Source organism: Streptomyces fulvoviolaceus, assembly GCF_000718165.1.
In the GTDB taxonomy this organism is placed as follows: Bacteria; Actinomycetota; Actinomycetes; order Streptomycetales; family Streptomycetaceae; genus Streptomyces; species Streptomyces fulvoviolaceus.
In genome coordinates, this window is sequence record NZ_JOEY01000013.1 from 57672 (window position 1) to 115342 (window position 57671).

Here is a 57671-nt window from a genome sequence, read left to right on the forward strand (position 1 = left end):
GCCATACACGAGGCGGTTCGCTCCATCGAGCCCTCCTGGCGCGGCGAGTTGGAGATCACGCACGCCATCCAGTGGCTGATCGACGAGAAGCGCGACGTGCGTTCCACCACTATTTCCGGGTACTGGAAGGACACCGGCAACGTCACCGACATGCTGGAGGTCAACCGGTCGGTTCTGGAGACCGTGGAGCCGGTGAACGAGGGCACTGTGGACGAGACCAGCGAGATCATCGGCCGGGTGCGCGTCGAGGCGGGTGCCCGTGTCACCGGCAGCCGTATCGTCGGCCCCGCCATCATCGGTGCCGGCACGGTGGTCAACGACGCGTACATCGGTCCCTTCACGTCCGTCTCCGAGGACTGCCGGATCGAGGACAGCGAAATCGAGTACTCCATCGTGCTGCGCGGGTCGTCCGTGACCGGCGTGCGCCGCGTGGAGGCCTCGCTCATCGGACGTGACGTCGAGGTCACGCCCGCTCCCCGTAACCTGAAGGCCCACCGGCTCGTGCTCGGTGATCACAGCAAGGTGCAGATCTCTTCATGACAACCCCTGCAACTCGGATCCTGGTGACCGGCGGTGCCGGTTTCATCGGCTCGCACTACGTCCGTACGGTGCTCGGCCCCGAGGGCCCCGGTGATGTGTCGATCACCGTCCTCGACAAGCTGACCTACGCGGGCAACCCGGCCAACCTCGACGAGGTGCGCGAGCACCCCGGGTTCGCCTTCGTGCAGGGCGACATCTGCGACCCCGAGCTGGTCGGCAAGCTGATGGCCGAACACGACCAGGTCGTCCACTTCGCCGCCGAGTCCCACGTCGACCGATCCATCGACGGCGGCGCGGAGTTCGTCCGTACGAACGTGGTCGGCACGCACACCCTCATCGACGCGGCGCACCGGGCCGGCATCAGGACCTTCGTGCACATCTCCACCGACGAGGTCTACGGCTCGATCGACGAGGGCTCCTGGCCGGAGACCCACCCGCTGGAGCCCAACTCGCCCTACTCCTCGGCGAAGGCGTCCAGCGACCTGATCGCGCTGTCGTACCACCGCACCCACGGCCTGGACGTCCGCGTCACCCGCTGCTCCAACAACTACGGGCACCACCACTTCCCCGAGAAGGTCATCCCGCTCTTCGTGACCAACCTCCTCGACGGCAAGAAGGTCCCGCTGTACGGCGACGGCGGCAACGTCCGCGACTGGCTGCACATCGACGACCACGTCCAGGGCATCGAACTGGTCCGCACCAAGGGCCGCGCGGGCGAGGTCTACAACATCGGCGGCGGCACCGAGCTCTCCAACAAGGAGCTCACCGGACTGCTGCTCGCGGCGTGCGGCGCCGACTGGGAGACCAGCGTCGAGTACGTCGAGGACCGCAAGGGCCACGACCGCCGCTACTCCGTCGACTGCACGAAGATCCGCGAGGAACTCGGCTACGAACCCCGCAAGAGCTTCGAGCAGGGCCTGGCCGAGACGGTCCGGTGGTACCGCGACAACCGGGCCTGGTGGGAGCCGCTGAAGGAGCGGGCGGCGCTGTGACCGACGACCGGAACTGGCTGGTCACCGGCGCGGGCGGGATGCTCGCGCAGGACGTCCTGGCGCGGCTCGCCGCCGCGGGGATCCCGGCGGTCGCCGCCACCCGCGCCGAACTCGACATCACCGATCCGGAGTCGGTGGGGGCGGCGCTGGCCGCACACCTTCCGGCCGTGGTCGTCAACTGCGCAGCCTGGACGGCCGTGGACGACGCCGAGTCCCGCGAGGACGAGGCGCTGCGCATCAACGGCGACGGCCCGCGCAACCTCGCCGAGGCGTGCGCGGAGAGCGGCGCCGTACTCCTCCAGGTCTCCACGGACTACGTGTTCGCCGGGGACGCCGAGAAGCCGTACCCCGAGGACGCCCCCACCGGGCCGCGCAGCGCGTACGGGCGGACCAAGCTGGCGGGCGAGCGGGCGGTCCTCACCGTGCTCCCGGAGACCGGCTACGTGGTGCGCACGGCCTGGCTGTACGGCGCGGGCGGCGGCAACTTCGTCCGTACGATGATCAAGCTGGAGGGCGTCAAGGACACCCTCGACGTGGTCGACGACCAGCGCGGCCAGCCCACCTGGACCGGCGACCTCGCCGACCGGCTGGTCCGCCTGGGCCAGGGCGCCCTCGCGGGCACCGCGCCCGCCGGTGTCTACCACGGCACCAGCGGCGGCGAGACGACCTGGTACGGCTTCACACGGGCCATCTTCGAGCAGCTGGGCGCCGACCCGGAGCGGGTCCGCCCCACCACCAGCGCGGCCTTCGTACGGCCGGCGCCCCGGCCCGCGTACAGCGTGCTGGGCCACGAGCGGTGGGCGGCGGCGGGCATCGAGCCGATCCGGGACTGGCGCGCGGCGCTCACCGAGGCATTCCCGGAGATCCACCGGGTCCAGACGAAGGAGAACCCGGCGTGACAGTCAAGGTCAGCGTCGTCATAGCGGTCTACAACCCGGGCAAGTACGTCGAGGACTGCGTCTCGGGCCTGCTGCGGCAGAGCCTCACCCCCGACGAGTTCGAGGTCTTCTTCGTCGACGACGGCTCCACCGACGAGACCCCGGCCCGGCTGGACCAACTGGCCGCCGAGCACCCTCACTTCCACGTGATCCACCAGGAGTCCTCCGGCTGGTCCGGACGCCCCCGCAACACCGGCATCGACGCCGCCCAGGGCGAGTACGTCATGTTCCACGACCACGACGACTGGCTCGGCGACGAGGCCCTGGAGCGGATGTACGCGTACGGCAGGGCGAACGACGCCGACGTCGTCATCGGCAAGATGGCGGGCATCGGCCGCTCCGTCCCGCGGGGGCTGTTCCGGATCAACCGGCCGCGCGTCACAGTGGAGAGCGCGCCGCTGATGGACAGCCTCACCCCGCACAAGATGTTCCGCCGGGAGTTCCTCACCGAGCACAACATGCGCTTCAAGGAGGGCCGCCGCCGGCTGGAGGACCACGTCTTCGTCGTCGAGGCGTACCTGCGGGCGAAGAGCATCGCCGTCCTCAGCGACTACGTGTGCTACTACCACATCGCCCGGGACGACGGCGCCAACGCCGGCTTCCAGCGCTTCGACCCGGTCGGCTACTTCAACAACCTCCGCGAGGCCCTCGACGTGGTCGAGGAGCTCACCGAGCCGGGCCCGCGGCGCGACCAGATCCTCGGCCGCTGGCTGCGCGCCGAGATGGTCGAGCGGCTGCGCGGCAAGCGCTTCCTCAAGAACCCCGAGGACCACGCCGAGAAGCTCTACCGCGAGATCCGCGGCCTGCTCACCGAACGCTTCGGACCGGGCGTCCTCACCCATCTCGCCCCCACTCAGCAGGTGGTGGCCGGACTGATCATCGCCGATCTCTACGAGGACATCCGCGCCCTGGCCGCCTGGGAGGTCAGGATCAAGCCCACCGGCACCCTGGACTCCCTGGAGTGGGAGAACGGCCGTCTGAACATCGGCTTCAGCGCCGAGTACGAGGTCGACGGCGTCCCGTTGACCTTCGGCCGGGACGGCGAGCGCGACCTGCTGGAGCTGCCGCTCTCCGACGAGGCCCGTGAGGCCCTGGCCAAGCAGGGCATCACCCTGGACGCCCCGGTCGACGACAGCGACGTGGACCTGGTGATCCGGCACCGCGAGAACGCCGCGCAGTACTACCTGCCGGTCGACTCCGCACCGCACCGCCTGGACACGGCGGACGGCTCCTTCCGCCAGCGGATCACCGCACGTGCCGTGCTCGACCCGGAGACCGCGGCCGCGGGCGTGCCCCTGACCAAGGGCATCTGGGACCTGCACCTGCGTATCAAGTCCTGCGGCTGGAGCAAGGAGGCCCGGATCGGCGCGGTGCACGGCGAGGACGTGGAGGCCGGACGGCTGGCCGCGCTCACCGGTGAGCCGCGGCGGCTGGTCCTGCCGTACTGGACCGACGGGCCGGGCAACCTCTCCCTCGACGTCGACCAGCACACCGGCAAGCTGGAGCGCGACGCCGTGATGCTGGTGGACCCGGCCGCGGCCGTGGTCGACGGCGGCACCGTCCGGCTCCCCCTGCCGCTGCATGTCGCGGCGGACGCGGGAGACCCCGTACAGCTGCGCTTCGAGCGCAAGAACGCGGGTGCGTTCTCCGCCGACGCCGTGGTGGACGGCCGTACCGTAAGCGCCCCGCTGCCGCTGGAGAAGCTCACCGGGATGCGCTGGGCGGTCCGGATCGGTGTGCCGTCCGCCGCCCGCGGCGAGGCAAAATGGACCCGGCTTCCGGTCGACGTGGTCGTGGACGCCGACGGCAAGGGCCGGGTGATCGACCGGCACACCCCGCCGGCGTCGAAGCGTGCGCCGAAGCCTGCCCCGAAGAAGCAGTCTGCACCGCCGCGTCCGCTGTGGCGCCGGGCCGCGGGGCGTCTCAAGCGTGCCCTGACGGACCAGCAGAAGAAGAGCTGAGGACCTGTGATGCGACCTCTTTCCATCGACGGTGCCTGGGTGCACGAGCCGAAGATCTTCCCCGACGGCCGGGGCAGCTTCCACGAGTGGTTCAAGGCCCCCCTCTTCACCGAGGCGGCCGGCCACCCGCTCTCCCTGGCCCAGGCCAACATGTCGGTCTCCAGCCGGGGCACCCTGCGCGGCATCCACTTCGCGGACGTGCCGCCCAGCCAGGCCAAGTACGTCAAGTGTGTGCGCGGCGCGGTCCTCGACGTGATCGTGGACATCCGGGTGGGCTCGCCCACCTTCGGCCAGTGGGAGATCGTCCGCCTGGACGACCAGGACCACCACGCCGTCTACCTCTCCGAGGGCCTTGGCCACGGCTTCATGGCGCTCACCGACGACGCCACGGTGATCTACCTGTGCTCCGAGGGTTACGCCCCCGAGCGCGAGCACGGCATCCACCCGCTCGACCCGGCCATCGGCATCGAGTGGCCGACCGACCTCGCCCCGCTGCTCTCCGCCAAGGACGAGCAGGCGCCCACCCTGGCCGAGGCCCGGGAGCAGGGCCTGCTGCCCTCCTACGAGGAGTGTGTGGCCTACCGGGCGAGCCTCGGGCGCTGAGGCCCAGTTTGACCGGGCCCTGAGGAGGCCCGTAACCTGGACCGTCGGCGTGTCCATAGACGCGCCACATCCCCGTAAACCTCTTCCTCCCGGGCTTTCTGGCCGGGAGAGGCTGCTCGCTCTGCCGGGCGGCTGGACTGCGGGGGTACCGTCCCGAGCGAGAGAGTGAGATCCGCGTGTACGCCATCGTGCGCAGCGGTGGTCGCCAGCACAAGGTTGCTGTCGGCGACATCGTTGAGGTTGACAAGATTTCCACTGCCAAGGTTGGCGACACGGTCGAGCTCTCGACCCTGCTCGTTGTCGACGGCGAGGCTGTCACCAGCGACCCGTGGGTGCTGGCCGGCATCAAGGTCCAGGCCGAGGTCGTGGACCACCACAAGGGCGTCAAGATCGACATCCTTCGCTACAAGAACAAGACCGGCTACCGCCGTCGTCAGGGCCACCGCCAGCAGTACACGGCGATCAAGGTCACTGAGATCCCCGCGGCTGCGAAGTAAGGGACTGAGGAGAGATGGCACACAAGAAGGGCGCATCGTCCACCCGTAACGGTCGTGACTCCAACGCTCAGCGCCTCGGCGTGAAGCGCTTCGGTGGTCAGGTCGTCAACGCGGGCGAGATCCTGGTCCGCCAGCGCGGCACCCACTTCCACCCGGGTGCGGGCGTCGGCCGTGGCGGCGACGACACTCTGTTCGCGCTGAACGCCGGTGCGGTGGAGTTCGGTACCCACCGTGGCCGCAAGGTCGTGAACATCGTTCCGGTCGCCTGATCGGAAGCTTTCGCGAGGCGGACCTCACTTCCCTCCCGGGAAGCGGGTCCGCCTTTCGCGTGTTGACCTAGAGACATTCCTGTACGTAACTGGAGGCACAACCCATGACCACCTTCGTGGACCGCGTCGAACTGCATGTCGCCGCGGGTAACGGAGGTCACGGCTGTGCCTCCGTCCACCGGGAGAAGTTCAAGCCGCTCGGCGGTCCCGACGGCGGTAACGGCGGGCGGGGCGGCGACGTCATCCTGACCGTCGACCAGTCGGTGACCACGCTGCTCGACTACCACCACTCCCCGCACCGCAAGGCCACCAACGGCAAGCCCGGTGAGGGTGGCAACCGCTCCGGCAAGGACGGGCAGGACCTCGTCCTCCCCGTGCCGGACGGCACCGTCGTCCTCGACGGGGCGGGCAACGTCCTGGCCGACCTCGTCGGCCAGGGCACCACGTACATCGCCGCCCAGGGCGGCCGCGGCGGCCTCGGCAACGCGGCCCTTTCCTCCGCCCGGCGCAAGGCTCCCGGCTTCGCGCTGCTCGGTGTGCCCGGGGATCTGCAGGACATCGTCCTGGAGCTGAAGACGGTCGCCGACGTGGCGCTGGTCGGCTACCCGAGCGCGGGCAAGTCCTCGCTGATCTCGGTGCTCAGCGCCGCCAAGCCGAAGATCGCGGACTACCCCTTCACGACCCTGGTCCCGAACCTGGGCGTGGTGACGGCCGGCGAGACGGTCTACACGATCGCCGACGTGCCGGGACTGATCCCGGGCGCCAGCCAGGGCAAGGGCCTCGGCCTGGAGTTCCTGCGGCACGTGGAGCGCTGCAGTGTCCTCGTGCACATCCTGGACACGGCCACGTTGGAGTCCGACCGGGACCCGTTGTCCGACCTGGACATCATCGAGGCCGAGCTGCGGGAGTACGGCGGCCTCGACAACCGTCCGCGCATGGTCGTCCTGAACAAGATCGACGTACCGGACGGCAAGGACCTCGCCGAGATGGTGCGGCCGGATCTGGAGGCCCGGGGCTACCAGGTCTTCGCGGTGTCCGCCGTCGCGCACATCGGGCTGAAGGAGCTGTCGTTCGCGCTGGCCGACGTGGTCGCGAAGTCGCGGGCCGCGAAGCCGAAGGAGGAGGCGACCCGGATCGTCATCCGGCCCAAGGCCGTCGACGACGCGGGCTTCACCGTCACGCGCGAGGAGGACGGGCTGTTCCGGGTGCGTGGCGAGAAGCCGGAGCGCTGGGTGCGGCAGACCGACTTCAGCAACGACGAGGCCGTCGGCTACCTCGCGGACCGGCTCAACCGGCTCGGTGTCGAGGAGAAGCTGATGAAGACGGGCGCCCGGTCGGGTGACGGCGTCGCCATCGGCCCCGAGGACAACGCCGTCGTCTTCGACTGGGAGCCGACCGTGATGGCCGGGGCCGAGATGCTCGGCCGGCGCGGCGAGGACCACCGGCTCGAGGAGCCGCGGCCCGCCACGCAGCGCCGCCGGGACCGGCAGGCCGAACGGGACGAGGCGACGCAGGAGTTCGACGACTTCGAGCCGTTCTAGACAGCACAGGGTTTTCTGGCGGCGGGTGTGCCTCGGGGCGCACCCGCCGCTTCGTGTTGACCGGCCCGCGTTGACTCCGGTTGACCGGCCCGCGTTAACTCCGGGCAAAATTCCGGCACATAGCTGGGCAACCAACCGTCGTTCCGGCGAGTCGTACTGGGCAACCCGAGGGGGGATCTTGATCCTCTCTCGGCCCAACTGCCCTTGAGATTCCCGGAGTTGATGTGTCCGAGTCCGTCTCGCACAGAACGCGGCGCACCTTCACGGTCGCCCTCGCCCTGCTGGCCACCGTCTGCGCGTCGGCGGTGTCCTTGGCCGGGCCCGCGCAGGCCACGACGAGTGTGCGGCAGGACTTCAACGGGGACGGGTACGAGGACCTGGCCGTGGGCTCCTCCTCCGCGAAGGTGAACGGCAAGTCCGGTGCCGGCTATGTCGCCGTGCTGTTCGGCTCGGCGAGCGGGCTGAAGACCTCGACGAAGAAGGTCTACACGCAGGCGTCCTCCGGCATCCCCGGCACCGTAGAGGCGAACGACCACTTCGGTTTCCGGCTGGCCGCGGCCGACCTTGACGAGGACGGGTACACCGACCTGGTCGTCGACGTCGACAACGAGCAGTGGAAGCAGAACGGCATCGCCCGGGACGGCAGCAGGACCGTGCTCTGGGGCAGCCGCGGCGGCCTCACGTCGGGGACGGTACTGCCCGCCCTGAGCAGCAGTCCGTACCGGGGCGGCCTGAACACCCTCCTCACCGGTGACTTCGACGGCGACGGCCACCAGGACCTGGCCGCCACCGACTTCGTGCGCTTCGGCCCCTTCGAGAGGACCGGCGCCGCCGCCTCCGTCCAGAAGGGGGTCGACTTCCTCGAAGGCAGCCGCATGGTGACGGCCGTGGCGGCCGGTGACACGGACGGCGACGGCATCACCGACCTCGTCGCGCTGACCCGCCCCTATGACCGGGACGAGGACCACAACTACACCTATTCCCTGTTCCACCTGCGGGGCAGCCGCAGCGGCCTGCAGCCGTCGACCGCCCTGGACGGCGGGGAGTTCAGCAGCGACGAGCCCTGGGAGAGGGGCCTGGCGGTCGGCGACCTCGACGGCGACCACCGCGCGGAGACCGTCGCGGGCGGAGGCAACGCACTGGAGATCATCCCGGGCACGGCGGACGGCCCGGACGCCACCGCACGCCGGGTCGTCGACCAGGACACCCTCGGGGTGCCGGGCGCGGACGAGACGGGCGACGGCTTCGGCGACGCGATCGCGGTCGGGGACGTGGACGGGGACGGATACGGCGACATCCTGGCCGGCAACCCGACCGAGGACCTCGCAGGGCCGGCCGACGCGGGCACCTTCGCGGTCGTCCCCGGTGGTCCGGACGGGCCGACCGGCGCCGGCACCGTGGTCCTCAGCCAGAACAGCGCCTCTGTGTCCGGTACCGCCGAGGCACGCGACCTGTTCGGCTACGGCGTCCACCTGGTCGACGGCAACGGCGACGGCCGGGTCGAGCCGGTCGTGGGCGCGGTCGGAGAGAACGCCTACGAGGGCGCCGTCTGGGTGTTCCGCTCCACCTCCGCCGGGGTCACCGCCAAGGGTTCGTTCCTGATCGGCGCCGGGACGCTCGGGACGGTCGCTTCCTCCGCCCGCCTCGGCGCCGTGTTCCCCCGCTGAACCCCAACTCCCAACTCCCTGGAGTACGTGATGAACAAGCACCGCAAGGCGTGGGGAGCCGGCCTCGCCGCCGCCATGACGGTCACCGGGGCCGTGGTCCTCCCGGCCGCCTACGCCGAGCCCGCGGAAGCCACCGCGCCGGCCGCGCGGCAGGACTTCAACGGGGACGGCTACGAGGACCTGGCCGTCTCCGCGTCCCTCGGGACCGTGAACGGGAAGACCAGGGCCGGATACGTCGCCGTGCTGTACGGCTCGGCGACCGGCCTGAAGACCTCGACCAGGCAGGTGTTCACGCAGAACAGCGCGGGCATCCCGGGCAGTGCCGAGACCGGTGACCAGTTCGGCAGCGCGCTCACTACGGCGGACCTGGACAAGGACGGGTTCGCGGACCTGATCGTCGGCGTCGGCGGCGAGGACACGGCTGACGGGGGCACCAACTCCGGTCTGGTCGAGGTCATTTGGGGCAGCGCGAAGGGACTGTCGGGCGGCGCCTCCATCGGGCCCGGCGGCGAGGGCGACCAACTCGGCGCACAGGGGCACCTCGCGGTCGCCGATGTGGACGGCGACGGCGCGACCGACGTCCTGACCGTCGAGAACCAGCACGACCTCGCCGTCACCCGCGGCCCCTTCGCCCGGGACGGCTCCGTCTTCAACCAGGGACAGGTCGTCGTCGACAAGTACGACAGCCGCGTCCTGGACCTGGCCGTCGGCGACCTCAACGGCGACGGCATCACCGACGTGGCCGCCACCGAGAACGACGGCGACGAGTTCGACTCCCGCCGGGTCGTCTACTGGTACGGCACCTCCCAGGGGCTCACGCCGTACACGCTGGTCTACGACGTCGACGGCGCCGGACTGCAGGGCGGCGAGAGCCTCGACATCGGCGACGTGAACAAGGACGGCTACGACGACATCGTCGTGGGCCGCGCCGTCGACGGGTACGACAGCGACCTCGACACCTACCTCGCCAAGGGCGGCCGTATCGCCTGGATCCCCGGCACCAAGGACGGGCCCGACGGGGTCGCCGCGACGTTCTTCAACCAGGACCGCGAGGGCGTGCCGGGAACCGCCGAGAAGTGGGACGGTTTCGGGACCGACGTCCAGGTGGCCGACGTGGACGGCGACGGTTACGAGGACGTCGTCACGGGTGTGCCCGGCGAGGATCTCGGCTCACGGGCCGACGCGGGCGCGATCGTGACCCTGCGCGGCACCGCCAAGGGGCTGAGCGGCACAGGGTCCCGGACGGTCACCCAGAACAGCGCCGAGGTGCCGGGGACCGCCGAGAAGGGCGACACCTTCGGCCGCGCCCTGCACCTCGGTGACACCAACGGCGACGGACTCGCCGACCTCGCCGTCGGCTCGCCCGGGGAGAACGCGGGCGCCGGACTCGTGACGTTCTTCCTCTCCGGCGTGAGCGGGGTGAACACGCCGGGCAAGGCGGTCGCCGTCGGCAACTCTCTGCTCGGCACGGTCGCGACGGGCGCGCGGCTCGGCTCCGGGTTCGCCCGCTGAACAACGTTCCACAGACGGTCAACTGACGGCCCGTTGCGGCAGATCCACGTTCGTCTTGTTATACGTGTGTCGCAACGGGTCCCCTGTTGTCAGCCTACTTGTCATGCACGGGAAGGCTCACGTTCAGCGGGCGGACGGTCCCGGAGCGTGAGCTTCCCATGTCCAAGAGGCCAGCGAGGCAGGGGAGTTCGTCCGATGACCGGAAAAGCGTCACCCGACCGACGCCGATTTCTGACCGCCGGTGCCGCCGTGCTCGGCGCCGCGGCCTCCGCCCAGCTGTGGCTGCCGAATACCGCCCGAGCAGCCGAAATCCCGCTGCCCGACGGCGTGTTCAGCCTCGGTGTGGCGTCCGGCGACCCCTTGCAGGACGGCATCGTGCTGTGGACGCGGCTCGCCCCCGACCCGCTGAACGGCGGCGGCATGCCCGACAGTGTGGTCCCGGTGGAGTGGGAGGTCGCCGAGGACGAACGGTTCAGAAAGGTCGTCCGCAAGGGCACCGCCCAGGCCCGGCCCGAGTACGGACACAGCGTTCACGTCGATGTACGGGGTCTGCGTCCGGGACGTCAGTACTGGTACCGCTTCCGCGCCGACGGCCAGCTCTCGCCCACCGGCCGCACCCGCACCGCCCCCGCCTGGCACAGCATCCGCGGCAACCTGCGCGTCGCGCTCGCCTCCTGCCAGAACTGGCAGCACGGCTACTTCACGCCGTACGCCGACATGCTGTCCCAGGACCCCGACGTCGTGCTGTTCGTCGGCGACTACATCTACGAGTCGACGCCGTCCTCGGCGGGCCCCCGCCGGCACGAGGGCACCGGTGAGCCGTACACCCTCACCCAGTACCGCAACCGGTACGCCCAGTACCGCACCGACCCGGACCTCGCCGCGATGCACGCCAACGCGCCCTTCGTGGTCACCTTCGACGACCACGAGATCGACAACGACTTCGCCGGCGAGATCCCGCAGGACCCCGCCAACCAGTCGCACGACGCCTTCGTCGCCCGGCTCACCGCGGGCTACCAGGCCTACTACGAGCACATGCCGGTGCGCGCCGCCGCCGTACCGACCGGCCCGCACATCCAGATGTACCGCCGCCTGAACTTCGGCCGGCTGGCCCGGCTGAACGTGCTGGACACCCGGCAGTTCCGCAGCGACCAGGTCACCAGCCAGGCGGCCGCCCAGGACCCCTCGCTCACCATGCTCGGCGCCGAGCAGAAGGAGTGGCTGCTCGACGGGCTGAAGGACTCCCCGGCCCGCTGGAACCTCATCGCCTCGCAGATCATGATGGCCGAGACCGACATCCTGCTCGGCGAGGGCAAGCAGTGGTTCTACGACGCCTGGGACGGCTACCAGGTCGAGCGCAACGCCCTCCTGGACGACTTCAGGAGCGTGCGCAACCCGGTCGTGCTCAGCGGCGACCGCCACCTCACGATGATCAGCGACCTCAAGGTGGACTACGCCGACCCGGCCTCCACGGTCGTCGGCGCCGAGTTCGTCGGCACCTCCATCTCCAGCAACGGCGACCAGGACCAGGCGGCCTTCCACGCCCAGTGGGACCCGCTGAGGGCCGACAACCCGCACTGGAAGGTGATCGACGCCCACCGCGGCTACCACCTCCTCGACATCAGCCGCGAGGGCATCGACGCGCAGGTGAGGGTCGTCGACACGGTGGTGACGCCGCAGGCCACGCCCAGCACGCTGGCCCGGCTGCGGGTGGACGCGGGTAAGCCCGGAGTCCGGGTCGTGTGACCTCGACGTATGAATCCTGTGTGACCGGAGCCTGGGACTCATCTGTGTCCCAGGCCTCTCTCAGTCGAGTCTCAGGAATCTCTCTTACGTTCTTCTAACTATGGAGACGGACTGTACGAGACACGACACTCCGGTGAACGGCGTGATCACCCCGCTGCCCACCGGCACCCGCCTGCTGCACATCGGCCCCCACAAGACCGGCACGACCTCGATCCAGGGCGCGCTGTTCGAGGCCAAGGACACGATGGCCAAGCACGGCGTCGACTTCCCCGGCACCAGCAGACACCCGATGTCGGCGGCCCTGGCCGTCTGCTCGCGCCCCGGGATGATGGGCAACACCAAGCCCACCGAGCGGCACTGGGAGACCCTGCTGGAGCAGGTGCATGCCACCGGTAAACGCACCTCGGTGATCAGCAGCGAGTTCTTCGCCGACGCCCCGGACGACGAGACCATCGCCCGTGTGGTCGAGGACCTCGGCGGTGAGCGGGTGCACGTCCTGATCACCCTGCGCCCGCTGGCCAGGATCATGCCCTCGCAGTGGCAGCAGTACGTGCAGAACGGTCTGCGCATGGGCTACGAGAACTGGCTCACGCACATGCTCAAGAAGGCTCCGTACGAGCAGCCCAACCCCAGCTTCTGGCGCCGCCACCGGCACGACCGGCTCGTGGAGCGCTGGGTCCGGGTGGTCGGTGCCGAGCGGATCACCGTCGTCGTGGTGGACGACAGCGACCGGGGCGGTCTGATGCGTACTTTCGAGCAGCTTCTCGGACTGCCCGCCGATCTCCTGCAGCCGGTCCCGGACGCCGCGAATCGCTCACTGACCCTCGCCGAGACCGAAATGCTGCGGAATCTTAATAAGGAATTCCGTAGTAATGAACTCCCGGAGGAGCTTTATTCGCAGCTCGTCCGGTACGGCGCCATCATGCATATGAAGAACACGTGCGCTCCCGGTCCGGACGACGTGAAGATCAGTACTCCGCAATGGGCCGTCGAGGCCGCCGCCGAGATCGGCGCCGAGATGGCCGACCGGATCGCCGGAATGGGTGTGCGCGTCCTCGGTGACCCCGCGCTCCTGTCCGCCGTACCGAAGCCCGCCGGACAGTCGCGCGGCAAGCCGGTGATCGCGCCCGAGGTCGCCGCCCAGGCCCTGTACGGCGCGCTGGCCGCGGCCGCCGAGGCGCCGGTCCAGCACACCACCCCGGCCAAGGCGCGCACCGTTCACCAGACGTCTTCGAAGGAACTCGTGCGGGTACTCGGCCATCGCTGCCTGAAGCGGCTGCGACGGCGCTGAGCCGACTGCCGCCCGGTGGAGTTACGCTGAGCAATGGCTTACTCCCTGTGGAGTTACTCACAGCAATTCCACCGGCGTTCGACGGAAGGTCTCGCCAATCACCAGGAGTGCAAGGTGAATGACAGGTTGCGCGCACATATGCGGTGGACGGCGCTCACCTTGCACTGCGGTAACCCCAAGTGGGACCATTTCCAAGTTCCCTGTCGCCCCGAGGTAGGTCATCTGTGTCCCAGCACATCGCCAAGCCCCGTACCACCGCAGTGATCCTGGCCGGCGGTACCGGTCAGCGCGTGGGTCTTTCGATCCCCAAGCAGCTGCTGAAGATCGCCGGCAAGGCAGTCATCGAGCACACCCTGACCACCTTCGAGAACGCCGACTCGATCGACGACATCATCGTGCTGATGGCGCCGGGCTACGTGCCCGACATCGAGAAGATCGTCGCCAAGGCCGGGTTCAAGAAGGTCACCAAGATCATCGAGGGTGGCTCCACCCGGAACGAGACGACCGAGCGCGCGATCGCCGCCCTCGGCGAGGGCCTGGCCGAGGGCGAGGACCGCAACGTCCTGTTCCACGACGCCGTACGCCCCCTGCTCTCGCAGCGCGTGATCGACGACTGTGTGGTCGCCCTGGAGCGCTACCAGGCCGTCGACGTCGCCATCCCGTCCGCGGACACCATCATCGTGACGCGCACGCACGGCGAGGACGGCGAGTTCATCACCGAGATCCCGGACCGCTCCCGGCTGCGCCGCGGCCAGACCCCGCAGGCCTTCACGCTGTCCACGATCAAGCGCGCCTACGAGGTCGCGGCCGGCGACCCCAACTTCCAGGCCACGGACGACTGCTCGGTCGTGCTCAAGTACCTGCCGGACGTGCCGATCCACGTCGTCGCGGGCGACGAGTACAACATGAAGGTCACCCAGCCCGTCGACGTCTTCATCGCCGACAAGCTCTTCCAGCTCGCCTCGACCGCCGCGCCCGAGCAGGTCTCCGAGGAGGCCTACCGCGAGCTGCTGACCGGCAAGACGATCGTCGTCTTCGGCGGCTCGTACGGCATCGGCAAGGACATCGCCGAACTCGCCGAGTCCTACGGCTCCAAGGTCTACGCGCTGGGCCGCTCCACCACCGGCACCCACGTCGAGAACCCGGAGGAGGTCGACGACGCGCTGTCCAAGGCGTACGCCGAGACCGGGCGCATCGACTACGTCGTCAACACCGCGGGCGTGCTGCGCATCGGCAAGCTCGCCGAGACCGACAACGCGACCATCGAGGAAGCGCTGAAGGTCAACTACCTGGCCCCGGTGCAGATCGCCCGCTCCTCCTACAAGTACCTCGCCGAGACCAAGGGCCAGCTGCTCCTCTACACCTCCAGCAGCTACACCCGCGGCCGCGCCGAGTACAGCCTCTACTCCTCGACCAAGGCCGCCATGGTGAACCTCACCCAGGCCCTGTCCGACGAGTGGGCCGGCGACGGTATCCGGGTGAACTGCGTCAACCCGGAGCGCACCGCCACGCCGATGCGCACCAAGGCCTTCGGTCAGGAGGCCCCGGGCAGCCTGCTCTCGTCCGAGGTCGTGGCCCGCACCTCGCTCGACGTGCTGCTTTCCGAGCTGACCGGACACGTGATCGACGTCCGCCAGCTGGACCCGACCGCCTCGGCCGGCCAGGCCTCCGGCTTCGAGGCGGCACTGGCCAGTGTCCTCGACCGCCAGGACGGCGTGGCATAATCAAGAACTAATAGTGTTCTGTCATTCAGGCCTCTGTGGCTGCCCGTTCACGGCGCATTCGCAGGGGCCTGAGTCCGTAAATTTCCCGGAGCGTTCACAATCCTCTTTCCGGACTTTTTCGGTACTTACAACCGGCACCCCTCCCAGAGCAGGTTCTCAGTGATAACCACCGCTATTCGCGTCGCCCGGGTGGGCAGCGCGGCCGAGCTGGCCGCCGCGCTCCTCATGATCGCGGGCTACCCCGCTCTCATGGTGGCCGCGCTCGTCCCGAGCGTCCCCGCCTTCGCGGCCGCGACCGCCGTGACGTACCTGGCGGACCACTATCTGCACCGCAAGGGCAGCTATCTGATCAACCGCCTCAGCAAGGTGCGCGCGGGCCTGTCGATCCGCTTCCTGATCAGGCAGCTTCTGCTGATCCTGTTGCTGGCCCGGATGTCCCTCTCGGACAACCTGGTCTTCTACAGCGCGACCGCCTGCTTCATCGCGTTCTACGGCCTCCAGGCCCCGCACGGCGCGCTGGTCACCCTGATCCGCAACCGCCGCCGGATGCCGGTCGCCACCCGCAACGTCGACCTGGCCTCGCGCATCCGTATCCCGGACGCCCCGCCGCAGGGACTGCTGAACCGCTCCGCCGAGAAGATGCTCCACATCGACCTGGCGGCCGTGGTCGGGATACTCGTCTCCGCCGTGCTGGACTCGGCGCTGCCCGGCTTCATCGGCTGCGGTGTCACGCTGCTCGTCGGCGGGCTGTACGTCCTGGCGCTGATGCCGTACGTGCGCGGCGGGAAGACCCCGCCGAACGCCGAGAAGGTGCTGGCCGCGGTCGACGGCTGGCTGCACGAGTACAAGCCGGAGACGGTGCTGTACTTCTCCGGCTCCAAGGACTCCGTCTACCAGGTCAACATGTGGCTGGAGACCATGGAGCAGCTGGAGACCCGGCCGCTGATCATCCTGCGTGAGCGGGTCATACTGCAGAACCTCGCGCCCACCACGGTCCCCGTCATCTGCGTGCCCGGAGGGGTGCACCTGATGAACATGGACCTGTCCACGGTGCGCGTCGCGCTGTACGCGGCGAACGTCGGCAAGAACATCCACCTGCTGCGCGTGCCCACCATGAAGCACGTCTTCATCGGCCACGGCGACAGCGACAAGCTGGCGAGCGTCAACCCGTTCAGCAAGGTGTACGACGAGGTGTGGACCGCGGGCCGCGCGGGCCGCGACCGCTACGCCATCGCCGACGTCGGTGTCCTCGACGCCGACATCGCCGAGGTGGGCCGCCCGCAGCTGGCGCCGATCCGGACCTGGGAAGGCGTGCCGGAGGGTCGTATCCCCACCGTGTTGTACGCGCCCACCTGGGAGGGCTGGGACGGCGACCCGGGCAACACCTCGATCGTGCTCGCCGGCGAGAACATCGTGAAGAAGCTGGTGAAGGCCGACCCGCCGGTCCGCGTCCTGTACAAGCCGCACCCCTTCACCGGCACCGTCAGCGCCGAGGCCGGTGCCGCGCACCGGCGGCTCGTCGCCCTGATGGAGAAGGCCGCCGCCGAGCGCGCCACCGAAGCCCGCTTCACGGCCGACGAGGCCGTCCGGACGCAGGCCAAGGCCGAGCTCGCCCGCATCGAGGCCCGCGTCGCCGTGCTGGTCGGCAGCGGCGGCGACAAGGGCGACGAGGCCGACGCCACGCGTGACGGCGTCGTCGACGTCAAGAAGCACGAGGAGATCGCCCGGCTCCGGAACGAGTGGAACGACACCTACTGGCGTTCCTTCCCGGCCTGGGAGCACCGCGTCATCTCGGGCGCCGAGCCGCGCCTGTACGACTGCTTCAACGTCTCCGACGCGATGGTCTCCGACATCTCCAGCGTGGTCTCCGACTTCATCGCGAGCGGCAAGCCGTACGCGGTGACGGACTCCGCGGAGCTGGGCGTGGAGGAGTTCAAGCGGCAGAACACCGCGGTGCGCGCCGCCACGATCCTGTCCAACAGCGCCGCCGAGCTGGGCGAACTGCTGGAGGCCGTGCGTGACCGGGCCGCCGACCCGCTGGCCGAGGACCGCAGGGAACTCAAGCAGTACCTGCTCGGTCCGGACGAGCCGACGTCCATCGAGCAGTTCAACACCGCGGTGGCGAACCTGGCGATCAAGGCCGAGGCGCGCAACGTCGGCCAGGAGTCACGGGTGGCCCAGGTCGCCGAGGCCGAGGCGACCGCGGGCTGATTCCGGCGGCGGCTGCGGCTGCCACGAAACAGGGCCCGGATTTCTGAGGAGTGATCCTCGAAATCCGGGCCCTGTTTACGTATGTCCTGGTGTGCGTGTCCGTGTCTGTCGTCCGCCTGTCGGCCCTGTCGTTTCGCCATGTGAGCTGGGTCACGAAATGATTCTTCCAAGGCAACCGCTTCCCGTGGCCAACCGTCTATCAGCTTGCCAATAAGGCGATTCGGGGAGGATTTTCCGTGACTAGGGGGAAACGTGACCGTTACGCAGCCTGATGTGAGCGTGATCATCGGGGCGTACGAAGCGATGCCGTATCTCGTCGAGTGCCTGGCGTCCGTCGAGGCGCAGACCCTCGACCACGCGCGCATCGAGGTCATCGCGGTCGACGACGGCTCGACGGACGGCACCGGCGAGTACCTGGAGGAGTTCGCCGCCCGCACCTCCCTCACCGTCACGGTGATCCGGCAGGACAACTCCGGCGGCCCCAGCGGCCCGCGCAACGTCGGCCTCGGCAAGGCCGCCGGCCGCTACGTCTTCTTCCTCGACGCCGACGACCGGCTCGGCCCCGAGGCCCTGGAGCGGATGGTCGCCATGGCCGACCGCAACAACACGGACGTCGTGGTCGGCAAGGTCGAGGGGGTCAACCGCAAGCCGCCGCAGTCCATGTGGGGCAGCACGCTGGAGCGCACCGACGTCTTCTCCTCCAACATCAAGTTCACGCTGAGCGCGCAGAAGCTCTTCCGCCGCGCCCTGCTGGAACGTCACAGCATGCGCTTCGACGAGTCCCTGTGGACCGGCGAGGACGCGCTGTTCACGATGGAGGCCTATCTGCGGGCGGACGGCGTCTCCCTGATCGCCGACCACGTCTGCTACTACCTCGTGGGCCGCGAGGACGGCAAGCACGTGACGAAGAGCGGCAGCTGGACCCTGCGCTTCGACTCCGCGCGCGCCCTGATGACCCTGATCGCGGACATGGTCCCCGAGGGCCCGCGGCGCGACGCGCTCATGGTCCGCCCCTTCGTCGTCACGCTGCTGCCGCAGTTCGGCCCGAAGTTCCTCAAGAACAGCGAGAAGGTCCGGCAGCAGAAGCTCGACCTGGCGAAGCCGCTGATCGAGGCCTACTGGACCGACGAGGTCGCCCACCGCCTCAGGGTCCACGAGCGGTTGCGGGCGTACCTGCTGGCGGCGCAGCGGCCCGATCTCCTCCTGGACGTCCTGGAGTTCATCAAGAGCAACGAGACTCCCGAGGCCGTCGTCGAGAAGAAGGGCCGCCGCCTCTACCTCGCCTACCCCCACTTCCGCGACCCGGAGGCCGGCATCCCCGACTCCGTCTTCCTCGCCGAACCGCGCGAGGCCCGCGACTTCCCGGGCTACCGCGCGGGTTCCGTCGACATACTGCTGCGCCGCGCGGTCCGCAAGGCCCGCCGGATGCTGCCGGTGCGGGGGGCTAGCGCGGCAGCGTGAGGACGCCGGAGGTGGCCGCCGTCTCCCGTTCGGGTGCGGCCGGCGATTCCTGCCGCTGACCGGGAAGTTCCGCCGCCAGTCGGTCCGCCATCCGCGTGCGGTGCTCCCGCGCCACCGAACACAGCGCCTGCACGGCCGCGTTGAAGCGCACCTGCGAGGTCGGCTCGTCCGGCCCCAGCAGGCGTCGCTTCAACGCGGCCCGGGCGTCGGCCAGTTCGTCCCGCTCCGGGTGCCGTACGGCGTCCAGCAGCGCCGGCATCCCCGCCGCGTCCGGTGTCAGTACGGTCGCCGCACCGGCCGTCGGGAAGGCCGTACGGAACACGTCCTCGTCCAGCCCGCTGGTGTTGGCCACCGCGTAGGGCTTGCCGCTCGCCAGGAAGTCGCTGACCACGCTGGAGACGTCGCTGATCAGCAGGTCGGCCTGGTTGAAGCAGGTGTACAGCGCGGGCCGCGCGTCCGTGACGACCTGGTGCTCCGACGTAGGCAGGGAGGCCCAGTACGCCCGCTCCCAGGCCGCCGTCGCCCGGACCACCGCCTCGGCGCGGCCCGGCTCGGGCGTGGACTGCAGCAGCATCCGCTCGACCTGATCGGCGGCGGACCGGAAGGCGGTCGTGGTGAGCCGGTCCAACTCCTGTGTCCGACGCGCGAGTTCACCGTCGTTGGCGGGCCGCTCCCCGGTCCGCTCCCGGTTCGCCGCCCGGACCAGCTCCCGGATCCTGAGGTCCGCGGCGCCCGCCCGCGCGTCCACCGACCCGGTCAGCGGATGCGGCTTGTACAGCAGCCGTACGCCGGGATCTGCCAGCAGCGCGCGTACGAGGTTCTCGCCGGCCTCGATCACCGAGGTGTTGCCGGGGTTGCCGTCCCAGCCCTCCCAGGTGGGCGCGTAGAGAACCGTGGTGTACGGCCCGGTCGGCGGGCCCGCGTACGGCCGTACGGCATCCAGCTGCGGGCGGCCGATCTCCCGGACGTCCTTGTCCTCGACGCCGACCTCGGCCGTCGCGTACCGCTCGCGCGCCGCGGGACCGGCCACCCACACCTCGTCGTAGGCCTTCGCGTACGGGTTGCACGAGGACAGCTTGTCGCTCTCGCCGTGGTTGACGAAGGTGTGCTTGAGGGTGGGGATGCGCAGGACCTGGGAGGTCTTGCCGGAGTTCGAGGGGTGGATGAGGGCCTGGAGCGTGGACTGCTCCAGACGCATCAGGGTGGTGACCTTCGGCAGACAGATGATCGGGACGTCGGTCGCGGCGATCTTCTGCACCATGAACCGCTCGCGCAGCACGATCACCGGCCGGCCCCGCAGTTTCGCGAGCGGCTCCAGCCACATGTTCGCCTGGTACGCCGAGGACGCCCCGCCGGAGAAGTAGAGGCCGACGGTCGGCCGGTACTCGGCCAGCCACGCGTCGAACCAGTCCAGCACCTCCTGCTCACCGGCCGGACGGCGGCTCGGCAGCAGCAGTACCAGAAGGTCGTACAGGCCCTTCAGCGAGAGGCCGAGGGAGACGGCGATGCCGAAGGCCGCGTACCGCGGCTCGCCGGTCACCGCCGTGGCCAGCAGGCCCGCCGTCGACGGCATGCCGAAGACCAGCAGGCGCTGGCCGGGGCGGCGCAGCAGGGCGGACGGGGCCGGGGACAGGCGCAGGGCGGAGGCGTCGATGTTGCGGGTGACCACCGGCAGGGTGCGGATACGGCGGACCAGGACCGAGACCGCCTGGATCGCGCAGTGCAGCGTGTAGAAGACGAGCAGACCGGCCACGAGCGCGGCGTACGCCGTCTCCCGGTCCTGCTCGCTCAGCCGCAGCAGGCCGACGACGAGCAGCAGGTCGCGCAGCACGTGCCGGACGGTGATGTCCGCGTGCGACTTGGCGAACACGGACACCATGCCGCGCTGCCACCGGTGCAGCACGCCTTCGACGAGCAGGGAGGTGGCGGTGGCGGCGAGCAGCAGCGGTACGTGCGGACGCAGGGCGGCCACGGCCTGGGCGGCGAAGGCGGCCCCGAGCACGGCCACGACGAGCACTCTGGCCGTGGTCTGCCGACGGGGGAGCCGCAGGGTGGGCCGCAGTCGGGGGCGGCGGGGGGATCTGGATCTCGTCGCGAACCGCCGACGGGGGAGACGTGTGAGCACTGCGGTCACTCCAAGGTCGCAGCATGACGGACGCCCGGGTTAACGCCTGTCGACCTGTGGACGACACGCGCGTGTCCGGGCGCCTTGGAGTGGTTGCGGAGTGTAAAGGGCGGGTCGGCCGCTACTTGCCCGACTGCAGTGCCCGGCGGATCGGCCCACCCACCGCGCGCCGTGCGCGGCGGTAGACGGAGGCCTGGGGGCTGGGGGCGGGCACCGTCACCCCCTTGGCGTCGGCCTTGGCCTTCGCCAGGTCCTTCTTCAACTTGGCGTTGTCCTTGGACAGTTCCTCGACACGGCCGTGCAGCCAGCCGAAACGCGAGATGAGGGAAGCGGGGTCCGCGTCGTTCCAGGGGCGGATGCCGGCCGGGAAGGACAGGGACCGCATGCGCTCCTCGAATGCCTTGCCGCCGTCGCCGTGCGTGAAGGTGTTCTCCAGGCCGTTGCGGTCCAGGAAGGCCGTGAACTGCTCGAAGCGCTTCTGGTGACCGCCGCTCAGTGCGGTGAAGTCCGCCTCCGCGTACAGGTCTGCCGGGTCGAGGTCCGCGGTCACCTTGTCGATGGTGCGGTGCGGGATGTCGAAGTAACGGCACAGCTCCAGCGTCCGCGAGTCACCGCACAGCACGGTCGCGGGCGTGCCGGCCAGCAGCGCGGCTATGTTGCCGTGGATGCGCGAGCCGAAGGAGTAGTCGAAGTCCCGCAGGTCGTCGATCCAGGTGATCGGGTCGATGTAGACCCGGGCCTTGTCCTCCCGGTACATCGGGTGGTCGGGATGCGTCGGCATCGCCGTGATCCTGCCGTTCGGGTCCGACAGGTCCCGCCAGTACAGCTGCTGGGCGTCGCTGAGGTTCTGGCCGATGTAGCGCAGGTGCGGGTAGCGCGCGTGCGTGCGGCGGATGACCCGGTCCAGGCCCTGGGACTTCACCGCGTTGTGCGAGCCGTTGACGGCGATCCGGGAGCCGGCCGTCAGCTGCGCGGTCCGCTTGTGCACGGCGAGGTCCTTGCCGTACATGAACAGGGACGGGCAGCCGATGATCTCGACGTCCTTGAAGCCCATGTCCTTGAGGTACTTCTCGGTGAACTCGCCCCGCACGCCGATCGACGCGCTGCGGTCGAGCACCGCGGAGACGAACGCGCGCACCGACGGTTCCATGGGCTTGAGCCGCGCCGGGTTGTAGTCCAGCCCGGTCTGCGCACCGACCCCGACCACCACGACCGGGATCCTGAGCCTGCTGATCAGCTGGGTCAGCCGGTTCAACTGGGGCTCGAAGGACGGCCGGAACGCGTTCGCCAGCGGTACGACGAAGGCGTCGTACTCCTCGTTGATCCGGCTCGCCGCGGCCACGTTCGTCCTGATGCCGTTCGAGACGACCTCGCTGCGCGGGGTCTCGAGGATCTTGTGGGTGGCGTCGCTGAAGATCAGGTTGCCGGAGTTGGTCGCGATGACGTCCCGTTGGAGGGCTTCCTCGACGGGGACGGCTTCGTAGGGGCTCTTCCCCGACCTGAGGAGGATGCGCTTCGTAGGTGACACAAGGTTCAAAATATGTTTAGGAGGGCTTTGATTTCTAGACGGAACCAGTACAACCTTTTTGCCGTATGCGGCACGTGAGCAACCAGTTACTCGGCGCATGTCCAGGGACTGATATCGAGGCGCGGCTCCTGGTCCCCTTCGCGTAGATTGCCGGACAACCGATGTGCGAGGGAACGGAAAGCGAAGTGGCAGGGGCAAGGCAGGCCGTGAACTCGGCTCGCAGGATCGTCGTCAAGGTGGGTTCCTCGTCGCTGACCACCGCCTCGGGCGGCCTGGACGCCGACCGGGTCGACGCGCTCGTCGACGTCCTCGCCAAGAGCCGCAGCGGCGGGGAGAAGGAGATCGTCCTCGTCTCCTCCGGCGCCATCGCGGCCGGACTCGCCCCGCTCGGGCTGCGCCGCCGCCCCAAGGACCTCGCCCGCCAGCAGGCCGCCGCCAGCGTCGGCCAGGGCCTGCTCGTCGCCCGCTACACCGCCTCCTTCGCCCGCTACGGCGTCCGGGTCGGCCAGGTGCTGCTGACCAGCGACGACATGAGCCGCCGCGCCCACCACCGCAACGCCTCCCGCACCCTCGACAAGCTGCTCGCGATGGGCGCGTTCCCGATCGTCAACGAGAACGACACCGTCGCCACCGACGAGATCCGCTTCGGCGACAACGACCGGCTCGCCGCGCTGGTGGCGCATCTGGTCCACGCCGACCTGCTGGTCCTGCTGTCCGACATCGACGGCGTGTACGACGGCGACCCGAGCAGGCCGGGGACCTCGCGGATAGCGGAGGTGCGTGGGGCTCTTGATCTGGAGGGCGTCGACATCGGCAGCGTCGGCAAGGCCGGCGTCGGCACCGGCGGCATGGTCACCAAGGTCGAGGCCGCCCGGATCGCGGCCGCCGCAGGCATCCCCGTCGTGCTGACCAGTGCCGTTCACGCCGCCGACGCGCTGTCCGGCGGCGACACCGGCACCTACTTCCACCCCGCCGGCAAGCGGTCCGGCGACCGGATGCTGTGGCTGCAGCACGCGTCGACTCCGCAGGGTTCTCTTACCTTGGACGACGGTGCCGTGCAGGCGGTCGTGCAGCGCCGCAAGTCGCTGCTGCCGGCCGGGATCGCCGCCGTCGAGGGCGACTTCACCGCGGGCGACCCCGTCGAACTGCGGGACACCGAGGGGCACGCGGTGGCCCGAGGGCTCGTCAACTTCGACGCCAAGGAGATTCCCCGGCTGATCGGCCGCTCGACCCGGGAGCTGGCCCGCGAGCTGGGTCCGGCGTACGAGCGCGAGGTCGTGCACCGGGACGACCTGGTGCTGCTGCACCCCTGAGGGGCTCGGGTGACGGGCTGTGTACCCGAAAACGGGGTGAACGCCCCGACAAGAGCGTCGCCCTGAGGTGGACGTTCCGCAAAACCGCCCCACGAGCCCTTGCGGCCTGCTCAACTTTGTCCCAGGGACACATTCCGCCCGACCCCCGGGGTCGACCTGTGTGCAAAGGAGGCCGTCGTGAGACGAGTGCGCCCTGGGGCGGCGGCGTCCCGCGGTCCCTCCGCACGCGTGCCCGGCGAGGAACGCGCCCTGACGAGCGTCGCCGCCGGCGACCGGTACGAGGGCGAGGAGCCCGCGGACCTGCCGCGTCTGTGGCACGTCACCCTCAGCGTCTCCGGCGACGAGGCCCCGCTCCAGGAGGTCCGGCGCGCCCTCGAGCAGCTCGCCCACGACCACCCCTTCCTCCTGACCAGCAGATACGCGAACGACCACGCGGAGATCCGGTACTGGGAGGAGGCCCGCGACCTGCACGACGCGGCCGCCGTCGCCCTGCGCCTGTGGGGCGAGCACCGGCAGACCGCGGGGTTGCCGCCGTGGGAGATCGTCGGCCTGGAGGTCATCGACCGCCAGACCTACCACCAGCGCGTCGCCGAGGGGTACGGACCGCTGCCGGCGTCGCCTGTCGGAGTTCACCCCTTTTGATCCCGTCTCGCGCTGTGGAACGGCCCGTGTTGGGGGCCGTCCGGAGCACTACTCTTCCCGTATGACCACGCTCTCGCCGTACGACTCCATGTCCCCGGTCACGCAGGCCGCCTACCGCGCCAAGGCCGCCGCCGCCGACCTCGCCCCGCTGCCGCGGGCCGAGAAGGACGACGCGCTGCTCGCCATCGCGGACGCGCTGGAAGTCCGTACGAGCGAGATCGTCGAGGCCAACGCCAGGGACATCGCCAAGGCCCGCGAGGCCGGCACCAGCGAGGCGATCATCGACCGGCTGAAGCTGACCCCGGAGCGCGTGCGGGCCATCGCCTCCGACGTCCGGGACGTCGTCGCGCTGCCCGACCCGGTCGGCGAGGTCGTCCGCGGCTCGACCCTGCCCAACGGCATCGACCTGCGCCAGGTCCGCGTCCCGCTCGGCGTGGTCGGCATCATCTACGAGGCCCGCCCGAACGTCACCGTGGACGCCGCCGCCCTGTGCCTGAAGTCCGGCAACGCGGTACTGCTGCGCGGCTCGGCCTCGGCGTACGAGTCGAACACCGCGCTGGTACGGGTCCTCCGGGACGCCGTGGGCGGGGCCGGGCTGCCCGCCGACGCCGTGCAGCTGGTGCCCGGCGAGAGCCGCGAGAGCGTGCGCGAGCTGATGCGGGCGCGGGGGCTCGTCGACGTGCTGATTCCCCGCGGTGGCGCCTCGCTCATCCAGACCGTCGTCACCGAGTCCACCGTCCCGGTCATCGAGACCGGCGTCGGCAGCTGCCACGTCTACGTCGACGCCCAGGCCGACCTCGACATGGCGATCGACATCCTGATCAACTCCAAGGCCCACCGTGTCAGCGTCTGCAACGCCGCCGAGACGCTCCTCGTCCACCAGGACATCGCCCCCGAGTTCCTGCCCCGCGCCCTGGACGCCCTCGCGGAGGCGGGCGTGACCGTGCACGCCGACCCGCGGGTGCTGGCGTACGCGAAGGACTCCAAGGCGACCGTCGTCGAGGCCACGCTGGAGGACTGGGACACCGAGTACCTCTCCTACGACATCGCCGCGGCTGTCGTCGACTCGCTGGACAAGGCCGTCGAGCACATCCGGCTGTGGACCTCCGGGCACACCGAGGCCATCGTGACGACCTCGCAGCAGGCCGCCCGCCGCTTCACCCAGCTGGTCGACTCCACGACGGTCGCGGTCAACGCGTCCACCCGGTTCACCGACGGCGGCCAGTTCGGCTTCGGCGCGGAGATCGGCATCTCGACGCAGAAGCTGCACGCGCGGGGGCCGATGGGGCTGCCGGAGCTGACCAGCACGAAGTACATCGTCACCGGCGACGGGCACGTACGGCGCTGACGGAGCCGCCGGCGCCGAGGCGCGCGCCTGCGCATATGCGTGGGGCACGCGCTCCTGGTGCGCGCCCGTGGCTCATGAGAGGCGTCGCACAAGGTAGATGAATTTCCATACCGTCTGCCCAAATTAACCCCCCAGGTCTACTCTGGATCCGTGCCGGAGGACGTGGGGGGCACGCCGTTCCCTGACGGCTGGGAGCCCGACGACGACCATGACCGCGGGGTGTCGGACGAAGAGTTCGCCTCCGTGGTCTTCGACGAGGCCTTCGTACGGGCGGCCGTGGTGCACGAGCCGACCGCCGTCGAACGCCTCCTGGCCGCCGCGCAGGCGAGAGCGGAGGCCTCCGAGGCCGAGGCCCGCCGGGCACATGGGTTCACCCCCGACGGACCCGGCGCTTTCGGCCATGATCCCGACCTCGACGACCTGGACGACGCCGACGTCCTCGAAGGCCGCTACGGCGCCCCCGGGACGTACGGCAAACAGGTCCGCTGGCACCGCCCGGTCGCCTGGATGCTCGCCCTCGTCATAGGCATCGGCATGGTCGCGCTGGCCTTCACCGCGGTCTACCGGGGCGCTTCGTCCGGCAGCCGGGACCAGGTTCCGCCGCCCGCCTCGACCGGTCTGGAGCAAGGGGGCACGGCGACTCCCTCCGCGTCCGCCGACTACTCCCAGCCAGCCGCCTCGGCGACCCCGCGAATGCCCTGAGCGCTTGCTGTGCACTCCCTGACCGTCCTGGTGAGAACCTGTCAGAACTTGTCGTGTACCAGGGCGTTTACCTAGCCTCCCGGAGACCTACTCTGAAGATATGGGAGGGCCAGGAGACCCACCTGAGGGGACACCCGAGGGCGGCCCCGCAGGTGGAGAGGACGAGTACCGATCCGTCGTCTTCGACGAGTCGTTCGTCCGTGCTGCCCGCCTCCAGGAGTTCTCCGCCCAGGAGCGCATCGCCGACCACGCCCCCGCCGTCCGCCGCCGCCCGCCACTGCGCCGGGGCCTGTCCCGGCAGGCACTGATCCTGGTCCTGCTGATCGCCGTCGCCTTCGGTACCGCGATCTACATGGGTGTACGGCACCCCTACCAGACCCCCGCCGCCCGGACCCCCGTCGAGCCCCTGCGGATGACCGTCATCCCGCTGGCCCCACAGGGCAAGGTGCCCGGCCACACCGACCCCGAGTACCTGTACGCGCACAGCCCCGCCGCGCAGTTCCGCGTCGGCGCCGAGGGCATCCCGCTGCCCGCCTCCCGGCGTACCGCGCACTTCTCGGACAGCCAGGTCGTGGCCGCCCTGACCACCGCCAAGGACTACCTCGTCCGGTCCTCGCTCTACCCGGAGGTCATCACCGGCCGGCAGGTCCGTCCCGTGCGCGTGCTCCTCGACACGGACCAACTCGACCAGTTCGACCAGAGTTTCGACCACCCGGCCGCGGACGGGCGGCATGCGCCGACCGGATGGCTGGTTCGCTTCGACCCCGCCGACGCCGAGCTGGCCGACAGCAGGATCCGGGTGCAGGGCAGCCTGCAGGCCGCCGAGACGGACTCGTCCACGCTCGAGGTCACCGCGGACCACACCTTCGTCTACGCGCTGCGGGCGGCCGGTGCGGGGGAGGAGGCGGAGGCCTCCCTGTTCACCGTCCGGCGGGAGCTGCACTTCCGCTTCGACCGCGAGGATCTGCGGCTGCACACGGCCCAGCTCGTCGTCTCCTACGTCCAGGCCGGGCCCCTGTCCTGCGCCGAGGACTCCACGAGTCGGTTGCACCCGCTGCTGGCCGGCCAGACCGCGAAGGCGGGCGGTCCGGCCGGCACGGATCCGTATGCGACGGGTAGTGCTACGGCGCTGTGCGGGTCGCTGGCGACGAGTGCGGAGCCGAAGGTGTGACCCCAGCCGGGTGTGAACCGGGTGTGAGCCCCGCGGCGGGTCAGTCGCCGTCGCGCGGCGGCGTGTCCTTCGTCCCCGGGTCCGTGTCCGTCGGCGGCTCGTCCGGTCCCGGCGTGGAGCTCGAGAAGCCGCCGAAGCCGCGCCGTACCCGTCCGCCCAGGTCGCCCGCGCCGCCCGCGATGTCGCTGACCAGCTTCATCAGCGGGTCCTTGGAGCTCTTCACGTTGCTCGCGTAGCTCGCCGCCGACTCGCGGAACGAGTCCGAGACCGAGGTGTCCTTGTCCTCGGTGCGCCGCGGGTAGTGGCCGTCCATGATCCGCTGGTGGTCCCGGGACTCGGACCACTTCTTCAGCTCGGCCGCCCGGATGGTGGTGAAGGGGTGGGAGCGCGGCAGTACGTTCAGGATCTTCAGCACGGAGTCGCGCAGGTCGCCGCCGGCCTCGTACTCCTCGGCCTGCTTCAGGAACGAGTCCACGTTCATCTCGTGCAGGTGGTTGCCGCCGGCGAGCTTCATCAGGCCGCGCATCGAGGCCTTGAGGTCCTGGCCGACCAGGAGGCCCGCCCGGTCCGCGGACAGCTCCGACTTGCGGAACCACTCGCGCAGCGCGGTCACGATCGCCATGATCGCGAGGTTGCCCAGCGGGATCCAGGCCACCCTGAGGGCGAGGCTGGTCAGGAACAGCAGGATGGTCCGGTAGACGGAGTGGCCGGACAGCGCGTGCCCCACCTCGTGCCCGATGACCGCCCGCATCTCCTCCTCGTCGAGCAGCTCGACGAGAGCCGTGGTGACCACGATGATCGGCTCGTCCAGGCCGATGCACATCGCGTTCGGCTGCGGGTCCTGGTTCACGTACATCGGCGGGACCTTCTCCAGGTCCAGGATGTAACAGGCGTCCCGCAGCATGTCGTTGAGGTGTGAGAACTGCTGGTCCGACACCCGGACCGAGTCGGACAGGAACAGCAGCCGCAGGCTTCGCTCGGGCAGCAGACCGCTGAGCGCCTTGAAGACGGTGTCGAAGCCGCTCAGCTTGCGCAGCGCCACCAGGGCGGAGCGGTCGGCGGGGTGTTCGTACGCACGCGAGGAGATCCCCGGGAAACGCCTGCGCTGCCTGCTCGGCACGTTCTCGTGCCCGTTGTGCTCGTGGCCGTCGTCGGACATGTCTTCCCCCATGTGCGGTTGTGTGGCCCCTTTGCGGACCTTTGTGCGGCCCTTTGCGCCCCCGAAGCAGAGCCCAGCCTAGGCGGAGATAGCGTGGACGGGCAGTACAGCGAAGGAGTCCACGTCATGCAGCACCACCCCCGAGCCGCCTGGTTCACCGAGGCCGCGAGCGCCGCCGAGCAGCAGGGGGCGGGCAATCTGCTCCGGGTCGTACTGATCGTGATGGCGGTGGGCTGTGTGCTGACCGCGTGGTTCCTGCTGCGGGGGTACAAGCAGAAGGACGACTGAGGGGATGTGAAGGTTCCCCGACGGTGGAGTCGGGGTGATCGCCGTCGCGGCTCCCGCTTACGATGGGCCGACGTCTTTATTCCGCCCACACCGGATAGGTCCTGCCGAAGATGAGCTTCCACAGCACCGCTGCCCAGTTGGTCACCCTTGCCGCCGAGGGCGAGGAGCACGGCGGCAACCACGAGAGCCTCAACCCGCTGGTGACCGGCGGAGGCGCGTTCCTCATCCTGATGCTTCTGTTGTGGATCACCACCCGCTTCAACCGCGACCGCTGAGGCACCCGGTGCCCATACCGGGGCACTCCGGGCCTCCTCCGGCCGGCGCTCTCAGGCCGGGCCGGTAGGGTCTGCACGCATGGGAGAGCAGGACATGCCTACCGGCCCGGGCAACGGCCCGTCGAACCCCGGCAAGCGTCGCCTCGGCGTCATGGGCGGGACGTTCGACCCGATCCACCACGGGCACCTCGTGGCGGCCAGTGAGGTCGCCGCGCAGTTCCACCTGGACGAGGTGGTGTTCGTCCCGACCGGGCAGCCGTGGCAGAAGAGCCACCGCAAGGTCTCCCCGGCCGAGGACCGCTATCTGATGACGGTCATCGCGACCGCCGAGAACCCGCAGTTCTCGGTCAGCCGCATCGACATCGACCGCGGCGGCGCGACCTACACCGCGGACACGCTGCGCGACCTGCACGCGCTCAATCCCGACGCGGACCTCTTCTTCATCACGGGCGCCGACGCCCTCGGCCAGATCCTCACCTGGCGGGACGCGGAAGAACTGTTCTCCCTGGCGCACTTCATCGGGGTCACCCGGCCCGGCCACCCGCTGTCCGACCCCGGGCTCCCCGAGGGCGGTGTCTCGCTCGTCGAGGTCCCCGCCCTGGCCATCTCCTCCACCGACTGCCGGGCGAGGGTCGCCAAGGGCGACCCCGTCTGGTATCTGGTGCCGGACGGGGTCGTGCGCTACATCGACAAGCGCGAGCTGTACCGCGGCGAGTGAGCCGAGAGGGGCACCGGTGAACGACCGATACGACGCGGGACACGGCGGCGATCAAGGCGACCAGTACGAGGTCGTCGGCTACGACGAGTACGGCCGGCCTGTGTACCAGCAGGTCCCGCCGCAGCAGTCCCCCCAGCAGCAGTACGACCCGTACGCGCAACAGGGCTACGGATACGACCCGTACGCCACCGGCCGGCAGCAGCCGGTCCAGCAGCCGTACGACACGGGCAGCCGGCGCCCCGTCCCGCCGTACGACACCGGCAGCCGGCGCCCGGTCCCGCCGTACGGCCCCTACGGCGGCGGTGACACCGGGCAGCAGGCGCCCGTGCCGCCGCCCTACGACCCCTACGGCAACGGCGCGCAGCAGGGCGGCGGGCCCGCCGCCCACGACCCGTACGGCCGGGCCGCCGCCAGCGGTCAGCAGCCCCGCGTCGCCGAGCAGACCGCCTACATCCCGCAGCAGGCCGGCCCGGCCGAGGGGGAGTACGGCACCGCCCCCGAGCGGGAGCGCGGCGGAGCCGAACGGGACTACCACACCGAGCAGTTCGCGTTCGTGGAGGATCCGGACGCCGACTCCGAGGACGTCATCGACTGGCTGAACTTCACCGAGAACCGCACCGAGCGCCGCGAGGAGGCCAAGCGCCGGGCCCGCAGCCGCCTCGTCGCGCTCGTCGTGGTCCTGGCCCTGGTCGCGGTCGGCGGCGTCGGCTACCTCTGGCAGACCGGGAAGCTGCCCGGCCTGTCCTCGTCCGACACCAAGACCGGCACGGCGACGGCCGTGGGCGCCCAGAACCGTGACGTGATCGTCGTCCATCTGCACAACACCGCGAAGGGCGGCACCTCCACGGCGCTGCTCGTCGACAACACCACCACCAAGCAGGGCACCACCGTCCTGATCCCCAACTCCCTCACCCTGTCGGACGACGACGGCACCACGACGACCCTCGCCAAGTCCGTCGACGACGACGGCTCCGCCGGCACGGTCGACTCCCTCGACACCGTCCTCGGCACCGACATCGAGGGCACCTGGCGCCTGGACACCCCGTATCTGCAGAACCTGGTCGACCTCGTCGGCAACATCGAGGTCGACACCAACGCCGACGTGCCCGACCCGAAGGCCAAGAGGAAGGGCGAGGCGCCCTTGGTGAAGAAGGGCAAGGACCAGACCCTCAGCGGCAAGATGGCCGTCGCCTACGCCACCTACCAGGCCTCCGGCGAGGCCCAGAACGCCCAGCTGGAGCGGTTCGGCCAGGTCATGCAGGGCACGCTGCGCAAGCTGTCCTCCGACGCACAGGGCGCGACCGTGACCGTGCAGACGCTGGGGCAGATCATCGAGCCGCCGCTGACCGACAAGGACCTCGGCACCCTCCTGGCCAAGCTCGCCGACCTCGCCAAGGGCGGCGACTACAAGACCGCCCTGCTGCCCGTCCAGGGCGACGGCACGCTGAGCGCCGAGGCCAGCTCCAGCGTGGTCAAGGACGTCCTCGGCGGCACCGCGAAGAGCCCCGACAAGGACGCGGCCGTCAGCGTCTCCGTCCAGAACGCCAGCGGCACCAAGGACTACACCGAGAAGGCCCGTGTCGTCCTCCTCAACGGCGGCTTCACCTTCCTGGACGGCGGCACCGCCTCCGCGGCCCAGACCGCGTCCAAGGTCGTCTACGCCGATGCCGCCGACAAGGAGAACGCCACCGAGGTCGCCAAGACCCTGGGCCTGGCCACCAGCGCCGTGACCAAGGGCACGGTCTCCTCGAACGCGGACGTCTCCGTGGTCCTCGGCCAGGACTACAAGCCCGAGTCCTCGTCCTAGGCGAGGACCGGCCCTCCACGTGATCCACTGATCACGTGGGGGACCGTCGGCGGTCCGTGAGACCCTTGGTGTCCAGAGTCCGCCGACGGAAAGCCTTGTAGTGACCGCCACTGACCGCTCTCTCGAGCTCATCAACACCGCCGCTCAGGCGGCCGCCGACAAGCTCGCCCATGACGTCATCGCCTACGACGTCAGCGACGTCCTGTCGATCACGGACGCCTTCCTGCTCGCCTCCGCGCCCAACGACCGTCAGGTCAAGTCGATCGTCGACGAGATCGAGGAACGCCTCCAGAAGGAGCTCGGCGCCAAGCCGGTGCGCCGCGAGGGCGACCGCGAGGCCCGCTGGGTCCTGCTCGACTACGTCGACATCGTCGTCCACGTCCAGCACAGCGAGGAGCGTGTCTTCTACGCCCTGGAGCGGCTGTGGAAGGACTGTCCCGAGCTCGAACTGCCGGCCGACGCCAAGGCCACCCGGGGCAAGGCAAAGGAACATGCCGCCCTCCGGGCCGAGGAGGACGCCGCCGAGTTCGGGGAGCTGCGGTGAGTGCACCTTCGGCGGCAGCGGTGAACCGTAAGCCGGGCAGGGGCCGTCGCGTCATCCTGTGGCGGCACGGCCAGACCGCCTGGAACGTGGAGCGTCGCTTCCAGGGCACCACGGACGTGGAGCTCACCGAGACCGGCGTCGGCCAGGCCCGTCGTGCCGCCCGGCTGCTGGCCTCCCTGCAGCCCGACGCGATCGTCGCCTCCGACCTTCAGCGGGCCGCGAACACGGCCGCCGAACTGGCCGCGCTCACCGGCCTGGAGGTGACCCACGACGAGGGCCTGCGCGAGACCTACGCGGGCGTCTGGCAGGGGCTGACGCACGACGAGATCATCGCCCGGCACGGCGGGGAGTACGCCGCGTGGAAGCGCGGTGAGCCGGTCCGCCGTGGCGGCGGCGAACTGGAGGCCGAGGTCGCCGACCGCGCCGCCCCCGTCGTGCTCCGGCACGCCGAGAAGATCCCCGACGACGGCACACTCGTCGTGGTCAGTCACGGCGGCACGATCCGCACCACCATCGGACGTCTCCTCGGCCTGGACGCCCACCACTGGGAGAGCCTCGGCGGCCTCTCCAACTGCTGCTGGTCCGTCCTCGGCGAGGGCGCCCGCGGCTGGCGCCTCATGGAGCACAACGCCGGCACACTGCCGGAGCCGGTCCTCGGCGACGACGACTGAGCGGATTTCACTTTCCGGCAGGTCGCAGGCTAAAGTTCTTCTTGTTCGCCCCGCGGAGCGGGAAGAACGTGCGGGGCTATAGCTCAGTTGGTAGAGCGCCTGCATGGCATGCAGGAGGTCAGGAGTTCAATTCTCCTTAGCTCCACAGAATGAAGATCCCGTCCTGCACAGGGCGGGATCTTCTTGTGTCTGCCGCACAGCTCGGCCGGGGTGACCGACGTCGCAGTGTTCGGCACACTCTTCCTGAACCGACTTGAGTCACTCGGGGCCTTCGGGGCGTATACCTCTGCGGAGGCGCTTTTGGCGTGCACGTTCGCGCTGGCCGGGACCGCCGCGGTGGGTGCCGTGTCCGGACTGGTACTCAGGCGTCGCTGACCGTATTGGTCCGGCCGTGGCAGAATCAAACGGCCGGAAGGGGGCGCGGCCCGACGGGAGGGAGCTAGTGATGCCTGCGAGCATCCTCGTGGAGGTCGGCCACCTCCTCGAAGCGGCGTCGACACGGGACACGGTCACCCGCCTCAGCTGCCCTTCCTGTGGTTCCGTCCATGTGGCGCAAGTACTCGGCGACAACGGCGGAGTTTCCTACGTGTGCACGGCCTGCGGCCACAGCTGGAGCTGATCGATGGGTGCACACAGGCGAAAGTGCGACTGGTGCGGCAGCGGGACACCGATCGTCCGTGACATGGAACCGGTCAATCCCGACTACCAGTACTGGTGCGAGGAGTGCGCGCGGGCGCTGATCATAAAAGGCGACCCGATCGAGACGTACCGCGAACTCGAGGGCGAGCCGATCTACGGCCGGCTTCTCGAGGAACACTGCACGCTCAAGCGGTTCTACTCGTTCGTCACGGCGTGATGCCCGTCGCGAGGCGGGCATCAGGGACCGGATCCGGACAGAACGGAAACGATTTGGTGGTCCATGAGGTGGGCCGGTAATGTTGGCGTCGCCGCCAGGGAAGCCCGGCGACACCGCAAGGGGCTATAGCTCAGTTGGTAGAGCACCTGCATGGCATGCAGGGGGTCAGGAGTTCAAATCTCCTTAGCTCCACAGAAATCGAAGGCGGGCCATCCGATCGGATGGCCCGCCTTCGACGTGTCCGCGTGTCCGGCTGCTCAGCGGCCCAGCGCGCGGCGGCCGCGGCCCTGCGACAGGACCGGCAGGTTGTTGCGGGTCGTGGACTGCGAGCGGGTGTCCTCCTCGAGACGCAGGGCGAGCGCGGGGCAACGCCGTACCGCACGCAGCGCCTTCGCCTCCGCGTAGCGCGGCACCTGCGCCTGCGCCACGGTCGGGAAGCCGTCGGCACCGAGTTCGAAGACCTCGGGGAGGATGTCGGCGCACAGGCCGTGGCCCCGGCACAGCGTCCAGTCGACGTAGATCTTCTGACGGCTGGGGCCGTTCTCCTCGGACTCGCCGCCGCCCGGGATGCCCGTGGGCAGCTTGCCGCCCTCGAAGAGCGGCAGAACGCCCTCCACGCTCCGTCCGCAGCCGTTGCCGAGGACGTGTGCGGCCAGGTCGTCCGTGAACGCCTTGATGGTCGACTCCAGGAACATCGCGGAGCCGTCCGGGTGCGAGCACGCACCGCGCCGCTTCACGTTCTTGGCGACCTGTTTGAGCGCCTCCAGGGCGGCCGGTCCGCCGCCGTTGATGATGTCCTCCATGCCGCGCGCGGCGGCGGGCAGGCCGAGGTAGCAGGGACCGCACTGTCCCGCGCTCTCCTCTGCCAGCCACTGCGCCACGCGCAGTGATTCGCCCAGTGGGCAGGTCTCCTGACTGATCGGCAGGATCGCGCCGGCGCCGAGCGAACCGCCCACCGCGTCCAGGGAGTTGCGCGAGACGATCGCCTCGTTGACCGTCGCCGCGTCGATCCACTTGCCGTGGTAGCCGCCGGTCAGCACGCCCTGCGGCACCGGCGGGGCGCCGGCGAGCTGAAGGACGTAGCGCAGCGGTACGCCCGTGGGGACCTCGATCACCATGGGGCGCGCGACCGCGCCGGAGACCGTGAGCATGACGGTGCCCGGCTCGTCGTACAGGCCGGTGTTGCCGTAGCGCTCGGGGCCGATGCGGGCGGCGATCGCCAGCTGGGCGAAGGTCTCGGCGTTGGAGAGAAGTGTGGGTGCGCCCCCCACGCCGTTCTGGGAGGCGCTGACCTTGCGGCCGGGCGGGATCGCCGGGCCGCCGTCGATGGAACGGATCAGCGACGCTGCTGCTCCGGTGACCATCCGGACGGGATTGCGCTGCACGCGCGCGCGTAGAGCCGATCTACGGCCGTTGCTCAGACCGCGTTCGGCGAGCGCGGCCTCCATGGACCGCTGCGTCGACTCCCGGGTGACCCCCACCACGAGCGTGCGGGCACCCAGGGCTTCGGCGGCCAGCAGGGCGCCGTCCAGGATGAGGTGCGGGGCACGGTTGATGAGCACCGTGTCCTTGCGGCAGGCCGGCTCGTCCTCACTTCCGTTGACGACGACGACCGGCCGTACGCCGCGCTTGATGGCCGCTTCGGCGACCGAGCGCAGCTTCTTGTGGAAGGGGAAGCCCGCGCCGCCGCGGCCCTTCAGGTTGATGGCTTCGGACAGCTTCGCGAGCTGCTCGCCGCCCATGGGTTCGAGCGGCCCGTGCACCTTCAGGTGCATGGGCAGGTCGAGTCTTTCGACAAGGTCGAAGCCTGACGTGAGCTGTGGAAGACCGACCACGCGGACTTCTGGTACGTCGGGCAGGGCCTCGTTCACCTATAGCCTCCGGAAGGCATGTTCCAAGGTTCGCCCGAGCCCGGTGCGTCGAAGTCGTACGAGTCACCGGGCGTTGGTTCATTGGCGGGACCGCTGTTGTACGTGTCATTCGGGTTGTACGTGCCGTAGTAGGCGTTCGACTCACCGGTGTCGTACACGTCACTCGTGCCGTACGCGCCCGCGCCCTGACTGCCGTAGGTGGGGATGTTGTATCCGGTGTCCTGGAGCGGGTCGTAGGCCGAGCGGGGTGCCTCGCCGACCGGCGGCGGGGACGGGATCGGCCAGTTGCCCGCGGTGTTGGCGCCGGTGTCGTAACGCGGGATCGCCTCGGTGGGCTGCATGTCCATGGGCAGGTCCATGCGGGCGGTCTGGTCGGCATAGGGCTGCTGGGCGCGCGGATTGGGTGAGACGGCGCGGTAGGCCGCCGCGAAACCGTTCGCCGCGGGCTCCGGGGCCGCGGGGGCCTCGAAGCCGGGTGCCGTGCGGGGCTGGGGCTCCGGCGCCCGCCGGCCCTCGTAGCCGGGCAGTGCGGACTCCGCGGCCACCCTGGCGCGACTGGCGTCCAGCTCCTCGCGGCCGGTCTTCTCGTCGGGGCCCAGGATCGCGCCGATCCGGTCGGCGACCTTGCGCTTGACCGGGCGGGGCGCCGCGCGCAGCGCGAGGGCCGCGGTGACGCCGAGCAGGGACAGGCCGTACAGGATCACGAAGATCGGCTTGGCGGTGCGGCCCGCGTACAGGCCGTGGATCAGCGCCGCGCACCAGGCCGGGTAGGCCAGCATGTGCATGGCCCGCCAGCGGGCCGCGATCGGGGCGGGGGAGGCGAAGTGCTGCCGCAGGGCGCCGGTGATGCCCACGAAGATCATGAGCAGGCCCGCGAGGGAACCGAGTCCGATCAGGCCGGCGCTTCCGGTGACGCCGAGCGAGAAGGGAATCACCGCGGCGATCAGCTCCGTGTGATCGAGAGCGACCTTCGTGGTGATGTGCAGCAGCAGGAACGCGATCGAGGCGACCGCGGTCGTCCGGTGCACCGCCTGCCCGATGATCCGCTGGCGCGTGTTGAGGAAGATCCGGTCCTGGGCGACCAGACCCCAGATCACCGAACAGCTGAGTGAGACGAGGCACAGCACGCCGGCGCCGAAGTTCAGGAAGTCACGGACCTTGTCACCTCCGACCAGCACGAACACGGGTATGAGGAGCAGGACGACAGCCGACGCCACCCCGTAGGCCGACCGGCCCGGTTTGGGGAGCGAGCTGTTACTACGACGAGGGTTCATGGGGGCAACTCCGAGCAGTTTCGGGAAAGCGGTCCCGCTGCCGCACTCTAAGTGGCTCCATACCGATGGGTACGAGGTTTGAGTTATTGCGTTGTTATCAAACGACTATGCGGTTGTTGTGATGTCCCTTAGCGGTTGTTACGCGAAGTAACCTTTGACCTTGGTTCGGGTTCTGTCGGGTGGGGCGGGTGTATTCGGTTGTGGTCTGCGGGGGGCGGCACCCGGTGCCAAGAAGGCATACGTAAGCGCGTCGCGCCTTGCTCAACGGCTGCGGTACTCTGACGCCATGCGTGCCGTACGCCTTCTGCTTAGCGAGCCGCGCTGATCAGTCCCGACCGCCGATGAACGGCGTGGTCGGAATCGGCGCGGCGTCCCCTCCTGTGCGAGGGGATTTTTCATTTGGTGAATGTCGCAGCCCGGACGACAAGCCGCTGGCAGAGACGATCGATGGAGCCTTGAGGATCATGAGCGAGACGAACCCCGCTGCCGCCGCCGAGGTGGCCGCGCCGCACCGCTACACGGCCGCCGTCGCGGCCGACATCGAGGCACGCTGGCAGGACTTCTGGGACGTCGACGGCACCTACGCGGCGCCGAACCCGAAGGGTGACCTGGCGGGCGACCCCGAGCTGGCCGCCAAGCCCAAGAAGTTCATCATGGACATGTTCCCGTACCCCTCCGGTGCGGGCCTGCACGTCGGCCACCCCCTGGGCTACATCGCCACCGACGTCTTCGCCCGCTTCCAGCGGATGACCGGCCACAACGTCCTGCACACCCTGGGCTTCGACGCCTTCGGCCTGCCCGCCGAGCAGCACGCCGTACAGACCGGCGAGCACCCGCGGATCACCACCGAAGCGGCGATCAACAACATGAAGTCCCAGCTGCGCCGGCTGGGCCTGGGTCACGACAAGCGCCGGTCGTTCGCCACGATCGACCCGGAGTACTACAAGTGGACCCAGTGGATCTTCCTGCAGATCTTCAACTCCTGGTACGACGACGAGGCGAACAAGGCCCGCCCGATCTCCGAGCTGGTCGCCCAGTTCGAGACCGGTGAGCGTGCCGTACCGGGGGACACGCGTGCGTGGCACGAGCTGACCGCCGCCGAGCGCGCCGACGTCCTGAGCGGGTTCCGCCTGGCGTACGCCTCCGACTCGCCGGTCAACTGGTGCCCCGGCCTGGGCACCGTGCTGGCCAACGAGGAGGTCACCGCCGACGGCCGCTCCGAGCGCGGGAACTTCCCCGTCTTCAAGTCCAAGCTGCGCCAGTGGAACATGCGGATCACCGCGTATGCCGACCGGCTGATCGACGACCTGGACGCGCTGGACTGGCCCGAGGCCATCAAACTGCAGCAGCGCAACTGGATCGGCCGCTCCGAGGGCGCCCGCGTCGACTTCCCGATCGACGGCGAGCGCATCACCGTCTTCACCACGCGCCCGGACACCCTGTTCGGTGCGACCTACATGGTGCTGGCGCCCGAGCACCCGCTGGTCGAGAAGTTCACCCCGGGCACCTGGCCCGAGGGCACGCACGACGTGTGGACCGGCGGTCACGCGAGCCCGGCCGAGGCCGTCGCCGCCTACCGCGCGCAGGCCGCCTCGAAGTCCGACGTCGAGCGGCAGGCCGAGGCCAAGGACAAGACCGGCGTCTTCATCGGGGCCTACGCGACCAACCCGGTCAACGGCGAGCAGGTCCCCGTCTTCATCGCCGACTACGTCCTGATGGGCTACGGCACCGGCGCGATCATGGCCGTTCCGGCGGGCGACCAGCGCGACTTCGAGTTCGCGCGCGCCTTCGAACTGCCCATCCACTGCATCGTCGAACCGACCGACGGCCGCGGCACCGACACCTCGACGTGGGAGGACGCCTTCGCGTCCTACGACGCGAAGATCATCAACTCCACTGGTGAGGGCGTCTCCCTGGACGGCCTGGGCGTCGTCGAGGCCAAGGCGCGCATCACCGAGTGGATGGAGCGGTCCGGTGTCGGCGAGGGCACCGTCAACTTCCGCCTGCGCGACTGGCTGTTCAGCCGCCAGCGCTACTGGGGCGAGCCCTTCCCGATCGTCTACGACGAGGACGGCGTCGCCCACTCGCTGCCCGAGTCGATGCTGCCGCTGGAGCTGCCCGAGGTCGAGGACTACTCGCCGCGCACCTTCGACCCGGACGACGCGAACACGTCCCCGGAGACGCCGCTGTCGCGCAACGAGGACTGGGTCGCCGTCACCCTGGACCTGGGTGACGGGCGCGGTCCTCGCCCGTACCGCCGTGAGACCAACACCATGCCCAACTGGGCCGGTTCCTGCTGGTACGAACTGCGCTACCTGGACCCGCACAACAGCGAGAAGCTGGTCGACCCGGAGATCGAGCAGTACTGGATGGGCCCGCGCGAGGGCCAGCCGCACGGCGGCGTCGACCTGTACGTCGGCGGCGCCGAGCACGCCGTGCTGCACCTGCTGTACGCGCGCTTCTGGTCCAAGGTGCTGTTCGACCTGGGGCACGTCTCCTCGGCGGAGCCGTTCCACAAGCTGTTCAACCAGGGCATGATCCAGGCCTACGTCTACCGCGACAGCCGGGGCTTCCCGGTGCCGGCCACCGAGATCGAGGAGCGCGACGGCGCCTTCTTCTATGCGGGCGAGCCGGTCAAGCGCGAGCTGGGCAAGATGGGCAAGTCCCTGAAGAACGCGGTCACCCCGGAGGCGATCTGCGCGGAGTACGGCGCCGACACCCTGCGCCTGTACGAGATGGCGATGGGCCCGCTGGACGTCTCGCGTCCGTGGGACACCCGCGCGGTGGTCGGCCAGTACCGCCTGCTGCAGCGGCTGTGGCGCAACATCGTCGACGAGGCCACCGGTGAGGTGACCGTCGTCGACGCCGAGGCCGACGAGACGACCCTGCGCGCGCTGCACAAGGCGATCGACGGGGTGCGCCAGGACCTGGAGGGCATGCGGTTCAACACCGCCATCGCCAAGGTCACCGAGCTGAACAACCACCTGACCAAGGCGGGCGGCTCGCTGCCGCGGTCCGTCGCCGAGTCGCTGGTGCTGCTGGTCGCGCCGCTGGCCCCGCACATCGCCGAGGAGCTGTGGCGCAAGCTGGGCCACACCGACTCGGTCGTCCATCAGGACTTCCCGGTCGCCGACCCGGCGTACGTCGTGGACGAGGCCGTGACCTGCGTGGTCCAGATCAAGGGCAAGGTCAAGGCCCGCCTGGAGGTCTCGCCGGCCATCTCCGACGAGGAGCTGGAGAAGGTCGCGCTGGCCGACGAGAAGGTCGTGGCGGCGCTGGACGGCGCGGGGATCCGCAAGGTGATCGTGCGGGCGCCGAAGCTGGTGAACATCGTTCCGGCGTAAGACCCCTAAGGGTTCCGTGCGGGCAGGTTCGGGGTTCTTCTGGAACTCCGGGCCTGCCCGTTGCGTTTACCGTTGAAGAGCGGCGCGACGAGCGTCGTGCCGGGTAGGAGGAGCGTCGTGGAAGCAGTGATCGCAGTCGTGGCCCTGCTTTTGGTGCTCTTTCTGGCACTCGGCGCCTACGCCACGGTGAAGGTGGTCGGCGCCGCCAAGCGCGGAGTGGACCGCACCATCACCCAGGCCCGGCGCACGGTCGAGGACCACACCCTGCGCGCCAAGTCCTTCGCCCAGATCGGCCCGGCGGGTGAACTGGCCCAGCTGCGGCTGAAGCTGCGCACCTCGATGCGCGCCACCCAGGACGCGCTGCACGCGGGCGTGGCCGAGGACGAGTCGCTGAAGGAGTCCCTCGGTCTCTTCCGGCGACTGAGCGCGCACGGGCACGAGCTGGACGGCGAGCTCAAGCGCCTGGAGGCCGAGCCCGACCGGGCCACACTCGCCGAGCGGCTCCCCGGGCTGCGCGAACGCACCGAGCGCATCACACAGTCGGCCGACTCGCTGCGCTGGGCGGCCCGCGACCGTGCCCACCGGTTCGCCGGCGACGACCTGGACTCGCTGAGCGCGCAGATCGACGTGGAGTCCGGCGCGCTGCGGCACTGGACGACGTCGGAGCCCGCCTCCAGCACGCCGCCCCCGTGGCCCGAGGCCCCCGCCGCCGATGGTCCCGCGGCGCAGCAGACCTGGCCCGAGACGCCTGGCTCCCGCACGGCCGAGGAGCCGACGCGACCCGCCATCACCCCGTCGGGGCCGCGCCCCACGTATCCCTGGCAGAAGAAGCCCCGCCCCGAGAGCACGACTTGATCCGGACAGCGGCGCTCCGGGTGGCAGGGGCCGGGCTGCCGCCCAGGCGCTACGCCAGGTAACCTCCAGCTCATGTCCCGCCATGTCGCGATCGTCACCGATTCAACGGCCTACCTGCCGCCGCGGACGATGGAGCGCCACGGCATCACCGCCGTACCCCTGACCGTGGTCCTCGGCGACCGGGCGCTGGAAGAGGGCACCGAGATCTCGACCCGGTCGCTCGCCCAGGCGCTCCAGAAGCGGCGGTCCGTCACCACCTCGCGCCCCAGCCCTCAGCTCTTCGCGGAGACCTACCGCAGGGTCGCCGAGTCCGGCGCCACCGGGATCGTGTCCCTGCACCTGTCCGCCGAGCTCTCCGGCACCTACGACGCGGCGGTCGTGGCGGCGCGCGAGGCACCGGTGCCGGTGCGCGTGGTGGACACCGGGATGGTCGCGATGGCGCTCGGGTTCTGCGCGCTCGCCGCTGCCGAGGCGGCGGAGGCGGGCGGCACGGTGGACGAGGCCGTCACCGCGGCGGAGAAGCGGGCCGCCGGCACCTCCGCCTACTTCTACGTCGACACCCTCGACTATCTGCGCCGCGGCGGCCGGATCGGTGCCGCACAGGCCCTCCTCGGCTCCGCGCTCGCCGTGAAGCCGCTGCTGAAGCTCGACGGCGGCCGTATCGAACTCCTGGAGAAGGTGCGGACGGCCTCGAAGGCCATCGCCCGCCTGGAGGAGATCGTGGCCGACCGGGCGGGCAGTGCGCCGGTCGACATCGCGGTCCACCATCTCGCCGCACCCGACCGGGCGTCGGCCCTGGCGGAACGTCTGCGGGTGCGGGTGCCGGGGCTTGTCGACCTGCACGTGAGCGAGGTCGGTGCGGTCATCGGGGCGCACACGGGGCCCGGGTTGTTGGGGGCTGTGGTCTCGCCGCGGTGAGGCCGGCCGGTGTGTGGGGTGCGGGTCGGCTCCCTCGTGTGGGTGACGGAGTTGTCCACAACCCGGCCGTAGTCCACGGGAATTGACCAAGATCATCGCGAGAGTGCAGAGGTGCCCGATCCTCGGCGCATGGCACTTCGATCACGTTCCCGCACATCGCACGCAACCAGCGGCCCGGGTCGCGGCCCCGCATCCGACGGCCGCACCCGCCGCCCGCACACCCTCCGGAGCCGGGCCCGCCATCGACATGCCTCGGCCGACGAACTCCGCCGGCGCGCGGAGGCACTCTTCGCCCAACGCGCTGAGGAATGGCGGGAGTCGGGCAAGGGGCCGCCGGGTGAGAGCCAGCGGGCTGCGGACGGCGGACCGGGGGCCGGGGATGTGAGCGGCCGGCCGGCCGATCGAGGCCCGGAGCCGGATGCTCCGCGTGCCGGGATGGGCTTGGACTCGGGCGTCGTGCGTGGCCTGATCAGGCGTCGGGAAGCTGCGGATGCCGTGCACGGGGCCGTCGTGACCGTAGGCGTGGAGGCAGCGGACGTCACGCCTGCCGCCGGTGGGCCCGCGGCTCACGACGTCGCCGGTGTGAGGGCAGGCCCGGAGCCGACGAACCTCGGGCCGCTCGTCACGGACGTTCCCTCGGAGGCGGCCTGGCGGGAGCGGACCGGGCTTGCTCTGCGGGAGCGGATGCCGGTGTGGCTGCAGGCGCGGTGCGGGCTGGAGCGACGGAACGTCCTCGCGCTCACCGTGCTGCTCGTCGTGGCCGCGGTCTTCGCCGTACAGCACTTCTGGACCGGCCGGACCCAGTCCGTCCAGGCGCCGGAAGTGGTGCGCGCGGCGGCTCCGTACGGGGCGGGGGAGCAGCGCGGGGAGGCCGGGCCGGCCGCCTCGGGCGGTGCCCCGAACGCCGCGGGTACGACCGGGACCGAGATCGTCGTGGACGTCGGCGGCAAGGTCCGCGAGCCCGGCATCCATCGTCTTCCGGCCGGTTCGCGCGTCGCCGACGCGTTGCGCGCGGCCGGCGGCGTGCGTCCCGGCACGAACACCGACGCGCTCAACCGCGCCCGGTTCCTCGTGGACGGAGAACAGGTGATCGTCGGTGGCCCCGCCGCACCGGCCCCCGTCTCGGGTGGCACGGTCGGCGGCGGCCCGGCGGGCGCGGCACCGGCGGCCCCCGTCACCCTCAACACGGCCACCGTGGACCAGCTCGACACCCTGCCGGGCGTCGGCCCCGTGCTGGCGCAGCACATCGTCGACTACCGCACCCAGCACGGCGGCTTCCGCTCGGTGGACGAACTGCGTGAGGTCAACGGCATCGGCGACCGCCGCTTCGCCGACCTGCGGAATCTCGTGCGGCCATGAGGTACGTCCCCGACGTGCCGTCCGAGCACGAGAACGACCGGCATCCGGCTCCCGAAGGCCGCCCTGCCGTGCACGCCGCCTCCGGGAAACGGCTCGGAGACGCGCACCCCCGGCAGGAAGGACCGACGGACCTACGGCTCGTACCGCCCGCGCTGGCGGCCTGGGCGACGGCCGCCCTGACACTGGACGCCCCGCCGGAGTGGGTCACCGGCCTCGTGGCCGTATGCCTCGCCGCGGCCGGAGTGCTGCTGTCGGTGCGGCGACCGTCGGTACGGCGGCGCGGCGCAGGTGCCGTCTGGCCGCGTGCCTCCGTTGCCGCCGTGCTGCTCTGTGTCGGGGCGGCCGCCGCGTCCGCCGGGCTGCACGGTGCCGATCTGCGGCGCGGACCCGTGCCCGCCCTGGCCCGCCAGTACGCCACCGTGACCGCCGAGATCGAGGTCACCTCCGACCCCCGGCTCACCCGGCCCCGGATCAAGGGTGATCACGTGGTTCCGACCACCGTGCTGATCGGCGCCGAGGTCCGACGTGTCGAGGCGGCGGACGGGACGGAGGTGGCGACCCGCGCGCCGGTACTGGTGATCGTCGATGTGGGCGCGGGGGCCGGCCATCCCATCGAAGGGAAGGCGACGGTCGGCACGCGGTCCGGTGCCGAAGGGACCGGGCGGTCGCCCTGGCTCGGGCTGTTGCCGTCCACACGGCTGCGTGTCGCCGGGCGGCTGGTGCCGGCGGCGATGGGCGGGGACCGGGTCGCGGGCGTGCTGCGGGTACGGGACCGGGTGACACCCGAGGTCGTGGGGCAGCCGACGGGGCCGCAGCGGCTCGCGGGGCGGTTGCGCGCCGGGCTGCGAGAGGCCACGGACGGACTCCCGGCGGATGCCCGGGCGTTGCTGCCCGGGCTGGTCGTCGGGGACACCTCGCGGATCACTCCCGAGCTGGACGAGGCCTTCAAGGAGACCGACCTCGCGCACACGCTCGCCGTGTCCGGAAGCAACCTCACGATCCTGCTCGCCCTGCTCATCGGACCGCCCGGCCTGGCCCAACTCGTCGAGCGCCGAGGCCTCGCGCCCCGCCTCGGCATGTCCCTGCGGACCACCGCGCTGCTCGGCGGGGGACTCACGATCGGGTTCGTCGTGGTGTGCAGACCGGACCCGAGTGTGCTGCGGGCCGCGGCCTGCGGAGCCGTCGCCCTGCTCGCCCTCGCGACCGGACGCCGCAGGTCACTGATCCCGGCGCTGGCGACCGCCGTACTGCTGCTGGTGCTCTACGACCCGTGGCTGGCCCGCAGTTACGGCTTCCTGCTCTCGGTCCTGGCCACCGGCGCCCTGCTCACGCTCGCGCCGCGCTGGAGCATCGCCCTGCGAGGGCGCCGGGTGCCACCGCGGCTCGCCGAGGCACTGGCCGCCGCGGCGGCCGCACAGGCCCTGTGCGCGCCGGTCGTCGCCGTGCTGTCGGCGCGGGTCAGCCTGGTGGCGGTGCCGTGCAACCTGCTCGCCGAGGTCGCGGTCGCACCGGCCACGGTGCTGGGCTTCGCGGCGCTGGCGACGGCACCCGTGGTGATGCCGGTCGCCAAGGTGCTGGCCTGGTGCGCGAGTTGGCCCGCCGGGTGGATCGCCGACGTCGCCCGGACCGGGGCCGCGTTGCCCGGCGGGGGAGTGGACTGGCCGGGCAGCTGGACCGGAGCGGCACTGCTCGCCCTCGTGACGGTGCTCGTGCTGCTTGTCGGCCGGCGGCTGGTGAGACATCCCTGGTGGTGTGCCGCCTGTGCGGCGCTGTTCGTGCTCGCGGTGGTGCAGCCGCCGCCGCTGACCAGGGTGATCACGGGCTGGCCGCCACCGGGCTGGAAGTTCGTGATGTGCGACGTGGGGCAGGGCGACGCGATGGTGCTGGCGGCCGGCGAGGGCACGGGCGTGGTCGTGGACGCCGGACCCGACCCGACGCTCGTCGACCACTGCCTGCGCACGCTGGGCGTCACCAGGGTCCCGTTGGTCGTCCTGACGCACTTCCACGCCGACCATGTGGCAGGCCTGCCGGGAGTGCTGCGGGGGCGTTCCGTGGGGGCGATCGAGACGACGGGCTTCGAAGAGCCCGCGGACCAGGTCGAGTTCGTACGCAGGGAAGCGGCGGCCCGGCACATTCCGGTGACGCGCGCCCTTGCCGGAGAGCAGCGGAGGACCGGGGCGCTGTCCTGGGAGGTGCTGTGGCCACCCCCGGCCTCGTCCAGCCCGTCCAGCCCGGTACTGGTAGCTGAGCCGGAGGGTCCGAACGACGCCAGTGTCGCGCTGCTCGTCCGGTCTGCCGGGCTGCGGTTCCTGCTCCTCGGGGACCTCGAACCCCCGGCCCAGCAAGGGCTGTTGAGGTCGCCGGCGGGCGCGCTGCTGGGCGGCGTGGATGTGCTCAAGGTCGCCCACCACGGCTCGGCCTACCAGGATCCGGACCTCATACGCCGGGTGGCACCGCGGCTCGCGCTCATCTCCGTGGGTGCCGGCAACTCGTACGGACATCCCGCTCCCAGCACGGTCGCGGCGCTGCGTGCCGGGGGTGCGGCGGTGCTGCGGACGGACCGGGACGGGGCGCTGGCGGTCGCCGGTACGGGCGGCGGGGAGCTGCGGGTGGCGCGAGACTGAGGTCATGAATTCCGCACAGGTTGACACCTATCTCCACCGCCTGGGAGTCGAGCACCCGGCGTGGCCCACCGTGGACGTCCTGCGCGAGCTGCATCTGCGCCATCTGCAGACCGTGCCCTTCGAGAATCTCTCGGTCCACCTCGGAGAGGAGATCGTGCTGGAGGAGAAGCGGCTGCTGGACAAGGTGGTGGGCGCGCGGCGGGGAGGGTTCTGCTACGAACTGAACGGATTGTTCGGGGCGTTGCTCGGTGCGCTGGGCTTCGACGTCACGTTGCTCGCGGCGCGGGTGTACGGGGACGAGGGACGGCTCGGGATTCCGTACGACCATCTCGCGCTGCGGGTGCGGACGGTGGACGGGGGCGAGTGGCTGGCCGATGTGGGTTTCGGGGCGCACAGCCACTACCCGCTGGCGTTCGGGGCGCGGGGTGAGCAGGAGGACCCGGGCGGCACGTTCCGGATCCTCGAGGCGGGGCCCGACGCGGCGGGGGTGCGGGGCGGGCACGGCGGGTCGGAGGAGGCGGACCTGGACGTCGTCGTGAACGGCAGGTCGCAGTACCGCCTGGAGGCACGGCCCCGGGTGCTTGGTGACTTCGCGGCCGGGGCCTGGTGGCACAGCACCTCGCCGGGCTCGCACTTCACACAGTCGCTGGTCTGCTCCCGGGTGACGGAGGACGGGGGGAGGATCACGCTCAGCGGTCGCACGGTCAAGGTGACGGCCGCCGACGGGACACGGGACGAGGAGGAACTGACCACGGACGAGGAGGTGCTGGGGGTCTACCGGGAGCGGTTCGGTATCGAGCTGGACGGTGTGCCGACGGTGCGCAATCCCCGGGGGAGCGGCCGGTGACGTCAGTGCTCGCGGGGTGACCTGGCGTCCCGCACCTCGTGGGGTGTCGGAAAATGGTTCCGTGAGCGATGTGAGACATGTGCTGGTGCTGCCCGACCGTGATGCCGCGGAAGAGGTGGTGGTGGCGCTCGGGGAGCGGTTCGGGGTCGACGAGGAGCCTCGGCTGGTGCGGGATGCGCTGGCCGGGGAGGACGACGCCGAGGACGCGCAGTGGCTGGTCGTCCTGCGGGACGAGAAGGGGCGACTGGATCCCCGGGACCTGGACGAGTTCGTGGGGGAGTGGGACGGGTGGCGGGAGGAACCGTAGCGCTCGGCTGGGTCAGCCGGAGAGCTGCGGTGGTTCGCGCGGGTGCGGGCCGCCTGTGGCTGGTCGCGCCCACGCGGCGGAGCCGTGCACCGATACAGCCCCGCGCCCCTTTCCGGGCGCGGTTGTCACCGAGCCGCCCCGTTGTCAGTGGCCCGTGCGATGCTTTACGCGATGGCCAGGAAGACTGCGAATGACGACCCTCTCGCCCCGGTGACGCTTGCCGTGGGCCAGGAGGACCTCCTGCTCGACCGTGCCGTGCAGGAGGTGGTGGCTGCCGCCAGGGCCGCCGACGCCGACACGGACGTACGAGATCTGACTTCCGATCAGCTGCAGCCCGGCACGCTCGCCGAGTTGACCAGCCCGTCGCTGTTCGCCGAGCGCAAGGTCGTCGTCGTACGCAATGCGCAGGACCTGTCGGCCGACACGGTCAAGGACGTGAAGGCGTATCTCGGGGCGCCCGCCGAGGAGATCACGCTGGTGCTGCTGCACGCCGGTGGGGTCAAGGGCAAGGCGCTGCTGGATGCCGCGCGCAAGGCGGGGGCGCGGGAGGTGGCCTGCCCGAAGATGACCAAGCCGGCGGACCGGCTGGGCTTCGTCCGGCAGGAGTTCCGGGCGACCGGGCGGTCCGCCACACCCGAGGCCTGCCAGGCCCTCGTGGACTCCATCGGCAGCGACCTGCGGGAGCTGGCGTCCGCCGTGTCCCAGCTGGTCGCCGATGTCGAGGGGACCATCGACGAGGCCGTCGTCGGGCGGTACTACACCGGGCGGGCCGAGGCATCGAGCTTCACCGTCGCCGACCGGGCGGTGGAGGGGCGGGCCGCCGAGGCGCTGGAGGCGCTGCGGTGGTCGCTGGCCACCGGGGTGGCCCCGGTGATGATCACGAGCGCGCTGGCGCAGGGCGTCCGGGCGATCGGAAAGCTGTCCTCGGCGCGTGGCGGGCGGCCTGCCGATCTCGCCCGTGAGCTCGGTATGCCGCCGTGGAAGATCGACCGGGTGCGGCAGCAGATGCGGGGGTGGACGCCGGACGGTGTCTCCGTCGCGCTGCGGGCGGTGGCCGAGGCGGACGCGGGCGTCAAGGGCGGCGGGGACGACCCCGAGTACGCCCTGGAGAAGGCGGTCGTCGCGATCGCGCGGGCGGCACGCTCCGGGGGGCGCGGGTAGGACACGGTCCGGTGGCCCCCGCCCGTGCCCCGGGCGCCGATACGGAGGAGAATCGGGCGTACAGCCGAAAATCGCCTAGCAAGGAAAGGTGGCGGTTGTCATGGCTGAACACCCGCACGCAGCGCTCGTCCGCAAGGGATACGAGGCCTTCACCCGAGGGGACATGGACACTCTGCGTGGGCTGATGACGGCGGACTGTACGCACCATGTGCCCGGCAGTCACCCGCTCTCGGGTGACTTCAAGGGCCAGGACGCGGTCATCGACATGTACGGCCGGCTCTTCGAGGAGACCGGTGGGACGATGCAGGTCGACATGCGCAGCCTCCTGGTGGACGGCCGGGGGCACGTGGTCGCGGTGCACCGCTTCAAGGCCGACCGCAAGGGAAGGCACATCGACGAGAACGGATGCATCATCTTCCGGGTCGTTGGGGAGAAGATCAGCGATCTCGACGAATGCGTCGAGGACATCGACAAGGGCAACGAGTTCTGGGCGTAGGTCTGCGGGAGCGTGCCGAAGCCCCGGCTCCCGCCCTGGGGAAGGGCGGGGTGCCGGGGCCTTCGGTTGAAGATGGTGAGCCCGTACCCGCGTGGCGAACGCAGGCCGCGTACAGGCTCGGGGGCCGGACGGGAGCGGATGAGAGGGCCCGCTCGATTCCCTCCGGCGATCAAATCAAGTGTCAGCCCTTGAGGGTGGTGACCTTCGAAGCAAGCGCCGACTTCTTGTTGGCGGCCTGGTTCTTGTGGATGACGCCCTTGGAGACGGCCTTGTCGAGCTGACGCGCAGCCGCGCGCTGGTACTCGGTGGCCTTCTCGACGTCACCCGCGGCAGCAGCCTCACGGGCCTTGCGGATCGCGGTCTTCAGGGAGGACTTGACGGCCTTGTTGCGCAGCCGAGCCTTCTCGTTGGTCTTGATCCGCTTGATCTGGGACTTGATGTTCGCCACGAATGAGCCTCTACAGGTTCAGGCACGGGGCCGCTCGGGTCCCGTACCGATGATTTTCCAGAAGATGTGCCTCGTGCTGAGAGGGCAGGAGACACAGCCACCCAGACTACCAGCGGGCCTCCAGGTGGCCCAAACCGGTCGCAGGTCCCCGCCCGTGGGACCATGGAGGCTACGTATAGATCCGACCCGAGACCGCAGACACTGCGGACGCCTCAAGAATCAGGACCCTGCGTGCCCGCGATCCCTAGCCATGTGCCCGAGCCGAGCCGTACCGACCCGGCTCAGATCCGCAATTTCTGCATCATCGCGCACATCGACCACGGCAAGTCCACGCTCGCCGACCGGATGCTCCAGCTGACCGGCGTCGTCGACCAGCGGCAGATGCGTGCTCAGTACCTCGACCGGATGGACATCGAGCGCGAGCGCGGCATCACGATCAAGTCACAGGCGGTGCGTCTGCCGTGGGCTCCCACCCACGACAAGAACGACACGCACATCCTCAACATGATCGACACCCCGGGGCACGTCGACTTCACCTACGAGGTCTCGCGGTCGCTCGCGGCCTGCGAGGGCACCGTCCTCCTCGTCGACGCCGCCCAGGGCATCGAGGCCCAGACTCTCGCCAACCTCTACCTGGCGATGGAGAACGACCTCAAGATCATCCCCGTACTGAACAAGATCGACCTGCCGGCCGCCCAGCCGGAGAAGTTCTCCGAGGAGCTCGCCAACCTCATCGGCTGCCAGCCCGAGGACGTGCTCAAGGTCTCGGCGAAGACCGGTATCGGCGTGGACGCGCTCCTGGACCGGGTCGTCCGCGACGTCCCGGCCCCGGTCGGCGTCAAGGACGCCCCGGCCCGCGCGATGATCTTCGACTCGGTCTACGACTCCTACCGGGGCGTGGTCACCTACGTCCGAGTCATCGACGGTCAGCTCAACAAGCGTGAGCGCATCAAGATGATGTCGACCGGCGCCACCCACGAGCTCCTCGAGATCGGCGTCTCGTCCCCCGAGATGACGCCGGCCGACGGCATCGGCGTCGGCGAGGTGGGCTACATCATCACCGGCGTGAAGGACGTCCGTCAGTCCAAGGTCGGTGACACCATCACCAGCAAGGACAAGGGCGCCACCGAGGCCCTCGGCGGGTACAAGGACCCCAAGCCGATGGTGTTCTCCGGTCTCTATCCGCTCGACGGCTCCGACTACCCCGAGCTGCGCGACGCCCTCGACAAGCTCCAGCTCAACGACGCCGCGCTGGTCTACGAGCCGGAGACCTCCGCGGCGCTGGGCTTCGGTTTCCGTGTCGGTTTCCTGGGGTTGCTGCACCTCGACGTCATCCGTGAGCGCCTGGAGCGCGAGTTCAACCTCGAACTCATCGCCACCGCGCCCAACGTGGTCTACCGCGTGATCATGGAGGACGGGAAGGAGCACACGGTCACCAACCCGAGCGAGTTCCCCGAGGGCAAGATCGACAAGGTCTTCGAGCCGGTCGTCCGGGCCACGATCCTCGCTCCCAGCGAGTTCATCGGCTCGATCATGGAGCTCTGCCAGACTCGTCGCGGCACCCTCCTCGGCATGGACTACCTCTCCGAGGACCGGGTCGAGATCCGCTACACGCTCCCCCTCGCCGAGATCGTCTTCGACTTCTTCGACAACCTGAAGTCCAAGACCCGCGGCTACGCCTCCCTGGACTACGAGCCCACCGGCGAGCAGGACGCCCAGCTGGTGAAGGTCGACATCCTGCTCCACGGCGACCGGGTCGACGCCTTCTCCGCCGTCACCCACCGGGACGCCGCCTACGCGTACGGCGTACGGCTCGTCGCCAAGCTGCGCGAACTGATCCCGCGCCAGGCCTTCGAGATCCCCATCCAGGCCGCCATCGGCTCCCGGGTCATCGCCCGCGAGACCATCCGCGCCATCCGCAAGGACGTCCTCGCCAAGTGCTACGGCGGTGACATCTCCCGTAAGCGGAAGCTGCTGGAGAAGCAGAAGGAAGGCAAGAAGCGGATGAAGATGGTGGGTTCCGTGGAGGTTCCGCAGGAGGCCTTCATCGCCGTACTGAGCAGCGACGACAACGCGGGATCGGGCAAGGGCAAGAAATAGTCCGGGGTGCGGCGATTTTCCGGGGCCCGTTGTGCTGGTGCGCGGCGGGCCCTGTGTCGTTCCGCTGGATTTTCTCTGGAGGAATCGACTGTCCGCCGCCCCTTACGCGGGGGCCGGTCGCGCTCTACTCTGATCTCTGCTCGATAGTTACTCGCGAGTTAAACAACAGCCGCAACCTGAGCCAGCCGCGCTGTAGCGGGCCCCGGAGGATGTCGTGAGCGACACACAGACACTGATCGAGAACCGTCCGCCGTCCGTGGCGACCCTCTTCCTGGAGCGCGTTGCGGCCACACCGGACGCGGAGGCATACCGCTACCCGGTACCGCCTGCCTCCGGGGAGGGCCCGGACGACTGGAAGTCGCTGAGCTGGGCGGAGGCCGCCGAGCGCGTCTACGCCATCGCGGCCGGCCTGATCGAACTGGGCGTACAGCCCGAGCAGCGCGTCGCGCTCGCCTCCTCGACCCGCGTCGAGTGGATCCTCGCCGACCTCGGCATCCTGTGCGCCGGGGCCGCCACGACCACGGTCTATCCGCAGACCAACGCCGACGAGTCCGCGTTCATCCTCTCCGACTCCGAGAGCCGGGTGCTGATCGCCGAGGACGCGGCCCAGGTCGCCAAGGCGGTGGAGAAGAAGGCCGAGCTGCCCGAGCTCACCCACGTCGTCGTCCTCGACCCGGCCGGCGTCGAGACGAGCGACTGGATCCTCACCCTCACCGAGCTGGAGGCCCGTGGCGCCGCCCGCCTGGAGAAGGACCCCGACCTGATCAAGGAGAAGGTCGGCGCGATCACCAAGGACCAGCTCGCCACCCTCATCTACACCTCCGGCACCACCGGCCGCCCCAAGGGCGTGCGCCTGCCGCACGACAACTGGGCGTACATGGCGAAGGCGATCGCCGCGACCGGGCTGATCAGCGCCGAGGACGTGCAGTACCTGTGGCTGCCCCTCGCGCACGTCTTCGGCAAGGTGCTCACCTCCGGCCAGATCGAGGTCGGTCACGTCACCGCGGTCGACGGCCGTGTCGACAAGATCATCGAGAACCTTCCGGTCGTCCAGCCCACCTACATGGCGGCCGTGCCGCGCATCTTCGAGAAGGTCTACAACAGCGTCGCCGCCAAGGCCCGTGCCGGCGGCCCCGCCAAGTACAAGATCTTCCAGTGGGCCGCGGCGGTCGGGCGCGAGTACGCCAAGGCCACCCAGGACAACTTCCGGCGCACCGGCACCGCGGCCGCGCCCTTCGCGATCTCCGCCAAGCACAAGGTGGCCGACGCGCTCGTCTTCGCCAAGATCCGCGAGGCCTTCGGCGGCAACCTGCGCGCCTGCGTCTCCGGCTCGGCCGCGCTCTCGCCCGAGATCGGTTACTTCTTCGCCGGCGCCGGCGTCCACATCCTCGAGGGCTACGGCCTCACGGAGTCCTCCGCGGCCTCCTTCGTGAACCCGGGCGAGGCCTACCGCACCGGCACGGTCGGCAAGCCGCTGCCCGGCACGGAGGTGCGCATCGCGGACGACGGCGAGATCCTGCTGCGCGGCCCCGGCATCATGGAGGGCTACCACGGGCTGCCCGAGAAGACCGCCGAGGTCCTGGAGGCGGACGGCTGGTTCCACACCGGTGACATCGGTGAGCTGTCGCCCGACGGCTACCTGCGGATCACCGACCGCAAGAAGGACCTCATCAAGACGTCCGGCGGCAAGTACATCGCGCCCGCCGAGGTCGAGGGGCAGTTCAAGGCGGTGTGCCCGTACGTCTCCAACATCCTCGTGCACGGCGCCGACCGGAACTTCTGCACGGCGCTCATCGCGCTGGACGAGCCGTCGATTCTGGACTGGGCCAAGGAGAACGGCCTGGGCGGGAAGTCGTACGCGGAGGTTGTCGCGGCGCCGGTGACGGTCTCGATGGTCGAGGGGTATGTGAAGGAGCTCAACGAGGGGCTGCAGCGGTGGCAGACCATCAAGAAGTTCCGGCTGCTGCCGCGGGATCTCGATGTGGAGCACGGGGAGATCACGCCGAGCCTGAAGCTGAAGCGACCCGTCGTGGAGCGGGAGTACAAGCACCTCATCGAGGAGATGTACGCGGGCTCTCGCGAGGCCTAGCGCCCAAGAGGAGGGGTGGCGGGGATCCGTTCGCGGCTGACGGTCCGTTGTGGCTTGTCGCGCAGTTCCCCGCGCCCCTGAAGAAGGTCAGTTCACGCGGCCTCTTGCCAAGAGCTGCCGTAGCTCCCTGACCTGTGCTCGCAGCGTTTGTGGGTCCGGAGGGGTGTCTCCCCCCAACTGCTTCTCCAGTTCCGCCAGTTGGGCGTTCACCTGGTGGTAGTCGGCCTGCTCTTGCGCCAGCACTCGCTCCAGTTGCTGGTTCTTGCGGTGGAGGTCGAGGAAGACGGTGACCTTGGCTCGTAGGACCCAGGGGTCGAAGGGCTTGGTCAAGTAGTCGGCGGCGCCGGTCGCGTAGCCGCGGAAGGCGTAGCCGGAGTCGTCCTCCGCGCCGGTCAGGAAGATGATCGGGACGTCCTTGGTCTGGTCGAGCCGTTTGATGTTGGCGGCGGTCTCGAAACCGTCCATGCCCGGCATGCGTACGTCCAGGAGCACGAGGGCGAAGTGCTGCCGGAGCAGCGCCTTCATCGCCTCCTCGCCCGAACGTGCGCGGACGAGCGGCTCGTTGAGGGACCCCAGGACGGCCTCCAACGCGATCAGGTTGTCCTCCATGTCGTCGACCAGGAGGATGCTGGCGCGCTCTTCGGTCGTTGCCTCAGCGCTCATGTGACTGGCCTCATTCAGTCGTCCGTGGGCGGGACCGCGGCTTCCTCGACAGCGGCTCGCGCCTCGTCCTCCGCGCCCTCGGGGTCCAGGAGTGCGCATACGACGGTCAGCAGCTGGTCGACGTCCACAGGCTTGGGTACGTAGTCGTTGGCGCCGCGCGCGATGGACTTCTCGCGGTCTCCGGGCATCGCCTTCGCGGTCAGCGCGACGATGGGCAGGCCGGTCCAGCGCGGGGTGCGGCGGATGGCGGCGATGGTCTCGTAGCCGTCCATCTCCGGCATCATGATGTCCATCAGGACGAGTTCGACGTCCGGGTTGCGCTCCAGGGTCTCGATGCCCTCGCGGCCGTTCTCCGCGTACAGGACGGGCATGCCGACGCGGCCGAGGACATGGGTGAGGGCGAAGACGTTGCGGATGTCGTCGTCGACGATCAACACCCGTCGTCCGGCGAGCACTTGTCCCGCCCGGCCCGCCTTCCACGCCTCCAGCTTGGTGGGCGCCGGCCACGAGTCCTCGGCGTCGTGGGCCGTCGGGAAGGGCTCGGTCGACAGGTCCTCCGGTGCCGGCAGCAGGTGGTCCTCGGCGGTCGGGCCGGTCGCCGAGTGGCCGGGGCTGACGACGGGGACGTAGAGAGTGAAGGTGGACCCCTGTCCGGGCTCGCTCTCGGCGACGATACGGCCGCCCAGCAGGCCCGCGATCTCCCGGCTGATCGACAGTCCCAGTCCCGTGCCGCCGTACTTGCGGTTGGTCGTGCCGTCGGCCTGCTGGAACGCCTCGAAGATCACCGGGAGTTTCTCGGCGGCGATGCCGATGCCGGTGTCGGAGACCTCGAAGGCGATCACCTCGTCGCTGTCGCGGACGTAGCGGTGCTCGGGGTTCTTGACGCGGTTCACGCGCAGCTCGACCCGGCCGGTGGCGGTGAACTTGATCGCGTTGGAGAGCAGGTTGCGCAGGATCTGCTGCAGCCGCTGCTCGTCCGAGTACATCTCGCGCGGTACGTCCTCGCCGACCGTCACCTCGAAGGCGAGCCCCCGGTCGAGGGTGAGCGGGCGGAAGGTGGCGTGGACGTAGTCGAGCAGCTTGATGAGCGGCAGCTTCTTCGGGCGTACGTCCATCCGGCCGGCCTCGATCTTCGACAGGTCGAGGATGTCGTTGATCAGCTGCAGCAGATCCGACCCCGACCTGTGGATCGTCGTCGCGAACTGCACCTCCTGGTCGGAGAGATGGCCGTCCGGGTTGTCCGAGAGCAGGCGCGCCAGGATCAGCAGGGAGTTCAGCGGTGTGCGCAGTTCGTGCGACATGTTCGCCAGGAACTCCGACTTGTACTGCGAGGAGGTGGCCAACAGGGCTGCCTTCTCCTCGAGTTCGGCGTTCGAGCGCTGCAACTCCGCTTGCTGGCTCTGGAGTTCGTCCGATCGTTCCTGGAGCTGCATCGCCAGCCGCTGGGACTCGCCGAGCAGGGACTCGGTGCGGGAGTTGGCGATGATCGTGTTGATCGCGACGCCGATGGTGTTCACGAACTGGTCGAAGAAGGCCAGGTGGACGTCGGAGAAGCGGGAGAAGGACGCCAGCTCGATCACGCCGAGGAGCTTGTCCTCGAAGAGGATCGGGATGATGACGACGCTGGCCGGGGCGGCTTCACCCAGCCCACTGTTGATCTTGATGTAGTCCGGCGGGGCCTCCTCCACCAGGATCCGCTGCTTCTCGCGGGCCGCCTGGCGTACCAGGCCGTGGACCGGCATGCCGCCGGTGTCGACGGTCGCACCCTGGGCCGAGCCGTAGCCGGCGATGAACGCCAGTCCCTTCGCAGGAACGGTTGTGCGGAGAGAGGTGCCGTCCTCGTCGGGATCGGCCAGGAAGAACGCGCCGTACTGCGCGTTCACCAGCGGCGTCAGCTCGCGCAGGATCAGGTCGGCGACCTCCATCAGGTCCCGGTGGCCCTGCATCAGCGCGGCCAGACGGGCCAGGTTGGACTCCAGCCAGTCCTTCGCGCGGGTCGTCTCGCGGAGGTTGGCCACCATCAGGTTGATGTTGTCCTTCAGCTCGGTGACCTCGCCCTGTGTCTCGACGGTGATCGAGCGGGACATGTCGCCCTGGGCCACCGCGGAGGCGACCTCGGCGATCGCGCGGACCTGGGTGGTCAGGTTGAGCGCGAGTTCGTTCACGTTGGTCGTCAGGCGCTTCCAGGTGCCGTAGACGCCCTCGACCCTTGCCTGGCCGCCGAGTTGGCCCTCGGAGCCGACCTCGCGGGCCACCCGCGTGACCTCGGAGGAGAAGGAGGAGAGGGTGTCGACCATGGTGTTGATGGCGGTCTTCAGCTCCAGGATCTCGCCGCGCGCGTCCACGTCGATCTTCTTGGAGAGGTCGCCGTTGGCCACGGCCGTGGTGACCTGGGCGATGTTCCGTACCTGCGAAGTCAGGTTGTCGGCCATGTAGTTGACGTTGTCGGTCAGGTCGCGCCAGACGCCGGAGACGCCCAGCACCTGGGCCCGTCCGCCCAGTCGGCCGTCGGTGCCGACCTCGCGGGCCACGCGGGTCACCTCGTCGGCGAAGGCGCGCAGCTGCTCCACCATCGTGTTGACGGTGTCCTTCAGTTCCAGGATCTCGCCGCGGGCGTCGACCGTGATCTTCTTCGACAGGTCGCCGTTGGCGACGGCGGTCGTCACCTGGGCGATGTTCCGTACCTGGGAAGTGAGGTTCAGGGCCATGAAGTTGACGTTGTCGGTGAGGTCCTTCCAGACGCCCGACACGCCCCGCACCTGCGCCTGACCGCCGAGGTTGCCTTCGGTGCCGACCTCGCGGGCGACGCGGGTGACCTCGTCGGCGAAGGCGGAGAGCTGGTCGACCATGGTGTTGATCGTGGACTTCAGCTCCAGGATCTCGCCCTTCGCCTCGACCGTGATCTTCTTGCCGAGGTCGCCCTGGGCCACGGCCGTCGACACCAGGGCGATGTTGCGCACCTGCGAAGTCAGGTTGTCCGCCATGAAGTTGACGTTGTCCGTCAGGTCCTTCCAGACGCCTGACACGCCCCGCACCTGAGCGCGGCCGCCGAGGTTGCCTTCGGTGCCGACCTCGCGGGCGACGCGGGTGACCTCGTCGGCGAAGGCGGAGAGCTGGTCGACCATGGTGTTGATGGTCGACTTGAGCTCCAGGATCTCGCCCTGCGCGTCGACCGTGATCTTCTGCGAAAGGTCGCCGTTGGCCACGGCGGTCGT

The 57671-nt window shown here is 69.9% G+C and carries 47 protein-coding genes, 2 tRNA genes and 1 pseudogene (2 of these 50 cut by a window edge); 42 read left to right on the forward strand and 8 right to left on the reverse strand.

Going from position 1 to position 57671, the window contains the following annotated elements; translation table 11 throughout:
* The 15 genes from IG08_RS0115635 to IG08_RS0115710 form a co-directional block, all read left to right on the forward strand.
* A protein-coding gene (locus IG08_RS0115635; protein ID WP_030601614.1) for a glucose-1-phosphate thymidylyltransferase crosses the window boundary here: on the forward strand, positions 1-540 show its 3' portion. It extends 528 nt beyond the left edge of the window; the window shows 540 of its 1068 coding nt (coding positions 529-1068); the start codon falls outside the window, past its left edge; the stop codon is at positions 538-540.
* The gene (rfbB, locus tag IG08_RS0115640; RefSeq protein ID WP_030601616.1) at positions 537-1532 is read left to right on the forward strand and encodes a dTDP-glucose 4,6-dehydratase; all 996 of its coding nucleotides are present in this window, start codon (positions 537-539) and stop codon (positions 1530-1532) included. The genes IG08_RS0115635 and rfbB overlap by 4 nt, the downstream gene beginning before the upstream one ends.
* The gene (rfbD, locus tag IG08_RS0115645) at positions 1529-2431 is read left to right on the forward strand and encodes a dTDP-4-dehydrorhamnose reductase (protein ID WP_030601618.1); all 903 of its coding nucleotides are present in this window, start codon (positions 1529-1531) and stop codon (positions 2429-2431) included. Before rfbB ends, rfbD begins: the two co-directional genes overlap by 4 nt.
* The gene (locus tag IG08_RS0115650) at positions 2428-4431 is read left to right on the forward strand and encodes a glycosyltransferase family 2 protein (protein ID WP_030601621.1); all 2004 of its coding nucleotides are present in this window, start codon (positions 2428-2430) and stop codon (positions 4429-4431) included. Before rfbD ends, IG08_RS0115650 begins: the two co-directional genes overlap by 4 nt.
* A gap of 9 nt (positions 4432-4440) precedes the next feature.
* Positions 4441-5034, forward strand: a complete 594-nt coding sequence (gene rfbC / locus IG08_RS0115655) for a dTDP-4-dehydrorhamnose 3,5-epimerase (RefSeq protein WP_030601624.1) — start codon at positions 4441-4443, stop codon at positions 5032-5034.
* Between the two features lie 176 nt (positions 5035-5210).
* Positions 5211-5531, forward strand: a complete 321-nt coding sequence (rplU, locus tag IG08_RS0115660) for a 50S ribosomal protein L21 (protein WP_030601628.1) — start codon at positions 5211-5213, stop codon at positions 5529-5531.
* Between the two features lie 14 nt (positions 5532-5545).
* Positions 5546-5800 carry a 50S ribosomal protein L27 gene (rpmA, locus tag IG08_RS0115665; protein WP_007381992.1) on the forward strand — a complete coding sequence of 85 codons (255 nt, stop codon included), beginning with the start codon at positions 5546-5548 and terminating at the stop codon, positions 5798-5800.
* Positions 5801-5904: 104 nt separating this feature from the next.
* Positions 5905-7341, forward strand: coding sequence for a GTPase ObgE (obgE, locus tag IG08_RS0115670; RefSeq protein ID WP_030601633.1), 1437 nt, complete (start codon positions 5905-5907; stop codon positions 7339-7341).
* A 224-nt stretch (positions 7342-7565) separates the two neighbouring features.
* Positions 7566-9008 carry an FG-GAP repeat domain-containing protein gene (locus IG08_RS0115675; protein WP_030601635.1) on the forward strand — a complete coding sequence of 481 codons (1443 nt, stop codon included), beginning with the start codon at positions 7566-7568 and terminating at the stop codon, positions 9006-9008.
* A 30-nt stretch (positions 9009-9038) separates the two neighbouring features.
* Complete coding sequence (locus tag IG08_RS0115680; protein ID WP_030601637.1) at positions 9039-10520, forward strand: FG-GAP-like repeat-containing protein; 1482 nt, start codon at positions 9039-9041, stop codon at positions 10518-10520.
* Positions 10521-10715: 195 nt separating this feature from the next.
* Complete coding sequence (locus tag IG08_RS0115685) at positions 10716-12266, forward strand: alkaline phosphatase D family protein (protein ID WP_030601640.1); 1551 nt, start codon at positions 10716-10718, stop codon at positions 12264-12266.
* A 100-nt stretch (positions 12267-12366) separates the two neighbouring features.
* On the forward strand, positions 12367-13557 hold the full coding sequence (locus IG08_RS0115690; RefSeq protein ID WP_030601642.1) for a hypothetical protein: 1191 nt from the start codon (positions 12367-12369) through the stop codon (positions 13555-13557).
* Positions 13558-13781: 224 nt separating this feature from the next.
* Entirely contained in the window at positions 13782-15281 is a 1500-nt protein-coding gene (locus tag IG08_RS0115695) for a bifunctional cytidylyltransferase/SDR family oxidoreductase (protein WP_030601645.1), read from the forward strand.
* Between the two features lie 159 nt (positions 15282-15440).
* The gene (locus IG08_RS0115700; protein WP_030601647.1) at positions 15441-17492 is read left to right on the forward strand and encodes a hypothetical protein; all 2052 of its coding nucleotides are present in this window, start codon (positions 15441-15443) and stop codon (positions 17490-17492) included.
* A 252-nt stretch (positions 17493-17744) separates the two neighbouring features.
* The gene (locus IG08_RS0115710; RefSeq protein ID WP_030601650.1) at positions 17745-18953 is read left to right on the forward strand and encodes a glycosyltransferase family 2 protein; all 1209 of its coding nucleotides are present in this window, start codon (positions 17745-17747) and stop codon (positions 18951-18953) included.
* Here IG08_RS0115710 and IG08_RS0115715 read toward each other — a convergent pair.
* Both IG08_RS0115715 and IG08_RS0115720 read right to left on the reverse strand, forming a co-directional pair.
* Positions 18937-20970 (reverse strand): hypothetical protein, encoded by a 2034-nt coding sequence (locus tag IG08_RS0115715; protein ID WP_234342888.1) that lies wholly within the window; start codon positions 20968-20970, stop codon positions 18937-18939. The genes IG08_RS0115710 and IG08_RS0115715 overlap by 17 nt on opposite strands.
* Before the next feature lie 229 nt (positions 20971-21199).
* Complete coding sequence (locus tag IG08_RS0115720) at positions 21200-22606, reverse strand: polysaccharide pyruvyl transferase family protein (protein ID WP_043454378.1); 1407 nt, start codon at positions 22604-22606, stop codon at positions 21200-21202.
* A 206-nt stretch (positions 22607-22812) separates the two neighbouring features.
* Between IG08_RS0115720 and proB the strand changes: the two genes are divergently transcribed.
* The 5 genes from proB (at position 22813) to IG08_RS0115745 (ending at position 27782) form a co-directional block, all read left to right on the forward strand.
* A complete protein-coding gene (proB, locus tag IG08_RS0115725) occupies positions 22813-23919 on the forward strand; it encodes a glutamate 5-kinase (RefSeq protein WP_043454380.1) in 1107 nt (368 codons plus the stop codon).
* Between the two features lie 186 nt (positions 23920-24105).
* On the forward strand, positions 24106-24561 hold the full coding sequence (locus IG08_RS0115730; protein ID WP_030601661.1) for a hypothetical protein: 456 nt from the start codon (positions 24106-24108) through the stop codon (positions 24559-24561).
* Positions 24562-24622: 61 nt separating this feature from the next.
* Complete coding sequence (locus IG08_RS0115735; protein WP_030601664.1) at positions 24623-25909, forward strand: glutamate-5-semialdehyde dehydrogenase; 1287 nt, start codon at positions 24623-24625, stop codon at positions 25907-25909.
* Between the two features lie 150 nt (positions 25910-26059).
* Entirely contained in the window at positions 26060-26611 is a 552-nt protein-coding gene (locus tag IG08_RS0115740; protein ID WP_030601667.1) for an SCO2584 family spore wall biosynthesis protein, read from the forward strand.
* 100 nt (positions 26612-26711) lie between these two features.
* Positions 26712-27782 carry an SCO2583 family membrane protein gene (locus IG08_RS0115745; RefSeq protein ID WP_030601670.1) on the forward strand — a complete coding sequence of 357 codons (1071 nt, stop codon included), beginning with the start codon at positions 26712-26714 and terminating at the stop codon, positions 27780-27782.
* A 40-nt stretch (positions 27783-27822) separates the two neighbouring features.
* On the opposite strand, the gene IG08_RS0115750 is transcribed toward IG08_RS0115745, so the two are convergent.
* Positions 27823-28941, reverse strand: a complete 1119-nt coding sequence (locus IG08_RS0115750; protein WP_030601673.1) for a M48 family metallopeptidase — start codon at positions 28939-28941, stop codon at positions 27823-27825.
* 126 nt (positions 28942-29067) lie between these two features.
* Here IG08_RS0115750 and IG08_RS0115755 point away from each other — a divergent pair, with 126 nt between their 5' ends.
* The 11 genes and pseudogenes from IG08_RS0115755 to IG08_RS0115800 all read left to right on the forward strand — a co-directional run bounded on the left by IG08_RS0115755 (position 29068) and on the right by IG08_RS0115800 (position 34292).
* Positions 29068-29229, forward strand: coding sequence for a hypothetical protein (locus IG08_RS0115755; RefSeq protein ID WP_030601676.1), 162 nt, complete (start codon positions 29068-29070; stop codon positions 29227-29229).
* Between the two features lie 110 nt (positions 29230-29339).
* Positions 29340-29504: a hypothetical protein gene (locus tag IG08_RS60665; protein WP_030601678.1), complete on the forward strand. Its 165-nt coding sequence runs from the start codon at positions 29340-29342 to the stop codon at positions 29502-29504.
* Positions 29505-29583: 79 nt separating this feature from the next.
* Positions 29584-30222 (forward strand): nicotinate-nucleotide adenylyltransferase, encoded by a 639-nt coding sequence (gene nadD / locus IG08_RS0115765; RefSeq protein ID WP_030601680.1) that lies wholly within the window; start codon positions 29584-29586, stop codon positions 30220-30222.
* 16 nt (positions 30223-30238) lie between these two features.
* Positions 30239-32029: an LCP family protein gene (locus IG08_RS0115770; RefSeq protein ID WP_030601682.1), complete on the forward strand. Its 1791-nt coding sequence runs from the start codon at positions 30239-30241 to the stop codon at positions 32027-32029.
* A 100-nt stretch (positions 32030-32129) separates the two neighbouring features.
* Positions 32130-32573 (forward strand): ribosome silencing factor, encoded by a 444-nt coding sequence (gene rsfS, locus IG08_RS0115775; RefSeq protein ID WP_030601684.1) that lies wholly within the window; start codon positions 32130-32132, stop codon positions 32571-32573.
* Positions 32570-33244, forward strand: coding sequence for a histidine phosphatase family protein (locus tag IG08_RS0115780; RefSeq protein ID WP_030601686.1), 675 nt, complete (start codon positions 32570-32572; stop codon positions 33242-33244). The genes rsfS and IG08_RS0115780 overlap by 4 nt, the downstream gene beginning before the upstream one ends.
* Before the next feature lie 72 nt (positions 33245-33316).
* Positions 33317-33389, forward strand: a tRNA-Ala gene (locus IG08_RS0115785).
* Positions 33390-33423: 34 nt separating this feature from the next.
* Positions 33424-33619: pseudogene (locus IG08_RS61310) on the forward strand (MFS transporter); the annotation flags it as partial.
* 70 nt (positions 33620-33689) lie between these two features.
* Positions 33690-33863: a hypothetical protein gene (locus IG08_RS59020; RefSeq protein ID WP_106980944.1), complete on the forward strand. Its 174-nt coding sequence runs from the start codon at positions 33690-33692 to the stop codon at positions 33861-33863.
* Positions 33864-33866: 3 nt separating this feature from the next.
* Positions 33867-34100, forward strand: a complete 234-nt coding sequence (locus tag IG08_RS0115795; protein WP_003976229.1) for a hypothetical protein — start codon at positions 33867-33869, stop codon at positions 34098-34100.
* Positions 34101-34219: 119 nt separating this feature from the next.
* Positions 34220-34292 (forward strand) — tRNA-Ala (locus tag IG08_RS0115800).
* Positions 34293-34357: 65 nt separating this feature from the next.
* Here IG08_RS0115800 and IG08_RS0115805 read toward each other — a convergent pair.
* Both IG08_RS0115805 and IG08_RS0115810 read right to left on the reverse strand, forming a co-directional pair.
* On the reverse strand, positions 34358-35971 hold the full coding sequence (locus IG08_RS0115805; protein WP_030601690.1) for an NADH-quinone oxidoreductase subunit NuoF family protein: 1614 nt from the start codon (positions 35969-35971) through the stop codon (positions 34358-34360).
* Positions 35968-37245 (reverse strand): ferric reductase-like transmembrane domain-containing protein, encoded by a 1278-nt coding sequence (locus IG08_RS0115810; protein WP_199820869.1) that lies wholly within the window; start codon positions 37243-37245, stop codon positions 35968-35970. The genes IG08_RS0115805 and IG08_RS0115810 overlap by 4 nt, the downstream gene beginning before the upstream one ends.
* Positions 37246-37709: 464 nt before the next feature.
* Between IG08_RS0115810 and leuS the strand changes: the two genes are divergently transcribed.
* The 9 genes from leuS to IG08_RS0115855 all read left to right on the forward strand — a co-directional run bounded on the left by leuS (position 37710) and on the right by IG08_RS0115855 (position 49156).
* The gene (gene leuS, locus IG08_RS0115815; RefSeq protein WP_030601694.1) at positions 37710-40589 is read left to right on the forward strand and encodes a leucine--tRNA ligase; all 2880 of its coding nucleotides are present in this window, start codon (positions 37710-37712) and stop codon (positions 40587-40589) included.
* Positions 40590-40706: 117 nt separating this feature from the next.
* A complete protein-coding gene (locus IG08_RS0115820; protein ID WP_030601696.1) occupies positions 40707-41444 on the forward strand; it encodes a hypothetical protein in 738 nt (245 codons plus the stop codon).
* Positions 41445-41516: 72 nt separating this feature from the next.
* Positions 41517-42362 carry a DegV family protein gene (locus IG08_RS0115825; RefSeq protein ID WP_030601698.1) on the forward strand — a complete coding sequence of 282 codons (846 nt, stop codon included), beginning with the start codon at positions 41517-41519 and terminating at the stop codon, positions 42360-42362.
* A gap of 129 nt (positions 42363-42491) precedes the next feature.
* Positions 42492-43721 (forward strand): ComEA family DNA-binding protein, encoded by a 1230-nt coding sequence (locus IG08_RS60670; RefSeq protein ID WP_199820870.1) that lies wholly within the window; start codon positions 42492-42494, stop codon positions 43719-43721.
* Positions 43718-46345 (forward strand): ComEC/Rec2 family competence protein, encoded by a 2628-nt coding sequence (locus tag IG08_RS0115835; protein ID WP_078655607.1) that lies wholly within the window; start codon positions 43718-43720, stop codon positions 46343-46345. The genes IG08_RS60670 and IG08_RS0115835 overlap by 4 nt, the downstream gene beginning before the upstream one ends.
* A gap of 4 nt (positions 46346-46349) precedes the next feature.
* Positions 46350-47192 (forward strand): arylamine N-acetyltransferase family protein, encoded by an 843-nt coding sequence (locus IG08_RS0115840; protein ID WP_030601704.1) that lies wholly within the window; start codon positions 46350-46352, stop codon positions 47190-47192.
* Between the two features lie 61 nt (positions 47193-47253).
* Positions 47254-47499, forward strand: a complete 246-nt coding sequence (locus IG08_RS0115845; RefSeq protein ID WP_043454385.1) for a hypothetical protein — start codon at positions 47254-47256, stop codon at positions 47497-47499.
* Between the two features lie 171 nt (positions 47500-47670).
* Positions 47671-48660, forward strand: a complete 990-nt coding sequence (holA, locus tag IG08_RS0115850) for a DNA polymerase III subunit delta (protein WP_234342889.1) — start codon at positions 47671-47673, stop codon at positions 48658-48660.
* 100 nt (positions 48661-48760) lie between these two features.
* Positions 48761-49156 (forward strand): nuclear transport factor 2 family protein, encoded by a 396-nt coding sequence (locus IG08_RS0115855; RefSeq protein WP_030601708.1) that lies wholly within the window; start codon positions 48761-48763, stop codon positions 49154-49156.
* 181 nt (positions 49157-49337) lie between these two features.
* On the opposite strand, the gene rpsT is transcribed toward IG08_RS0115855, so the two are convergent.
* Positions 49338-49604 carry a 30S ribosomal protein S20 gene (gene rpsT, locus IG08_RS0115860; RefSeq protein ID WP_030601710.1) on the reverse strand — a complete coding sequence of 89 codons (267 nt, stop codon included), beginning with the start codon at positions 49602-49604 and terminating at the stop codon, positions 49338-49340.
* A gap of 231 nt (positions 49605-49835) precedes the next feature.
* On the opposite strand from rpsT, the gene lepA reads away from it, so the two are divergent.
* Both lepA and IG08_RS0115870 read left to right on the forward strand, forming a co-directional pair.
* Positions 49836-51704 (forward strand): translation elongation factor 4, encoded by a 1869-nt coding sequence (gene lepA, locus IG08_RS0115865; RefSeq protein WP_030601711.1) that lies wholly within the window; start codon positions 49836-49838, stop codon positions 51702-51704.
* A gap of 214 nt (positions 51705-51918) precedes the next feature.
* Positions 51919-53793, forward strand: coding sequence for an AMP-dependent synthetase/ligase (locus tag IG08_RS0115870; protein WP_030601713.1), 1875 nt, complete (start codon positions 51919-51921; stop codon positions 53791-53793).
* 87 nt (positions 53794-53880) lie between these two features.
* Here the strand turns inward: IG08_RS0115870 and IG08_RS0115875 are convergent, their stop codons facing one another.
* Positions 53881-54456: a response regulator gene (locus IG08_RS0115875; RefSeq protein WP_030601715.1), complete on the reverse strand. Its 576-nt coding sequence runs from the start codon at positions 54454-54456 to the stop codon at positions 53881-53883.
* A 14-nt stretch (positions 54457-54470) separates the two neighbouring features.
* On the reverse strand, positions 54471-57671 hold the 3' portion of the coding sequence (locus IG08_RS0115880) for a HAMP domain-containing protein (protein ID WP_030601716.1). The gene runs 930 nt beyond the window's last position; only the last 3201 of its 4131 coding nucleotides appear in the window; its start codon lies off the right edge, out of view; the stop codon is at positions 54471-54473.

What these genes read in the sequence shown, in the direction of transcription:
- rfbB (WP_030601616.1), top strand. Translation starts at nt 537, where the DNA reads ATGACAACCCCTGCAACTCGGATCCTGGTGACCGGCGGTGCCGGTTTC.
- rfbC (WP_030601624.1), top strand. Translation starts at nt 4,441, where the DNA reads ATGCGACCTCTTTCCATCGACGGTGCCTGGGTGCACGAGCCGAAGATC.
- rpmA (WP_007381992.1), top strand. Translation starts at nt 5,546, where the DNA reads ATGGCACACAAGAAGGGCGCATCGTCCACCCGTAACGGTCGTGACTCC.
- obgE (WP_030601633.1), top strand. Translation starts at nt 5,905, where the DNA reads ATGACCACCTTCGTGGACCGCGTCGAACTGCATGTCGCCGCGGGTAAC.
- IG08_RS0115680 (WP_030601637.1), top strand. Translation starts at nt 9,039, where the DNA reads ATGAACAAGCACCGCAAGGCGTGGGGAGCCGGCCTCGCCGCCGCCATG.
- IG08_RS0115685 (WP_030601640.1), top strand. Translation starts at nt 10,716, where the DNA reads ATGACCGGAAAAGCGTCACCCGACCGACGCCGATTTCTGACCGCCGGT.
- IG08_RS0115690 (WP_030601642.1), top strand. Translation starts at nt 12,367, where the DNA reads ATGGAGACGGACTGTACGAGACACGACACTCCGGTGAACGGCGTGATC.
- IG08_RS0115735 (WP_030601664.1), top strand. Translation starts at nt 24,623, where the DNA reads ATGACCACGCTCTCGCCGTACGACTCCATGTCCCCGGTCACGCAGGCC.
- IG08_RS0115745 (WP_030601670.1), top strand. Translation starts at nt 26,712, where the DNA reads ATGGGAGGGCCAGGAGACCCACCTGAGGGGACACCCGAGGGCGGCCCC.
- IG08_RS0115750 (WP_030601673.1), bottom strand. Translation starts at nt 28,941, where the DNA reads ATGTCCGACGACGGCCACGAGCACAACGGGCACGAGAACGTGCCGAGC.
- IG08_RS0115755 (WP_030601676.1), top strand. Translation starts at nt 29,068, where the DNA reads ATGCAGCACCACCCCCGAGCCGCCTGGTTCACCGAGGCCGCGAGCGCC.
- IG08_RS60665 (WP_030601678.1), top strand. Translation starts at nt 29,340, where the DNA reads ATGAGCTTCCACAGCACCGCTGCCCAGTTGGTCACCCTTGCCGCCGAG.
- nadD (WP_030601680.1), top strand. Translation starts at nt 29,584, where the DNA reads ATGGGAGAGCAGGACATGCCTACCGGCCCGGGCAACGGCCCGTCGAAC.
- IG08_RS59020 (WP_106980944.1), top strand. Translation starts at nt 33,690, where the DNA reads ATGCCTGCGAGCATCCTCGTGGAGGTCGGCCACCTCCTCGAAGCGGCG.
- IG08_RS0115795 (WP_003976229.1), top strand. Translation starts at nt 33,867, where the DNA reads ATGGGTGCACACAGGCGAAAGTGCGACTGGTGCGGCAGCGGGACACCG.
- IG08_RS0115810 (WP_199820869.1), bottom strand. Translation starts at nt 37,245, where the DNA reads ATGAACCCTCGTCGTAGTAACAGCTCGCTCCCCAAACCGGGCCGGTCG.
- leuS (WP_030601694.1), top strand. Translation starts at nt 37,710, where the DNA reads ATGAGCGAGACGAACCCCGCTGCCGCCGCCGAGGTGGCCGCGCCGCAC.
- IG08_RS0115825 (WP_030601698.1), top strand. Translation starts at nt 41,517, where the DNA reads ATGTCCCGCCATGTCGCGATCGTCACCGATTCAACGGCCTACCTGCCG.
- IG08_RS60670 (WP_199820870.1), top strand. Translation starts at nt 42,492, where the DNA reads ATGGCACTTCGATCACGTTCCCGCACATCGCACGCAACCAGCGGCCCG.
- IG08_RS0115835 (WP_078655607.1), top strand. Translation starts at nt 43,718, where the DNA reads ATGAGGTACGTCCCCGACGTGCCGTCCGAGCACGAGAACGACCGGCAT.
- IG08_RS0115840 (WP_030601704.1), top strand. Translation starts at nt 46,350, where the DNA reads ATGAATTCCGCACAGGTTGACACCTATCTCCACCGCCTGGGAGTCGAG.
- holA (WP_234342889.1), top strand. Translation starts at nt 47,671, where the DNA reads ATGGCCAGGAAGACTGCGAATGACGACCCTCTCGCCCCGGTGACGCTT.
- IG08_RS0115855 (WP_030601708.1), top strand. Translation starts at nt 48,761, where the DNA reads ATGGCTGAACACCCGCACGCAGCGCTCGTCCGCAAGGGATACGAGGCC.
- IG08_RS0115875 (WP_030601715.1), bottom strand. Translation starts at nt 54,456, where the DNA reads ATGAGCGCTGAGGCAACGACCGAAGAGCGCGCCAGCATCCTCCTGGTC.